Annotated in this window: 56 protein-coding genes and 1 other RNA gene (1 of these 57 running past the window's edge); 26 read left to right on the forward strand and 31 right to left on the reverse strand. The window is 55.1% G+C overall.

Annotation, left to right across the window (positions count from 1 at the left end):
* Positions 1-203: 203 nt before the first annotated feature.
* A complete protein-coding gene (locus tag KSF73_08470; GenBank protein ID MBV1775749.1) occupies positions 204-872 on the reverse strand; it encodes a hypothetical protein in 669 nt (222 codons plus the stop codon).
* Positions 873-890: 18 nt separating this feature from the next.
* Positions 891-1,538, reverse strand: a complete 648-nt coding sequence (locus KSF73_08475) for a hypothetical protein (protein ID MBV1775750.1) — start codon at positions 1,536-1,538, stop codon at positions 891-893.
* A gap of 94 nt (positions 1,539-1,632) precedes the next feature.
* Between KSF73_08475 and KSF73_08480 the strand changes: the two genes are divergently transcribed.
* The 10 genes from KSF73_08480 (at position 1,633) to fliR (ending at position 11,125) form a co-directional block, all read left to right on the forward strand.
* Positions 1,633-3,534: an ATP-binding cassette domain-containing protein gene (locus tag KSF73_08480; protein MBV1775751.1), complete on the forward strand. Its 1,902-nt coding sequence runs from the start codon at positions 1,633-1,635 to the stop codon at positions 3,532-3,534.
* Complete coding sequence (locus tag KSF73_08485; protein MBV1775752.1) at positions 3,531-4,673, forward strand: MFS transporter; 1,143 nt, start codon at positions 3,531-3,533, stop codon at positions 4,671-4,673. The genes KSF73_08480 and KSF73_08485 overlap by 4 nt, the downstream gene beginning before the upstream one ends.
* A 397-nt stretch (positions 4,674-5,070) precedes the next feature.
* Positions 5,071-6,513, forward strand: a complete 1,443-nt coding sequence (locus KSF73_08490; GenBank protein ID MBV1775753.1) for a flagellar hook-length control protein FliK — start codon at positions 5,071-5,073, stop codon at positions 6,511-6,513.
* A gap of 119 nt (positions 6,514-6,632) precedes the next feature.
* Positions 6,633-7,217, forward strand: a complete 585-nt coding sequence (locus KSF73_08495) for a flagellar basal body-associated FliL family protein (protein MBV1775754.1) — start codon at positions 6,633-6,635, stop codon at positions 7,215-7,217.
* Between the two features lie 26 nt (positions 7,218-7,243).
* Complete coding sequence (fliM, locus tag KSF73_08500; protein ID MBV1775755.1) at positions 7,244-8,263, forward strand: flagellar motor switch protein FliM; 1,020 nt, start codon at positions 7,244-7,246, stop codon at positions 8,261-8,263.
* Positions 8,256-8,699, forward strand: a complete 444-nt coding sequence (fliN, locus tag KSF73_08505) for a flagellar motor switch protein FliN (GenBank protein ID MBV1775756.1) — start codon at positions 8,256-8,258, stop codon at positions 8,697-8,699. Before fliM ends, fliN begins: the two co-directional genes overlap by 8 nt.
* Before the next feature lie 263 nt (positions 8,700-8,962).
* Positions 8,963-9,298, forward strand: a complete 336-nt coding sequence (gene fliO, locus KSF73_08510) for a flagellar biosynthetic protein FliO (protein MBV1775757.1) — start codon at positions 8,963-8,965, stop codon at positions 9,296-9,298.
* Positions 9,295-10,035: a flagellar type III secretion system pore protein FliP gene (fliP, locus tag KSF73_08515; protein ID MBV1775758.1), complete on the forward strand. Its 741-nt coding sequence runs from the start codon at positions 9,295-9,297 to the stop codon at positions 10,033-10,035. Before fliO ends, fliP begins: the two co-directional genes overlap by 4 nt.
* A gap of 22 nt (positions 10,036-10,057) precedes the next feature.
* Entirely contained in the window at positions 10,058-10,327 is a 270-nt protein-coding gene (gene fliQ, locus KSF73_08520; GenBank protein ID MBV1775759.1) for a flagellar biosynthesis protein FliQ, read from the forward strand.
* 9 nt (positions 10,328-10,336) lie between these two features.
* Entirely contained in the window at positions 10,337-11,125 is a 789-nt protein-coding gene (fliR, locus tag KSF73_08525) for a flagellar biosynthetic protein FliR (protein ID MBV1775760.1), read from the forward strand.
* Here fliR and KSF73_08530 read toward each other — a convergent pair.
* The 10 genes from KSF73_08530 to KSF73_08575 form a co-directional block, all read right to left on the reverse strand.
* On the reverse strand, positions 11,122-13,200 hold the full coding sequence (locus KSF73_08530) for an EAL domain-containing protein (protein ID MBV1775761.1): 2,079 nt from the start codon (positions 13,198-13,200) through the stop codon (positions 11,122-11,124). The two genes, fliR and KSF73_08530, sit on opposite strands and share 4 nt — an antisense overlap.
* Before the next feature lie 3 nt (positions 13,201-13,203).
* Positions 13,204-16,206, reverse strand: coding sequence for a response regulator (locus KSF73_08535; protein MBV1775762.1), 3,003 nt, complete (start codon positions 16,204-16,206; stop codon positions 13,204-13,206).
* A 353-nt stretch (positions 16,207-16,559) separates the two neighbouring features.
* Positions 16,560-17,198, reverse strand: coding sequence for a response regulator transcription factor (locus KSF73_08540; GenBank protein ID MBV1775763.1), 639 nt, complete (start codon positions 17,196-17,198; stop codon positions 16,560-16,562).
* Positions 17,195-18,754, reverse strand: a complete 1,560-nt coding sequence (locus KSF73_08545; protein MBV1775764.1) for a PAS domain S-box protein — start codon at positions 18,752-18,754, stop codon at positions 17,195-17,197. The genes KSF73_08540 and KSF73_08545 overlap by 4 nt, the downstream gene beginning before the upstream one ends.
* Positions 18,755-18,937: 183 nt before the next feature.
* The gene (locus KSF73_08550) at positions 18,938-19,276 is read right to left on the reverse strand and encodes a P-II family nitrogen regulator (GenBank protein MBV1775765.1); all 339 of its coding nucleotides are present in this window, start codon (positions 19,274-19,276) and stop codon (positions 18,938-18,940) included.
* A gap of 40 nt (positions 19,277-19,316) precedes the next feature.
* Entirely contained in the window at positions 19,317-20,102 is a 786-nt protein-coding gene (locus tag KSF73_08555) for a peptidylprolyl isomerase (protein ID MBV1775766.1), read from the reverse strand.
* An 87-nt stretch (positions 20,103-20,189) separates the two neighbouring features.
* The gene (locus KSF73_08560) at positions 20,190-20,456 is read right to left on the reverse strand and encodes a BolA family transcriptional regulator (protein MBV1775767.1); all 267 of its coding nucleotides are present in this window, start codon (positions 20,454-20,456) and stop codon (positions 20,190-20,192) included.
* Positions 20,453-20,755, reverse strand: a complete 303-nt coding sequence (locus KSF73_08565) for a YciI family protein (protein ID MBV1775768.1) — start codon at positions 20,753-20,755, stop codon at positions 20,453-20,455. The genes KSF73_08560 and KSF73_08565 overlap by 4 nt, the downstream gene beginning before the upstream one ends.
* 6 nt (positions 20,756-20,761) lie before the next feature.
* Positions 20,762-21,355 carry a septation protein A gene (locus KSF73_08570; protein MBV1775769.1) on the reverse strand — a complete coding sequence of 198 codons (594 nt, stop codon included), beginning with the start codon at positions 21,353-21,355 and terminating at the stop codon, positions 20,762-20,764.
* 75 nt (positions 21,356-21,430) lie between these two features.
* Positions 21,431-22,609, reverse strand: coding sequence for a VWA domain-containing protein (locus KSF73_08575; protein ID MBV1775770.1), 1,179 nt, complete (start codon positions 22,607-22,609; stop codon positions 21,431-21,433).
* A 238-nt stretch (positions 22,610-22,847) separates the two neighbouring features.
* On the opposite strand from KSF73_08575, the gene KSF73_08580 reads away from it, so the two are divergent.
* Genes KSF73_08580 through KSF73_08590 form a run of 3 tightly spaced genes read left to right on the forward strand, consistent with a single transcriptional unit; the run spans position 22,848 to position 26,391 of the window.
* Positions 22,848-24,236: a coniferyl aldehyde dehydrogenase gene (locus KSF73_08580; GenBank protein MBV1775771.1), complete on the forward strand. Its 1,389-nt coding sequence runs from the start codon at positions 22,848-22,850 to the stop codon at positions 24,234-24,236.
* Between the two features lie 3 nt (positions 24,237-24,239).
* Positions 24,240-24,779, forward strand: a complete 540-nt coding sequence (locus KSF73_08585) for a hypothetical protein (GenBank protein MBV1775772.1) — start codon at positions 24,240-24,242, stop codon at positions 24,777-24,779.
* Entirely contained in the window at positions 24,772-26,391 is a 1,620-nt protein-coding gene (locus tag KSF73_08590) for a GMC family oxidoreductase (protein MBV1775773.1), read from the forward strand. The genes KSF73_08585 and KSF73_08590 overlap by 8 nt, the downstream gene beginning before the upstream one ends.
* An 83-nt stretch (positions 26,392-26,474) precedes the next feature.
* Here the strand turns inward: KSF73_08590 and ffs are convergent.
* The 6 genes from ffs to KSF73_08620 all read right to left on the reverse strand — a co-directional run bounded on the left by ffs (position 26,475) and on the right by KSF73_08620 (position 31,712).
* Positions 26,475-26,573: signal recognition particle sRNA small type (gene ffs, locus KSF73_08595), an RNA gene on the reverse strand.
* Between the two features lie 63 nt (positions 26,574-26,636).
* Positions 26,637-27,656 (reverse strand): asparaginase, encoded by a 1,020-nt coding sequence (locus KSF73_08600; protein ID MBV1775774.1) that lies wholly within the window; start codon positions 27,654-27,656, stop codon positions 26,637-26,639.
* A gap of 22 nt (positions 27,657-27,678) precedes the next feature.
* Positions 27,679-28,626, reverse strand: coding sequence for a D-2-hydroxyacid dehydrogenase (locus tag KSF73_08605; GenBank protein MBV1775775.1), 948 nt, complete (start codon positions 28,624-28,626; stop codon positions 27,679-27,681).
* 76 nt (positions 28,627-28,702) lie between these two features.
* Positions 28,703-29,482, reverse strand: coding sequence for a DUF2189 domain-containing protein (locus tag KSF73_08610; protein MBV1775776.1), 780 nt, complete (start codon positions 29,480-29,482; stop codon positions 28,703-28,705).
* A 187-nt stretch (positions 29,483-29,669) separates the two neighbouring features.
* On the reverse strand, positions 29,670-29,999 hold the full coding sequence (locus KSF73_08615) for an FKBP-type peptidyl-prolyl cis-trans isomerase (GenBank protein MBV1775777.1): 330 nt from the start codon (positions 29,997-29,999) through the stop codon (positions 29,670-29,672).
* Positions 30,000-30,089: 90 nt separating this feature from the next.
* Positions 30,090-31,712 carry a methyl-accepting chemotaxis protein gene (locus KSF73_08620; GenBank protein MBV1775778.1) on the reverse strand — a complete coding sequence of 541 codons (1,623 nt, stop codon included), beginning with the start codon at positions 31,710-31,712 and terminating at the stop codon, positions 30,090-30,092.
* A 158-nt stretch (positions 31,713-31,870) separates the two neighbouring features.
* Here KSF73_08620 and KSF73_08625 point away from each other — a divergent pair, with 158 nt between their 5' ends.
* Genes KSF73_08625 through KSF73_08640 form a run of 4 tightly spaced genes read left to right on the forward strand, consistent with a single transcriptional unit; the run spans position 31,871 to position 35,561 of the window.
* Complete coding sequence (locus tag KSF73_08625; protein ID MBV1775779.1) at positions 31,871-32,317, forward strand: group II truncated hemoglobin; 447 nt, start codon at positions 31,871-31,873, stop codon at positions 32,315-32,317.
* Positions 32,314-33,771, forward strand: coding sequence for a GIY-YIG nuclease family protein (locus KSF73_08630; GenBank protein ID MBV1775780.1), 1,458 nt, complete (start codon positions 32,314-32,316; stop codon positions 33,769-33,771). Before KSF73_08625 ends, KSF73_08630 begins: the two co-directional genes overlap by 4 nt.
* Positions 33,772-33,804: 33 nt before the next feature.
* Positions 33,805-34,659 (forward strand): D-hexose-6-phosphate mutarotase, encoded by an 855-nt coding sequence (locus KSF73_08635; protein MBV1775781.1) that lies wholly within the window; start codon positions 33,805-33,807, stop codon positions 34,657-34,659.
* Entirely contained in the window at positions 34,659-35,561 is a 903-nt protein-coding gene (locus KSF73_08640) for a lysophospholipase (GenBank protein MBV1775782.1), read from the forward strand. Before KSF73_08635 ends, KSF73_08640 begins: the two co-directional genes overlap by 1 nt.
* A 125-nt stretch (positions 35,562-35,686) precedes the next feature.
* On the opposite strand, the gene KSF73_08645 is transcribed toward KSF73_08640, so the two are convergent.
* From KSF73_08645 to KSF73_08660, 4 genes are read right to left on the reverse strand one after another with little or no spacing between them, the layout of a single operon-like run.
* Entirely contained in the window at positions 35,687-36,088 is a 402-nt protein-coding gene (locus tag KSF73_08645) for a DUF3718 domain-containing protein (GenBank protein MBV1775783.1), read from the reverse strand.
* Between the two features lie 51 nt (positions 36,089-36,139).
* Entirely contained in the window at positions 36,140-36,688 is a 549-nt protein-coding gene (locus tag KSF73_08650; protein MBV1775784.1) for a DUF2946 family protein, read from the reverse strand.
* Positions 36,689-36,691: 3 nt separating this feature from the next.
* On the reverse strand, positions 36,692-37,084 hold the full coding sequence (locus tag KSF73_08655) for an RNA-binding S4 domain-containing protein (GenBank protein MBV1775785.1): 393 nt from the start codon (positions 37,082-37,084) through the stop codon (positions 36,692-36,694).
* The gene (locus KSF73_08660) at positions 37,077-37,835 is read right to left on the reverse strand and encodes an SDR family NAD(P)-dependent oxidoreductase (protein ID MBV1775786.1); all 759 of its coding nucleotides are present in this window, start codon (positions 37,833-37,835) and stop codon (positions 37,077-37,079) included. Before KSF73_08660 ends, KSF73_08655 begins: the two co-directional genes overlap by 8 nt.
* A gap of 79 nt (positions 37,836-37,914) precedes the next feature.
* On the opposite strand from KSF73_08660, the gene msrB reads away from it, so the two are divergent.
* From msrB to KSF73_08675, 3 genes are all read left to right on the forward strand, one after another.
* Positions 37,915-38,304 carry a peptide-methionine (R)-S-oxide reductase MsrB gene (gene msrB, locus KSF73_08665; GenBank protein MBV1775787.1) on the forward strand — a complete coding sequence of 130 codons (390 nt, stop codon included), beginning with the start codon at positions 37,915-37,917 and terminating at the stop codon, positions 38,302-38,304.
* 61 nt (positions 38,305-38,365) lie between these two features.
* Positions 38,366-39,364 carry an ADP-glyceromanno-heptose 6-epimerase gene (gene rfaD / locus KSF73_08670; GenBank protein ID MBV1775788.1) on the forward strand — a complete coding sequence of 333 codons (999 nt, stop codon included), beginning with the start codon at positions 38,366-38,368 and terminating at the stop codon, positions 39,362-39,364.
* A gap of 59 nt (positions 39,365-39,423) precedes the next feature.
* Complete coding sequence (locus KSF73_08675) at positions 39,424-39,765, forward strand: helix-hairpin-helix domain-containing protein (GenBank protein ID MBV1775789.1); 342 nt, start codon at positions 39,424-39,426, stop codon at positions 39,763-39,765.
* Between the two features lie 32 nt (positions 39,766-39,797).
* Here KSF73_08675 and KSF73_08680 read toward each other — a convergent pair whose 3' ends face one another.
* Positions 39,798-40,850, reverse strand: a complete 1,053-nt coding sequence (locus tag KSF73_08680; protein MBV1775790.1) for a serine hydrolase — start codon at positions 40,848-40,850, stop codon at positions 39,798-39,800.
* 382 nt (positions 40,851-41,232) lie between these two features.
* On the opposite strand from KSF73_08680, the gene phaC reads away from it, so the two are divergent.
* The 3 genes from phaC (at position 41,233) to KSF73_08695 (ending at position 44,606) form a co-directional block, all read left to right on the forward strand.
* Positions 41,233-43,014 (forward strand): class I poly(R)-hydroxyalkanoic acid synthase, encoded by a 1,782-nt coding sequence (gene phaC, locus KSF73_08685; GenBank protein ID MBV1775791.1) that lies wholly within the window; start codon positions 41,233-41,235, stop codon positions 43,012-43,014.
* 103 nt (positions 43,015-43,117) lie between these two features.
* The gene (locus KSF73_08690; protein ID MBV1775792.1) at positions 43,118-44,299 is read left to right on the forward strand and encodes an acetyl-CoA C-acetyltransferase; all 1,182 of its coding nucleotides are present in this window, start codon (positions 43,118-43,120) and stop codon (positions 44,297-44,299) included.
* A gap of 103 nt (positions 44,300-44,402) precedes the next feature.
* Positions 44,403-44,606 (forward strand): DUF3460 family protein, encoded by a 204-nt coding sequence (locus tag KSF73_08695; GenBank protein ID MBV1775793.1) that lies wholly within the window; start codon positions 44,403-44,405, stop codon positions 44,604-44,606.
* 92 nt (positions 44,607-44,698) lie between these two features.
* Here KSF73_08695 and serS read toward each other — a convergent pair whose 3' ends face one another.
* From serS to lolA, 3 genes are all read right to left on the reverse strand, one after another.
* A complete protein-coding gene (gene serS / locus KSF73_08700; GenBank protein ID MBV1775794.1) occupies positions 44,699-45,982 on the reverse strand; it encodes a serine--tRNA ligase in 1,284 nt (427 codons plus the stop codon).
* Positions 45,983-46,061: 79 nt separating this feature from the next.
* Entirely contained in the window at positions 46,062-47,366 is a 1,305-nt protein-coding gene (locus KSF73_08705) for a replication-associated recombination protein A (protein ID MBV1775795.1), read from the reverse strand.
* 11 nt (positions 47,367-47,377) lie between these two features.
* On the reverse strand, positions 47,378-48,001 hold the full coding sequence (gene lolA / locus KSF73_08710; GenBank protein MBV1775796.1) for an outer membrane lipoprotein chaperone LolA: 624 nt from the start codon (positions 47,999-48,001) through the stop codon (positions 47,378-47,380).
* Between the two features lie 133 nt (positions 48,002-48,134).
* Here lolA and KSF73_08715 point away from each other — a divergent pair, with 133 nt between their 5' ends.
* The 3 genes from KSF73_08715 (at position 48,135) to KSF73_08725 (ending at position 50,922) form a co-directional block, all read left to right on the forward strand.
* The gene (locus tag KSF73_08715) at positions 48,135-49,223 is read left to right on the forward strand and encodes a helix-turn-helix transcriptional regulator (protein MBV1775797.1); all 1,089 of its coding nucleotides are present in this window, start codon (positions 48,135-48,137) and stop codon (positions 49,221-49,223) included.
* Positions 49,224-49,328: 105 nt separating this feature from the next.
* Entirely contained in the window at positions 49,329-50,240 is a 912-nt protein-coding gene (locus tag KSF73_08720; protein MBV1775798.1) for a DMT family transporter, read from the forward strand.
* Between the two features lie 139 nt (positions 50,241-50,379).
* A complete protein-coding gene (locus KSF73_08725) occupies positions 50,380-50,922 on the forward strand; it encodes a hypothetical protein (GenBank protein MBV1775799.1) in 543 nt (180 codons plus the stop codon).
* Between the two features lie 79 nt (positions 50,923-51,001).
* On the opposite strand, the gene KSF73_08730 is transcribed toward KSF73_08725, so the two are convergent.
* From KSF73_08730 to KSF73_08750, 5 genes are all read right to left on the reverse strand, one after another.
* Positions 51,002-52,045, reverse strand: a complete 1,044-nt coding sequence (locus KSF73_08730; protein MBV1775800.1) for a bifunctional UDP-4-keto-pentose/UDP-xylose synthase — start codon at positions 52,043-52,045, stop codon at positions 51,002-51,004.
* Positions 52,046-52,112: 67 nt separating this feature from the next.
* Positions 52,113-53,045, reverse strand: coding sequence for a formyltransferase (locus KSF73_08735; GenBank protein MBV1775801.1), 933 nt, complete (start codon positions 53,043-53,045; stop codon positions 52,113-52,115).
* Positions 53,042-54,025, reverse strand: a complete 984-nt coding sequence (locus KSF73_08740) for a glycosyltransferase (GenBank protein ID MBV1775802.1) — start codon at positions 54,023-54,025, stop codon at positions 53,042-53,044. The genes KSF73_08735 and KSF73_08740 overlap by 4 nt, the downstream gene beginning before the upstream one ends.
* Positions 54,025-55,146: a DegT/DnrJ/EryC1/StrS aminotransferase family protein gene (locus KSF73_08745; protein ID MBV1775803.1), complete on the reverse strand. Its 1,122-nt coding sequence runs from the start codon at positions 55,144-55,146 to the stop codon at positions 54,025-54,027. The genes KSF73_08740 and KSF73_08745 overlap by 1 nt, the downstream gene beginning before the upstream one ends.
* Before the next feature lie 8 nt (positions 55,147-55,154).
* A protein-coding gene (locus KSF73_08750; protein ID MBV1775804.1) for a glycosyltransferase family 39 protein crosses the window boundary here: on the reverse strand, positions 55,155-56,627 show its 3' portion. 192 nt of this gene lie beyond the right edge of the window; the window shows 1,473 of its 1,665 coding nt (coding positions 193-1,665); its start codon lies off the right edge, out of view; it ends in the stop codon at positions 55,155-55,157.

A 56,627-nucleotide genomic window follows, 5' to 3' on the forward strand; every position in this document is an offset into this window, starting at 1 on the left:
CACGCCTTCCCATTTCGAACAGGACCGTGAAACGAAGCTGCGCCGATGATAGTGCGGGTTCCCGTGTGAACGTAGGTCACCGCCAGGCTCCCCAACATCAATAGATGTATGCAAACCCCGATCAGGAGACTGGTCGGGGTTTTTGCGTTTGGGCATCTGAAACACACATTGACGAATGTGTGGGCGCTGAAGACATCCTGTGCTCAGTCACTGGGCAACAGTTGTAGAAGCGGGCTGACGTCTAAGTCGCTTTGAATGGATGAAATGGCATTGCTGGATTGCGCCAGGAAATAGTAATACTCCCTTGCCACTGCGATAATGATTTCTCGTGCGCCTGGTGCCTCGATCTCGTCGAGTAACTGATCTACCGCCAGACGGTAGGCATCCGCCGAGATATCATGATCTTTCATGGCAAACGAAATGACATCTGATAATTGGGTGCGACATCTGATATAGGCGGGATTCAGCCCCGCGCTTGTTAGTCCTGCAAGGTAGTTTTCTCTGCCCCGCGCATGAAATAACAAGCGTTCAAGCGCGCTGACAGATAGATTAAATGCTACGTCTGCTTTGCTGTCGGCAAGTAGATTCGGTAGCCTTGATGTCGCTGTATTTTCATCTGCGCTTGGTGATTCGCCAAGCCAATAAGGGTGAAATCCGCGAATGATGTCGAGAAATTCTTCGTGAATGGATTCGGGCAGAATCCGCATCGTCAGTTCGGTTGCGTTGCGGTAAGCGTGTTCGCCCACGGGGGACTGCCGAAGGTAATGCTGCAACTGGCGCACAAAGTGACGCGCATTGTTAAGCTTCTTGATGGGTGTACCGGCAGCTTTTAATTCAGCAAGATACGACTCGATCGGATCGGTAAGCGCCATGACGATGATCCTTTGACCTTAGGGGGGTGTATCTTCATTCCAGAAGTAGAAGAACTCACGGGCGACCGTAATGAATGTTTTACGCCCTTCATCACGCGGAAACATCAGCAAAATTGCATCGACACCGGCACGATAAATGTTTGGCGAAGGATCTGCCCGGCGAATGCCATACATTAGGAGCATGAGGATGCGTTCATTGAGGTCGATGACCGCTTCCGCAGCATTATTCTGCTTGAGCTGAGTGATGTATCGCTCCAGGCTGAGGGGGACTTGCCTCGACCAGGGATCCGCATCCATGCGAGTGAACATGCTAATCATGTCGCGATCAAAATCGAGTTCCGCCACTTGTGTACTCAGTGCATTCGCAGCATGCATCCTGCTGATGGTTTTTAAATCGCCCATCCAAAACGGATAGAACTCCCGGGAGCAGGTAAGAATGTCGATATGTTCTCGCTCTGGAAAGCGATTCAGCGTCATATCGACCGCCTGCCGGAATCCGGCATCCACCTCATCGATATATTGATTCTGTTGCGCATCCAGAGCTGAAATCAGGTAGCGAAGGAAATGCTTTCGCTGATTCAATAGGCCGGTCGCTGCCCCCTTGCTTTTCAGCAATGACAGATAGGCGTTCAGCGCATTGTGGGCGTCGTTACCTTCGACTGCCATTGACCATCCTCCGCTCGGCAGACTTTTATTCTAGAACACGGATAAAAACCTGCTAACTGGGATGTGTGAGGCCGGGCTCTGGTAAAATCCCGGCATGATCAGACTGACATCTCTTGTTTTGCGTCGAGGCACCAAGGTGCTACTCGACAGGGCTAACTTGATTCTGCATCGCGGGCAACGCGTTGGGGTGGTTGGACCAAATGGTGCTGGCAAATCCAGCTTTTTTGGATTATTGCGCGGCGAGTTGTTGCCAGATGGCGGTGAACTGGATTTGCCCGGCAATCTGGTCATTGCATCGGTGCGCCAAGAAACGCCCGCACTGGAGCAGTCTGCGCTGGAGTATGTGCTGGATGGCGATGCTGAGTTACGTCTGGTGCAGCGCGAACTAGATGTTACGTCCAATGATGGAATGAAACACGGAGAATGGCTGGCTCGACTGGAGGCCATTGATGGGTATGCCGCGGAGTCTCGTGCTTCCCGTCTGCTGGCAGGTCTTGGTTTTAGTCAGGATGAACTACTCAAGTCAGTGGCAGGATTTTCCGGTGGCTGGCGCATGCGATTAAACCTGGCTCAGGCATTGATGTGCCGGTCAGATTTGTTGCTACTCGATGAGCCGACCAATCACCTGGATTTGGAAGCGGTCATGTGGCTGGAAGGCTGGCTTGCAAGTTATCCCGGCACATTGTTGCTGATCTCTCATGATCGCGACTTCCTGGACGCGACGGTGAATCACATCGCATATCTGGCCAATAGCAATCTCGAGCTGTATACGGGTAATTATGCTGACTTTGAAAGTCAGCGTGCCGAGAAGCTAGCCCAGCAGCAACAGGCTTATGATAAGCAGCAGCGTGAAATGGCGCATCTGCAAAAGTATATTGACCGTTTCAGAGCGCAGGCGACAAAGGCGCGCCAGGCTCAGTCGCGCATCAAAGCTTTGGAACGGATGGAGAAAATCGCTGCAGCGCATGTTGATTCTCCCTTTGAGTTTGCATTTCGCGAACCCGAATCTAGCCCGAACCCACTGTTACGCATTGAGCATGGCCGACTCGCCTATGGCGATAAGGTGATTCTGGATCGCGTCAATCTGAGTATCGAGTCGGGCGCACGGATCGGTTTGCTGGGGCGAAATGGCGCGGGTAAATCGACACTGATCAAGCTTCTGGCAGGTGACTTGACGCTGAGCGCAGGGTCGCGAACAGAAGGCAAAGGCCTGAAGATCGGCTATTTCGCCCAGCACCAACTGGAATATCTGCGCATGGATCAGTCGCCGCTGTGGCACATGCAGAAAATTGATCCTACCGGACGCGAGCAAGCATTCCGCGATTTCCTTGGGGGATTTGATTTTAGGGGCGATGTGGCCTCCAGTCCTGTTGAACCCTTTTCCGGAGGGGAAAAGGCTCGCCTGGCGCTGGCGTTGATTGTGTGGCAGCGCCCAAATTTATTACTGCTGGATGAGCCGACCAATCACTTGGATCTGGAGATGCGCCATGCGTTGACATTGGCGCTTCAGGACTATGTCGGCGCAATTATCGTTGTGTCACATGATCGACATTTGTTACGCGCGACCACAGATCAGTTCTGGTTAATTGATGGTGGCAAACAGACGCCATTCGATGGCGACCTCGATGACTACCGGCGCATGCGTCAGGAGGCGGAGGCGCTGGTGAAGGCTGCAACCGCTGCTGCTACACCAGCATCAGACCTTGATCGTAAGCAGCAAAAGCGATTGGAAGCCGAGGCGCGGCAGCGTATGTCCGCCTTGAAAAAACCGCTGGAAAAGGAACTGGCTAAGGTCGAGCAGGAGATGTCCAAGTTGACCATCGAGAAGGATCGACTGGCCGCCTTGCTGGCAGGTGAGGACATTTATCAGCCTGAATTCAAGGATAAGCTTCGTGATACGGTACGTGAGGAAGCCGAAGTGAGTGCCAAGCTTGCTGTACTGGAAGAGCGCTGGCTGGGCTTGCAGGAAGAACTGGACACCTTGGAGCAGGCATGAGTCATTTGAACGAATCCAGTGTGGCACGTCGGGAATACTACGCGGTTCTGGTTTTGTTTTTCCTTTTGGGGGTGGTGTACGCAACGTGGTCGGCACGCGTGCCGGCGTTACGTGACGCGCTGGATTTATCCCCCGGCGCACTAGGTACGGTATTGCTCGGAGGCGGGATTGGTTCGGTGTTGTCCTTTCCTGTGTCAGCATTTGCGCTGGCGCGTTTGGGGGCGAGAAAGACCGCGCTCTGTTCTGGTGCTGCTTTATTAATCGTTCTGGTGAGTCTGGCAATCTGGCCGAGCTGGCCTTTGTTGATGTTTGGCCTGCTGCTGAGCGGGGTGTGTGCCAGTGTATTTGACGTGGCCATTAATGCGATGGGTGCCGTGGCGGAAAAGCATGCGGGCAGATCCATCATGTCGACATTGCATGCATGGTTTTGCGTTGGAACATTTGCAGGTGCATTGATCGGCAGTGCTGCCGCCGGAAGTGCCATTTCGCCATTGGTACATTTTGCGGTGGTGGCGGCAGCCTTATATCTTCCGCTTGCATGGGCATTTCGCAATCTTCCCTCAGACGAACCGGATGCTGCCCGCCAGTCATCAACGTTTGTGATGCCCCATGGCGCATTGATTCTGGTCGGTGTGATTGCTTTTCTGGGGGCAATCAGCGAGGGTTCACTGAGTAGCTGGATTGCGCTTTTCATGCGCGATGCCATTCATTCGGGAGAAGCGGCTGCGCCCCTGGGATATGCGGTATTTGCGGCATCAATGTTGCTAGCCCGTCTGGCAGGGGATAAGGTACGAGACAGCAAAGGGGCTGGTTTCGTGGTCGGCGTGGGTAGTCTGGTAGCTGCGCTGGGGTTGTTGGTGGCCGCCGTCTCGTCAAGCTTTGGCATGGCATGTGCAGGATTTGTCGCGGCGGGTATCGGGATCGCGGGTGTGTTCCCTTGTATTTTTAGTGTTGCAGGTAAAGAAGGCCCCGCAGCCATTGCTGCCGTTGCAACGCTTGGTTACAGCGGTGGACTGATGGGCCCGCCGGTGATGGGGGCCGTGGTGGCGTCGACAGGATTACGTGGCGGGATGATATTTCTAGCGTTGGTGAGTATGACTGTTGCGCTGACCGCCATGCGAGCCCGCTTATTGCGTTGAACCGGTCTGAGCACCGCCATGATATCGCGGCGAGCGGCGTTCCTTTAGCTGGGTATCCGTGTGTCGCGCAGGTGATGCTGTGTGACGACTGATGCTCGGCATCAACAATTTGCCGGGTACTGCTGGCAATAATTTCCTCTGTCGTATGAATACGCTGCCTTTGTAGCAAATGAATCGCCCAACTGAACTCGCTTAACCCCATCTCCGGTGAGAGGATTGTGACGGCTGCGATTTTGAATGTGTCCGCCATGGATGCCTTATTGGGCTGGGGTGCTTCAGGTTTTTGGCACGTCCATCATGCGGATCGCTCTGACCTTATCTCTTGCATGTGCAGCAATGAATTTCTATTTGGCATCAAGATTGCTTAGCTGAGTCTGTCCTATGGTGGGAGACAGTGATGCAAGCATCTATCAGCGTGGCCGATGGCCTGAAAGCGACTCAGACCTCGAAGGCCGCCAATGCTGCATTCAAGCTGACGGGGCCGCAGGCATTGGAACCCACGGCATTTCATGCGCAGTTAGCGAATGTTCGCTCTGACGCTGCGCGAAATGACACGCAACACGCGCCGTTCAAGAGCGCCCAGCCGGTATCAGGTCAGCGCGGCAGTGCTGGCACCCCTGTTCAAGCGAACGGTCGTCCAGCGGCGGCTAAACAGAGTGTGGAACAGCCTGAGGAACCATCAAGTAAAGATCTACCATCTGGTGCCAATTCAACTTCCTCGCAGCATCCTGATGAAGCAACTGGCAGCCATCGAAGCAAGGTCACAGGCAAATCGAGCAAAGTACAGGACAACGGAGCGGAGGATGAATGCGCTGGAGTCTTTAGCGATGCGTCATTTATTGATCAGCTCAGGCAAAGCAATGGGTTGACCTGTGTGCTCGAGCGCCCACCTGCCATCGACCAAGGCACTATTGATGTCGAAAATCCATATCTGGAACCGGAAAAGGGCAGCGAACAGACAACCGTTCTGGCTGACTTGATGGCACAGGTGTCAGGTTTGGCAACCGTGCAGGTTGCGCCCGCCCAGACCGTGGCTGAATCATCAGCCGTTGAACTGCAGTCCGATGTATTGGGTAAGCAGAGTGGGAAGGCAACTGTACTGGATGCCCAGGCAAAGGTCACACCTTTCGAGAAAATGCGGGAGGTGACACTTCATGCGGCACAGGGTGACGGCATGGATGGCGCAGCGTTGACGAGTCTGCCGACCGACATGGTAAACAGACTCTCGGCGGCGACGGATCAAGGGGGGGCACTGGCGGCAACTCAGTCGCATACTTTGTCATCGGTCCAGCAAAGCAATTCGGATCTTCAGGTGGACGCAGGGTTCCGCGCGACACTGTCCATGATGCAGCAACGTGGCGCGTCCGCCGCCGTGACGCCAAAGGCGACGGCACTCGATAGCCAGATCGCGGTCCCCGTTGGCGCGGAAGGGTGGGGGCAGGCGATCGGTCAGCGGGTACTAATGCAGGTGGGCGAGGGGCGTCAGCAGGTGGAAATGCAGCTGAACCCGCTGCATCTGGGGCCAGTATCGGTGAAGTTGTCGCTGGAAGGTAATCAGGCCTCTCTGACGTTTGTTGCAGCACATGAAAGTGTACAGGCCGCCCTGAATGCGGCTTTACCCCAGCTGAACCATATGTTGGGCGATAGTGGTATCCAGCTTGCTCAAGCGCAAGTGCAGTTAGGCCAGGGGCAATCCCAGCAGCAGGATCAATCAGACCGACAAGCGGGACGCCGCAATGGCCAAGGTATGCGCGATGATGGTGTGGAAAGCGCGGAGGCATCTGTGCGAACCCGGATGATGACCATACAGGCACCCGGCAATGTCAACCTGTTTGTATGAAATGCATGCAAGCGCTGGCTTTGGCTTGGATGGGCAGAATGCATGACTTATAACGAAAAGAGCCGTCTTGAAAGTCAAGACTCACATCTTAACCCACGGCGATATTCGGAAGGTTGAACATGTCTGACGCAAAAAAAAGCGCGCCTGCTCCGGAAGCAGCTGACGCAGCACCCAAGCCCAAAAAGAACACCTTGCTGTATGTGGTGATCATTGTGCTGATTCTGGTCATCTTGGTCGGAGGGGCGCTTGCGCTATATCTGATATTTAGCCTCTCAAATACGCAGAATTACAGCGAGGCGCAACAAGCCGCCACGGAGCATCAGGCGGAGAGCGAAGATGAAGATAAAGGCCATAAGAAAAAGAAAAAGGAAAAAAAGAAGGGAGAGCACGGCGATGTGCCCTTATTCATGAAGCTCGATACCTTTACGGTGAATCTGCAGGGCGGCAATTCTGTACTTCAGACCGAGGTGAATGTACAGGTGGCTGACGAGAAACAGCAGGAAGTCATTAAGGCATATATCCCGCGCCTGAGCAGTCAGATCTTGCTGATTCTGGGCTCTAAAAAGCCAGAAGAACTGACAACGGTGGAGTCCCGACTCAAGCTGATGGAAGAGGTCAAAACGACCGTCAACCGGGTACTCGGGGCCAAGGATGAGGAAGATGGCGTGATGAGTGTCGAGTTCAAGACCTTCATCATTCAATAAAGTGTGGGTAGCGGACAGGTACTGCCATGGCAGATGACATTCTTTCGCAGGAAGAGGTTGATGCCCTCCTGCGGGGTGTAACAGGCGAGGAAGAAGAGGCCGAGGACGCGCTAGATGCGATGGGCTTGCGCCTGTACGACATCGGCCGTCAGGAGCGCATTGTCCGTGGCCGGATGCCGACGCTGGAAGTGATCAATGAGCGTTTTGCGCGGAATATGCGCATCGGTTTGTTCAATTTCATGCGCCGATCCGCTGAAATTTCGGTGGGGCCAGTACGCGTCCAGAAATACAGCGAATTTATCCGCAATCTGGTGGTGCCGACCAACCTGAATCTGATTCACATGAAGCCCTTACGGGGAACCGGGCTGTTTATTTTCGATCCGGACTTTGTGTTTCTGGTGGTAGATAACATGTTCGGGTCAGATGGCCGCTATCACGTCCGGGTGGAAGGCCGAGACTTCACGCCGACCGAGCAGCGGATTATCCAGCGGTTGCTGGAGGTGGTGATGGAAGAGTATCGCAAGGCGTGGGAGCCGGTTTTCAAGACCGAATTTACCTACGTCCGCTCGGAGATGAACACGCAGTTTGCCAATATCGCCACGCCAACCGAAGTGGTGGTGGCGTTTACCTTCAAGATTGAGTTGGGTTCGGGCGGCGGCGATTTTCACGTGTGTTTCCCCTATTCGATGATCGAGCCTTTGCGTGATTTGCTGTACAGCTCCATGCAGGCTGACCGCATGGAGGCTGATAATCGCTGGCTCAAATTGCTGTCGCGCGAAATTCAGAATTCAGATGTGCAACTGGTGGTATCGCTCGGCTCCGCAGACATCACGCTGGGCGATATTGTGGAATTAAAGGTAGGAGATGTTATCGGGCTGGAAATCCCGGAATGTATTGTTGGCACTGTGGATGGTGTTCCCTTGATTGAAGGACATTACGGTACCAATCGGGGTCAGTATGCCATTCAGGTCGAGCGAATTCTGACCGCCCCGGAAAATCTGCTGCTGGACGATGACGATCCGCTCGAGGAGCTCTCCGATGAGTAATGAAAACGAACAGGGAATGGACGACTGGGCAGCTGCGCTCGCGGAACAGCAAGCGGCAGATGCCAGTGCAATGCCGGCGGAAGAAACAAGCAATGTCGCAGCCTCGCAGCCTGCGATCTCTGCCGCTGATATCTTCCAGAAATTTGATGCGAGTAATGCGGTTCCCGCCCAGCCCACCAGTATCGACATGATTCTCGATATCCCGGTGAGCCTGACGGTTGAACTCGGGCGTACCAAGATTGCCATTCGCAGTCTGCTGCAATTGGCACAGGGCTCGGTGGTGGAGTTGGACGGGTTGGCAGGGGAACCAATGGATGTTCTGGTGAACGGCACGTTGATTGCACAGGGTGAAGTCGTGGTGGTGAATGACAAGTTTGGTATTCGTCTGACTGACATCATTACGCCAGCAGAGCGGATTCGCCGTTTGCATCGTTAACGATGCATGTTTGCCACACCCTCGTGGCAAATCAATCAATTCAATCTATAACAAAAGATGAGGGAGTCATCTGACCCTGACGTATTACCCATAAAATAAAAGACGACAGGTACAACATCATGATCCAGCAAGTCGGCCGGCTGACGAGGGCAGCCTGTACGGTGTGGGCCGTATCCTGTTTTGCCGCTGAGCAAGCGGTATCTCCCGCAACATCGCCTGCACTGGCACCCGTGGCCAGCGCTTCCGCAGGCGGCATACTGCAAATGACGCTGGCGCTAATATGTGTCCTTGGTGCGATTTTCGCCACGCTCTGGGGGATGAAGCGTTTACAGAGCCGTGCGATGGGCGATGCGGCAGCTGTTCGTGTGGTGTCTGGCGTCATGGTCGGGCAGAAAGAACGTGTGGTTGTCGTTGAAGTGCAGGACACTTGGCTGGTTCTAGGGGTGACGAGCAGCGAAGTGGGCTTGTTGCACTCGCTGCCTAAACCTGCGTCCTCGCCTGAACGAGAGACCATTCAGCTAACCGTTCCATTCTCGCAGCGCCTGAGCCTGGCTATTCGCCAGATGCAGAAACGCGAGTCGGAAGAGGTGGAACCATGAGGCGCCTGCTTCCGATTCTGGTGCTGGCTAGTCTGATGATACTGCCGACCTTTGCTGCGGACGGTATCCCCTTGATGACAAGTAAACCCGCGCCCGGAGCGGGGCAATCGTATACCCTCACCGTTCAGACGCTACTGTTTCTGACCTCCCTGACGTTTTTGCCCGCCATCTTATTGATGATGACGGCTTTTACGCGCATTGTGATTGTCCTGTCGATGCTACGCCAGGCTTTGGGCACCATGCAGGCTCCTCCCAATCAGGTGATTGTGGGCTTGTCTTTATTCCTCACCTTTTTCGTGATGTCGCCTGTATTCGACAAGATCTGGGTGGATGCCTATCAGCCTTATAGCGAAGACAAAATCAGCTTTAACGAAGCCGTGGAGCGTGGAGCCAAGCCGCTCAAAGCCTTCATGATCCGGCAAACCCGCCAGAAAGACCTCGCTTTTTTCATTGAGGTTTCCAATAGCGCCAAACCTGCGGGGCCGGAGGATATCAGTCTCAAGGTACTGGTTCCGGCCTATGTCACCAGCGAACTGAAAACAGCGTTTCAGATCGGGTTTCTGGTGTTTATCCCGTTTCTGATTATTGATCTGGTGGTCGCCAGTATCTTGATGGCGATGGGGATGATGATGGTGAGTCCAGTGACCATTGCCTTACCGTTCAAGATGATGCTGTTTGTACTGGTGGATGGCTGGACGCTATTAATCGGTTCGCTGGTTCAGAGTTTTTATACTTGAAGCTGCAGATTAGAGGTACATCATGACGCCGGAAACCGTGATTACGCTGATGCAGCGCGCCTTTGAAGTGCTGGTAATGGTGGGTGGCCCTTTGCTCATCAGTGGTTTGCTTGTGGGTCTGACGGTCAGCATCTTTCAGGCTGCCACGCAAATCAACGAGGCGACACTGTCGTTTATACCCAAGCTGCTGGTGACCTTTCTGGTGACCGTATTTGCAGGTCCGTGGATGTTGCAGGTACTGATGGATTACACCATCCGCCTGTTTCGCAGTATTCCGAGCATGATTGGCTAGGCAGAGCGCATGTTTACGATTACGGATGCGCAATTTCAATCTTGGCTGACTATGTTCATGTGGCCGCTAGTACGGGTGATGGCCTGGTTTGCAACCGATCCCTGGCTGTCGATCGGGGGGGTACCTCGGTCGATTAAGACAGGCTTTGCCGTCGTGCTGACCATCGCCATCGTACCGGTATTGCCACCCATGCCTGTGGTCGAGGTCGTATCACCAATGGGCATCATGATTCTGTTGCAGCAGGTGCTCATCGGCCTATCACTCGGGTATGTGACCAAATTGGTGTTTGTGGCCATTGAACTGGCGGGTCATACCGCAGGCCTGCAAATGGGCCTCGGGTTTGCCAGCTTTTATGATCCGCAGCACGGGGCAACCACGGCAGTGATGTCCCAGCTCTACAGCCTGTTGACGATGCTCCTTTTTCTGGTGATGGATGGGCATTTACTGGTGCTACATACCCTGATCAAGAGCTTTTCTGCTTTGCCTGTCGCTGCTGCACCTTTTCATGGTGCTGGTTTCAAAGCGCTGGTGGATGCCGCCGGGCTGGTGTTCCATTACGGGGTGATTCTGTCCCTGCCAACCGTGGCTGCTGTCCTGATTACCAATCTTTCAATCGGGGTGATGTCCAGAGCTGCTCCTCAGCTCAATGTGTTTGCTATTGGTATGCCCCTCACGCTGGGTATTGGCTTGGGGGCAATGTACTTTTCACTGCCTGCCATGGCGGGCCTGGTGCATATGCTGATTGAGTGGGCGGCCAAACGGGGGCCGGAGATCGCCAAGGTGCTGGCGCACGGTTAGGGTGCATTTGACAGCCATCGCACGACTTCATTTGTATGACACGGTGGCGCGTATAGATAGCCCTGCGCCTGATCGCACCCGCAATGCCTGAGAAATTCGCGTTGTGCCACCGTTTCCACTCCTTCCGCAATGACTTCGCATCCTAATGCATGCGCCAGCGCGATTGCCGCTTTTGCGATCACCCCCGTTTTTTCTTTCCCATTCGAAGGCTGTCCGATTCCGTACAAAAATACTTTGTCGATTTTCAGGCAATCAATGGGCAGGTGTTGCAGTTGCGCCAGCGACGAATAACCAGTACCAAAGTCATCCAGAGCTATGTGAACACCCAGCCTGCGTAGCTCGTGCAAGATATGGCGCGCTTCTGTCGGCGCATTCATGACAGCCGTCTCGGTGATTTCCAGTTTGAGCCTGTCTGCGGGCAGGCCAGTTTGTTCAAGCGTATGCCTGACGCTGGCCAGAATATCCATTTGTGCAAACTGCTTGGGAGAGACATTGACGCTCATGTGTCCGAAATCATAGCCTTGCTTCAACCAGTCGGCAGCTTGCTGGCACGCCTGCTCAAGTGCCCACAGTCCAATTTCAGTCATTAAATGGCTGGACTCGGCCAGCGGAATAAACACATCAGGCAGAATGATGCCGCGTAGGGGATCATGCCAGCGCAATAGTGCTTCGAGTCCGACAAGCTGCCCTGTTATCAAGCTGAACTGAGGTTGATAGTACAGTTGAAGCTGATGATGGACGATGGCTTGATGTAGCCGGTTTTCCAGCAGCAAAATTTCCTGCGCAAAACGATTCATATCCTGCGCAAAAAAACAGAATTGATTGCCGCCATTGGCTTTCGCTGAATACATGGCGGTGTCTGCATGCTGCATCAGGGTGTCGATACTATCGGCATTATCTGGGTAGATGGCGATGCCCAGACTGGCGGTGGTGTATAGCTCGTGCCCTGCAATCAGAAAGGGCTGTGACATCTGCCTGCGGAACTTGTCGGCAATGGAGGCTGCTGCGGGATATAGATCATGCCCGCGCAATGCAATGACGAACTCATCGCCGCCTAGTCGCGCAACCAGATCAGATTCCCGTATACAGCGCCGGATCACTGCTGCGACCTCAATCAGCAGCAAGTCACCGATAGCATGTCCTAAAGAATCATTGATGTGTTTGAAGCGGTCGAGATCTAAGAAAATGATTGCAAGTTGTTCACCGATACGCCTGGCGATGGGAAGCGCCTGATCAAGATAAACCTGCAGATGGAAGCGGTTGGGAAGCTTGGTCAGGCTGTCATGATGCGCAATAAATTCAATCTGGCGCTGGGCTTCCTTAATGGCCGAAATGTCCACATGATTGGTAATATAAAACGCCGGATCTCCACCCTCGTTAAAAACTGCGCCCAGGGTGACCATCATCGGGAAGGCGCTCCCATCCTTGCGCTGACCCTCCAGTTCACCTGTCCAGTATCCTGTGGTTTCCAATTGCTGGTGTATCGAATGATGCGCCAACTCGGGGTTGGATGCGGGTGACACCGGGGACGGCAATCCCAGCACTTCGGATTTGTCGAATCCTGTCATGCGCAAGTATGCGGGGTTCACATTCGTTACGATGTGGTGCTGATCGGCAATCACAATGCCTTCACCGCTCGATTGAAAAACATGTGACGCGATTTTGAGACGAATCTGATCCTGATGGCGTCGAATCAGATTATGTACTCTCAGCTTTAGAATGGCGGGCGCGACCGGACGAATCAGGAAATCGTCGGCATCTAGCGTTAATCCATCCAGATGATTTTGCTCATCGGGGTCGGCGGTGATCATGATAACGGGCAAATCAAGTGTGGCTGGCGTATCGCGGATATGGCGCAGTAACTGTATCCCACTCATCCCCGGCATCTGTACATCCAGAATCACCAGTTCGGGCTGATCATCACGCACTTCCAGAATGGATTGTGCGTGGATGCCGCTGGTGGCCGCTTTGATGCGGTAGTGTGATTTCAGGGCGGCTGCCAGCACATGTATATTGTCGGGCATATCGTCGACAAGTAGCAGGAGCGGTTTGTCCTGTTCTAAGCGGGTTCCCATTGTCTATGCCTCCGTCACCTGTTTGAGGAGTTCAGTCACACAGCTTTGGGCTGCGTCGAAATCAAGTGCATCAACATGGCGCATCAAGCATTGCCAAGCCAGTGTCGGCGTTTGATCGTGTGCTGCGTACGCACGTATTTCGTTCAGTAGGTTGTCGGCCAGCAGTTCATGCGAAAGCAAGGACTGATTAAGCTGGGAGAGTAGGATCGCCGGATGTCGATGGATGGGGAGAGTCGATGGATCTGTCGACTTCGGACGAGCCATGTCGTATAGCGCCAGTAGTGCTTGTGACATCTGCTCTCTGAAGGCTGATCTTGCGCGATGCTGAGCCCCTTGCTCGGCTGGAGCATTCAATGTCTGCAGGAAGGATCCAGCAGCTTGCGCAAGTGCCATGCAGCCCAGATTGGCTGCATTGCCTTTCAGTGTATGAATCAAGGTAGCGTCCTGCAGTGTAGCAATGGAGGGCGGCAGACCCAGTAGAATCGTCAGGCGTTCGGCGAAACGCTGGCATAAGGTAGATAACAGTTGCTCGTCGCCATCCAGCCGTGCAAGCGCTCCCGCCTTGTCGAATATCGGCAAGATTTCGGTGGAGGGGATAGGACGCCCGGAGGATGTGCCTGCCCGCTGTACTGCGTGCAGAATCTGTCTGATGACATCATCAGGATCAAACGGCTTGGCTATAAAACCGTCCATCCCTGCCGCCCAGCACCGTTGCTGATCTTCCGGCATCACGGCGGCAGTCATGGCTAAAACGGGAATATGGCGGGTGTATCGTGTGCGAATGACCATACACGTTTCGATCCCGCTCATGCCCGGCATATGCAGGTCGAGTACCACCAGATCAAAGGGATGACGATCCAGTGCGGAAAGCGCTTGCTCGCCGCTTTCGCAATCTCTGACCAGCGCACCTCGACGTTGCAAGAAATGCAAGGCTACTTCGCGATTGAGATCGTTATCTTCAACTAACAGAATGCGTAGTCCATCCAGTGGACGCATGCGAGGCCTTGCCTCCTCTTGTGCTGGAGCGACATCATCTATTGACGGAGTGGCTTGCAATGCCTGCCATAGCGCCTGCGGTAATACCGGATAGGACAACACGGTGGGGTGGAAACTTGCCAGATCGCGAGCGAGTGTCCGCTTATTGCTTGTGCGGCACAGGATAATGAAATGGGCTGATGGGCGAATTGCCCGAATCTGCTTGAGATTGCCTGTGTCCGCTCCGTGAAGGATGGCAAGGTCGTGTTCACCGGGGTAGGCATTGAGCCATTCAAAGATATCCTGAGGATTGGCTAGCGTCTGATATGTAATCTGCCACGAGTCCAGTAGCGTGGTAATGCCTAGATTGGTACGTGAATCCGGGCTGGGAATCCATAGGACAGGCGGAGAGGCTGTCTGAGTGGCGTGCTGTGGTATCTCCCGGAAGGATACGAGAGGGGGCGCCGCTTTACAGACAACGGCCAGGCGAGCAGTGGTGCCATTCCCCGGTTCGCTTTGCAGGGTTAAGCTTCCGCCCATCAAGTCTGCCAGGCGCCGGGAAATACTTAACCCTAGGCCGCTACCACCATGCTTGCGCGTGATGCTGCCATCCGCTTGCGTAAACGGTTCGAATAGGTGTTCGATTTGGGAGGGTGCAATACCGATGCCAGTATCTTCCACGGAAAAGATCAGGCCAGCCTGACCATCCGCAAGCGAAGAGCGGAAGACGCGTAAACAGATATCCCCTGTTTCAGTAAATTTGATGGCATTGCCGACTAGATTATTGAGAATTTGCCTGATGCGTAATGGGTCGCCGAGAATATGCAGCGGGACATCCGGGTGAATATCGACATACACATTCAATTGCTTCGCATCGGCCGTATGCAGAAATAATTCAATGACATCGCGCACTACAATTTCAACTGATAATGGAATGGATTCAATCGGCATGCGCCCGGCTTCAATCCGCGAAAAATCGAGAATGTCATTAATAATGCCGATCAGAAGCTGGCCAGAGCGATCAATGCGGCTAAGGAGCGCATTCAATGCGGGATCACGAATTTGCTCCATCGCCTGTCGTGTCAGGCCGAGAATGGCATTCATGGGCGTGCGAATTTCGTGGGACATATTGGCAAGAAACACGGATTTGGCTTCGGCAGCTTGTCTGGCGTGTGCTTCTGCCAAGCGCTGCTCGGTAATATCAGTGCGAATGGCAATGTAGCGAATGGGTTTGCCGGATATGCCCACGAATGGAATAATCGTAGTGGCAACCCAGTAATGCGATCCATCCTTTTTGCGATTGCAAATGTCGCCTCGCCAGATTTTCCCCCTGGCAATTGTCGCGTACATATCAACAAAAAAAGATTTGGGATGAATGCCTGAATTGATCAGACGATGGTTCTGGCCGATGAGTTCATGTCGGGCATATCCGCTAATTTCGCAGAATAATTCATTCGCGTACTGAATTGTGCCAGCGGCATCTGTCTCCGCCACTATCGCGTGTGCGTTGAGTGCGAGATGCTGATATTTCAATTCATTTTCGATGTCGGTTTTTTTGGAAATCGTCTGTTCCAGATCGAGGATCGTTTTCTTATACATATTGAAATAACGATGCATGGAACCAATCGCGATACTGATGATGATGCCGTCAGCCACAAAGACCGAGGCCGCAATAAAAGTGTGTCCATTCCAGGCAAAGGACAGCTCAGCATAGGGTGGAAATAGAAAAAGTACCGACAAGGATACGCAGCATGCAGTGCTCCATAGACCGGCTAGCGGCCCCAGAAACATGGCAATCAGTGCGACGGTTGGAAAAAACGTAACAAATTGCAGGCCAGCATTGACTGGCGCAATGCTGATTCTGATGAGTAGGGCAAATCCCGAAAATAGGATGGCCAGCAGCAGACGCGAAGCCCATCCGAGCTCATTTCTTAGCATGGATGCCAAGATCCGGTCGGTATACGCTTGCAAGTCACTCACCCCTGCTCTGGGCTGGGAGGTGTCGGGTTTCGGCTCATGCATGATTTGCATGGTGGCGCAGCCTTGATCGTAGCGTTGAGTGGAATGTCAGGGGTGGGATCTGGCAACAATGCAATATGCGGTTTTGGGGCATCCCATGTGGGGTTTGGGAGCAGATTGCAGCGGTGAGTAGCGCGTGAGTGAGCTATGCTGACCACTCGTATGGCGCTGGCAATCTACAGGCTGCAGATTGAGGGGCTCGCCATATGGGAAAATATCGCTAGGCTGAGTCGGGATAATAAACATATCGTATTCCATGAAATAAATATCAAACATGCTTAACCTTGAAATTAGCAGTCGGTCAGCTGTGAATCAATTCATGGAAATGATGAGCGCACTACCTATTTTTAGGTAGTGATGGGCTTTTAAATACGTGCCAATCCCCTTTGAATGGCAAATCGTGTCAGCTGTGCGGTGGTTTGCAGGCCAAGTTTACGGCGGATATTGCGGCGATGTACTTCAACAGTACTAATGGCAATGCCTAGCCGGATGGCAATTTCGGATGATCGGGCACCATTCGCAATCAATGTCAGCACTTCAATCTCTCGGGGGCCGAGTTTTTCAAGTGCGTCATCTGGTGCTGCCGAGTGATGTTTGCTATTGAGTAGCTTGCGCATGAGTTCAGGCGACAGGAAAAGATGCCCATTGATGACTGCACGCAGCGCCGCCAAGAGCTCATCGGCGCCGGATGATTTCAAGACATAGGCACGAGCGCCATGTTGTAGCATCTCATCAAGAAATACCTGATCACTATAGCCAGATAAGGCGACCACTGGCAGATCCGGCTGGCGCTGAGAAAGCTTGCTGACGACCTCTATTCCATTGCCATCAGGAAAAGCAATATCGAGCAACAGCATATCGGGTTGCAAATCCTCCACTTTTTGCAGCGTGTCGGCGACTGATCCCGCCTCTCCGATCACCGTAAACTCGCCGGAGGCCTGCAGGGTATTGCATAGCGCCTCACGAAACATGCGGTGATCATCGGCGATAAATAGGCGGATCATGCCGTACTCCCATCTGCCTGTGCGATCGTTTCCAGTGGCATTTCAATCCATACGGAGGTGCCGGACCCTGGATGAGAGCGGATCACAAGTTGCCCCCCCATATATTCGATTCGCTCGCGGACACTGGCAAGCCCGTGATGGTGAGTCTGCTTGGCGGATGGCGTCTCTTCTTGCATTCCCCTGCCATGATCGGTAATACGAAGATGCAGTCGATCCTGAGCGCATCGTGCATCAATATAGGCATCGTTGACGCCAGCGTGGCGAACGATATTGATGAGGAGTTCCCGCACCGTCCGGTACACGAGTATGGCCTGGACATCAGATAGGGGAGGCTTGTGTTCGTCGCAACTTAAATGGACGGTTAGGCCATAGACGCGCGCCATTTCCGGGACGATCCACTTTAGCGTGGCAATGAGCCCAAGCTGCTTGAGTACGGGAGGGTGGAGTTCTGCCGTTAGCGTACGGATATTCCGACTGGTATCGTCTGCGATGGTCTGCAATGCCTGAATGTGTGGCAGTTGGTCTGGACGACAGTCTTGTCGCAGTTGGTCGAGCTTGAGTCGGATGATATGTAGCGCTTGGCCAATATCATCGTGTAGGTCATCGGCGATTGCACGTCGCTCCCTTGCTTCTGCCATCGTGGCATCAATTGAGAGTTTGCGTAGCTGCGCTAGGCTGGCGCGCAGATCCGCATTGGCTTCATTGAGTGCAACTTCTGCACGTTTGCGTTCGCTGATATCGCGGCCAACCGACTGGATCTCAAGCAAGTTACCAGCCTCGTCGAACGTGCCACGATTACTAAACTGCATCCAGTACAGTTTTCCTTCACCGGAATAGACACGGTTTTCGATCATGACAACCGGATTGCTGGGTGATAGCTGGGATATTTCCGTCTTGACGCGCTCAAAATCCTCGCTATAAACGAGGGGATGCCAGTTGGAACCACGCATTTCTTCGGATGTTTTGCCAAAGAAACGACAGAACACTTCATTGGTAAATAAGTACCTGCCATCGCCGGTTAGCCGGGAAATCACTTCGGTCTGATCCTGCACCACGGCGCGATAGCGCGCTTCACTGGAGATCAGCTCCTCGGTTTTTTGCTGAATCAAGGCATCTTTCTGCTTGTAGTCGGTAATATCCATCCCGACTGCAATAAAACCACGTGAACCGTTTGGAGCCGGGCAGGGCAGGTATTGCACCAGAAAATACGCTTGGATATTGCCAGCCGAATCGGTGAGGGTACTTTCCAGTCGCTGCGGTTTACCTGCAAGCGCCTGCCTGACATTGTCTTTGACTCGCGCGTAATAGTGTTCGCCCAGAATATGTTCGATGGGTTTGCCGTACATTTGCTTGGCGGAGGCGCCAAACCAGGACTGGTAGGCGTCGTTGCCATAGCGATTTCGCAGTGAGGCATCCCAATAGCCTACCATCAACGGCAACCGGTTCAGAATATGGTCGCTCATTGAGACATCGGCTCGCGTGCGCAGCGTTCGGCACTTGCCCTTGCTTGTCTGATGATTGCGCGACTGGAGGGCTCGCTTGATTCTGAGCGACATCAATCTGACCATACTGCACGGTTCCTCATCGTGGTGTGGCTGCACTTATCTGTTTACATGGAGATGGGCCAAGGTTTCAAGCTGCAGTTTGCAGGCTAACACACTGAATATACTTGTATCAGGGTACAAATAAAAAAGCGCACCGGACATGCACGGTGCGCTTGATCTTGGAATCGACTGTGGTTAAACAGCGTCAGGCCCGGTTTCCCCAGTCCGGATACGTACAACCTGCTCGACCGGGGTGACAAAAATTTTGCCATCCCCGATTTTGCCTGTACGAGCAGCTTTGACGATGGCGTCAATTGCCATGTCAATCTTATCTGCAGGCATGACCACCTCGATTTTCACCTTAGGCAGAAAATCAACAATGTACTCGGCGCCGCGATAGAGCTCGGTGTGGCCTTTCTGGCGACCGAATCCACGCACTTCGCTGACTGTGAGGCCAGAAATGCCGACTTCGGCCAGCGCTTCGCGAACTTCATCGAGCTTGAACGGCTTGATGATGGCTTCGAGTTTTTTCATGGGCATGCCCTTACTCCGGACTAAATAAATGCGGCAAAGATCAGTCGATCTTGGCTGCGGCCTTCTTGTCAGTGATCAGCTTTTCAAAGGCAGCGCGTTGCAGTTGCTGCTGAATTTGCGGCTTCACTTCTTCAAACTTCGGGCCTTCTGCAGTGCGCACGCCTTCCAGTTTGATGATGTGGTAACCGAACTGGGTCTTGACCGGCGCTGCGGAGACCTGACCTTGTTGCAGCTTGGTCATGGCTTCGCCGAATTCCTTCACGAAGGTTTCTGGCACAGTCCAGCCCAGATCGCCGCCGTTATTCTTGCTACCCGGATCTTCGGACTTGGCCTTGGCCAGTTCGTCGAACTTCTTGCCCTTCTTCAGTTGGGCCAGCACGTCGTTTGCATCTTTCTCGGTCTTCACCAGGATGTGACGAGCGTGGTATTCCTTGGACGGCATTTGCGACTTCAGGCGGTCGTATTCGGCCTTCAGTTGATCTTCGGAGATCACGGTAGTCTTCAGGAAATGCTTCTGGAACGCATTCAGCAGCACGCTCTGAACAGCCATTTCCTGCTCAGCCTTGAATTCGTCGGTCTTGTCCAGACCCAGCTTGCGTGCTTCTTGCATCAGCACTTCGTTGGTGATCAGGAAGTCACGGATTTGCTGACGCAGTTCCGGGCTGTCCTTTGCGCCGCGCTCGGACTGAGCCTTCAGGATCAGATCCATCTTGGCTTGCGGAATCACGCTGCCGTTCACGGTGGCAACAGGTGCATCAGCTGCAAAGACGGCTGCAGCAACAAAGCCCGCGACCAAGGTCAGGGCAAGACGGGAACGCTTTTGCATGTATGTAGTCCTTGTCGGAAAGTCAGTTGCTTATGAGTCTAAATCAGGCAACGGGTTCAGTCGGCGGCATCGAATGCTGCCGACAGGTTAGTCAAATAGCTCTTCTGGCGCGCGTGCTTCTATGGCTAGCGCATGAATATCACGCTGCATCATGTCGCCGAGTGCGCCATAAATCAAGCGGTGTCGTGACAGTGTGTTTACGCCTGCAAACTGTGGAGACACAATTTTCAAAGTGTAATGACCGCCATTGCCCGCACCTGCGTGTCCTGCATGGAGCGCGCTATCATCCAATACTTCGATAGACAGCGGGTTCAAGCTAGCGAGTTTCGCATGAATTTGTTCGATTGTGTTCATGCTGGTAAAACCTTTTTAAACGGGCGTACATCGACACGTTCATACACACCCGCTTCAATATAGGGATCGGCATCGGCCCACGCCTGTGCATCTGACAGTGAGGCGAATTCCGCCACAATCAGGCTACCGGAGAAACCCGCCACGCCAGGATCGTTTGCATCAATGGCCGGAAATGGGCCGGCCAGAATCAGACGCCCCTGATCTTGCAAGGCAGTCAGTCGTGCCAGATGTGCCGGGCGGGCAGTCAGTCGTTGCGCGAGCGAATCTGCACGGTCGAAACCGGAAATGGCGTATAGCATGATTATTTACTCTCCCTTGGCATCCGATGCCGGTGCTTCCGTCGGGACTTCCTTGATGTGGTGGGCGAGCAGCAACGCTTGTGCAATAAAGAACACGGGAATAAAGCCGATGCTGGCTAATTTGTAGTTCACCCAGAATGTTTCTGTAAAAGAATAGGCAACGTACAGATTAGCGAAACCCAGCAGGACAAAGAAAGCAAGCCAGACCCACATCAAAATGTGCCAGATCCGGTCTTCCATATGGATTTCTTTGCCCAGTAACGCTTTGATCGGCGATACGCCGAATACATAGCGACTGACCAGCAGGGCAATTGCACTTGCCCAATAAAGCAGGGTTGGCTTCCAGAAAATAAAGCGTTGATCGTGAAGCAGAATGGTGGCACCGCCCATCACAACAATGATGCCGAGCGAGATCCACTTCATCATGTCGACGGGTTGCCGCTTGATCTTGAGATAGGCGATCTGCCCCACGGACAGGACAATTGCCAGTGCGGTCGCAAATTCAATGGGTTTCAACAATCCCAGTTCCGGGATGGTGACGTTTGATCGGTAGCCAACAAAGAAGGCGACAACCGGGAGCAGATCGAACAGGAATTTCATGGGGGCGGATTATGCAGTGTGCGATATCACAGGGCAATCATCGTGCATGATGCACTGCAAAATGAGTACGGTTATTCAGGATTTCATCAGCGATTTCATGGCCGATTCAATGCCTTGCGGCGTCATGGCAAACATACGGCGACTCATGAGATCGCGCATGATTTCGGTGGATTGCGTGTAGTCCCAGTACTGTTCGTCTGCGGGGTTGAGCCAGACTGCATGCGGGAAATGAGCGAGCAGGCGTTCCATCCATACTTTGCCCGGCTCCTCATTCATATGCTCGACCGACCCACCCGGATACAGGATTTCATAAGGACTCATGGCCGCATCGCCGACGAAAATCAGCTTGTAATCCTTGCCGAAGGTATTGAGCAGATCGTTGACTTGCATGGCGTTTGACTGGCGGCGGCTATTGTCCTTCCACACGGTCTCATATACGCAATTGTGGAAGTAGAAATGTTCCAGATGCTTGAATTCAGCGCGTGCGGCAGAGAAAAGTGTCTCGCAGATGTGGATGTGATCATCCATCGAGCCGCCGATATCAAGGAATAACAGCACTTTCACAGCGTTATGACGCTCGTGGGTAAACTGCAAATCCAAGAGACCTGCATTGCGTGCAGTGGCATGCAGGGTGCCATTCAGATCCAGAATATCGGCTTCGCCCTTGCGTACCAGCTGGCGCAGGCGTCTCAGCGCCATCTTGAAATTGCGGGTATCCAGCTGGCGAGTATCGTCCAGATCCTGAAATTCACGCTGGTCCCAGACCTTGACCGCGCGACGATGGCGGGATTCGTTCTGGCCGATGCGGATGCCTTCCGGATTGTAGCCCCACGCGCCGAAGGGACTGGTGCCGCCGGTGCCGATCCATTTGTTGCCGCCCTGATGGCGTTCATGCTGCTCGGCAAGCCGTTCCTTGAGCGTATCCATCAGCTTTTGCCAGCCCAGGCCCTTGAGTTGTGCCTTTTCTTCCTCGCTCAGCAGCTTTTCAATCTGCTTGCTCAGCCAGTCTTCTGGCAGGTCGCGCACCAGTGAGTCCAAGGTATCGGTCAGGCCGTCGACATAAGACGAAAATACGGTATCAAATCGATCAAAGTACTTTTCGTCCTTCACCAGAATGGCACGCGCCACGACGTAGAACGACTCGATGTTCATGTCGATGGTGTGGCGAGACAGTGCCTCAAGCAGCGCAAGCAGCTCGGTAATGGAGACCGGAATGCCGGTCTGGCGCAGGGCATAGAAGAAACGGATCAGCATATGTTGTGTGTCTGCAACTGGCGGGTGGAAGACGTGACAAGGGATTGTAGCCCGAAAAGCGGAATTTGCTTGCTTCGAGCGCTTGCTTTGTGTGTATCATAGCAATATGACCGCCGGTCATTTTGCTGGGCGGACACACTATATAGAATCAGCCACAATACAAAGAGTCACTTCGGTTGGAGACGCCGCAATGCACCCTGAAACCAGTTTGATGAACGATGAAGCCGAGCTGGCCAGAATGCGTTCGATTTTTGAACGACAGCGACATGTGTCGCGTCAGGAGCCATTTCCGATAGCAGCAGAGCGTCGGGAAACCTTGGCCAAAGTCAGAAATTTGCTGGCGGATAAACGTGTGATTGAGCGCGTCATCGAGGCGATCAGTCAGGATTTTGGCTACCGCAGCCCGGACGAGACCATTTCAATGGAAATCGTTCCCAATATCTCGCTGGCCAAGTATTACGAAAAAAATCTGGGTCGCTGGATGAAGCCGCGCAAGCGCCATGTGTCGATCTGGTTCAAGCCGGCACGCAATTACATCGTGCCGCAGCCGCTGGGCGTGATCGGCATCATTGTGCCGTGGAATTACCCGTTATTTCTGGCGGTCGGACCGATGCTGGCTGCGCTGGCGGCGGGCAATCGAGTGATGCTGAAAACATCAGAATACGCGCCGACTTTTGGCAAGCTGCTGAAAGAGCTGATGGCCTCGATTTTCAGTGAAGATCAGGTCGCCGTGATCAATGGCGGCGTGACCGTGGCGCAATCGTTCTCCGAATTGCCCTGGGATCATTTGCTGTTCACCGGTTCGACCAGTGTCGGTAAGCATGTCATGCGTGCCGCTGCGGCCAATCTGGTGCCGGTGACGCTTGAGCTGGGCGGCAAATCGCCCGCGATTATTGGGCCGGATTATCCGTTGCACCGCGCAGTTGATCGCATCATGTGGGGCAAGTGTCTGAATGCCGGCCAGACCTGTGTCGCACCGGATTACGTGCTTGTGCCGCGCCAGCAGGTGTCGGCGTTTATCGATGCGGCCCGCAAGGTCGTCGCTCGCAACTATCCGAATCTGGCCAGCAGCCCTGACTTCAGCAATATCATTGCCGAGCGCCATGTCGAGCGGCTGAAAAGCTATATGCAGGATGCCGTGAGCAAGGGAGCCCAAGCCATTCCAATGGCAGATGCCCCGCTGGATGATCGCCGCCGTATGGTGCCGACGCTGATCTCCGGTGTGAGTGACGACATGGTGGTCATGCAGGAAGAGATTTTCGGGCCACTGCTGCCCGTAGTGCCGTATGACTCATTCGACGACGCGATTGCATTCGTCAATGCCCGTCCGCGCCCACTGGCGCTGTACTGTTTCGAGGAAAATAAGGCGCGCATCCAGCAGGTGATGTCGCAAACAGTGTCCGGTGGTGTGGCGATTAATGATGTTCTGCTGCATTTTGGTCAGGACGATCTGCCCATGGGCGGCGTCGGCCCGTCCGGTATGGGCAGCTATCACGGCAAGGAAGGCTTTGTGACCTTCTCGCAGATGAAGCCGGTGTTTGCGCAGTCTAAATTTTCGCTGGTGCGCTTTGTGCGTCCGCCGTACGGCCAGCTGTTCCGTACCGTGTCGAAACTGATGATGAGGTAAGCCATGGAACGCAGACAGTTTCTCAAGGCAGGCCTGTTCGGTGGCGTTTTGCTGGCTGCAGGTCGATTGGCCTGGGGGCCGGTAGGTGGGTCGCAGCCGGCCGGGAGCCCGCATCGACATTTTTCTGCGGCATCAGCGAGTGCACTACATGCCATTGCTGCAGTGATGCTGGCGCCGATGCTGCCCACTGAGTCTGCCGCGCACGCACGTGCGCTGGATCAGTGTGTGGCCGGGATCGATACGGTGATTGGCGGCTTGCAGCCGTCCATTCAGAAAGAGTTTGCCGAGCTGCTGCAATTGCTGGAAAACCCGATTGCCCGCCGCTGGCTGATTGGCGTAATGCCCGATTGGCAAAGCGCTACGCCGGAACAGGTCGGTCATTTCCTGAATCGCTGGCGCTGGTCGTCCCTCAAATTGCTGCGGAGCGGCTATCAGGGTCTGCATCAGATGGTATTTGCCGCATGGTATGGTCAGGCCGAGAACTGGCAGGGCATCCGTTATCCGGGTCCGCCCGCTTTTATGAAAGATTTCTGGCATGCGTGATCTGATTGCCGAAGGGCTGGCGAGCGGTCGCTGGCATGTTGAAGATGGTGCGAGCCTGACGCAGAACCTGATCATTGATACCGATGTCGTCATCGTGGGAACAGGCGCTGGTGGTGGGATCACGGCTGAAATTCTGTCGCAGGCCGGGTTGAAGGTACTGATGCTGGAAGAAGGGGCATTCCGCTATGCCTCCCGCGACTTCCATCTGCAGGAATCCGAAGCCTATCCACAGCTGTACCAAGAGTCAGCAGCGCGCCAGACCAAGGACAAGGGCATCACCATCATGCAGGGCCGCACCGTGGGTGGCACTACCGTGGTGAACTGGACGTCATGCTTCCGCACGCCGCACTGGACGCTGGAACACTGGCAGTCGCTTGGGCTGAAATCGCTGACCGTGGATGCGATGGCACCCTGGTTTGCGCAGGCCGAACAGCGATTGAAAGTGGTGGACTGGCAAGTCCCGCCCAATCGCAATAATTCGATTCTGCGTGATGGTGCCGAGAAAGTAGGTATTTCCTGGTCGCCGATTCGCCGCAATGTGCACGGCTGCATGAATCTGGGTTATTGCGGCATGGGTTGCGCCGCCAATGCCAAGCAATCCATGCTGGTGACTACGATTCCGGCCGCACTGAATCTGGGCGCACGATTGATCAGTCGCGTGCGCGTAGAGCGCATTCGCTTTGAGGGTGGCAAGGCGACAGGCGTAGAAGCGCAGGCCTTACAGTCAGACGGCATTTCGCCTGCGCCGTGGAAAGTGTCGGTCAATGCGCGTGCCGTGGTGCTGTCCGGTGGCTCTATCAATACGCCTGCGGTGCTGCTGCGCTCGAAGGCGGACGATCCACATGGCTTGATCGGTAAACGCACTTTCCTGCATCCGGTGCCGATTTCCGGTGCGGTGATGCCTGAACAGGTGGAAGCCTGGGCCGGTGCGCCGCAGACCATCTATTCGGATCATTTTCTGGAGTCGCTGCCACTGTCCGGGCCGATTGGATATAAGGTTGAGGTGCCGCCTGCCCATCCGATTCTCACCACGACGACGCTGTCCGGGTTTGGCGAATCGCATGCGCACATCATGCAGCAGTATCCCAATCTGCATGTGATGCTGGCCCTGTTGCGCGACGGCTTCCATCCCGAAAGTCAGGGCGGGCAGGTGCAACTGCGCAGCGATGGCTCGCCGGTGCTGGATTATCCGATGACATCGTATGTGTGGGATGGTGTGAAGCGTGCGTGGCTGACCATGGCCGAGCTGCAGTTTGCTGCAGGCGCCAAGCAGGTGATGCCCATTCATGAGCATGTCCCGGCTCAAGGCTATGGCACTTGGCGCGAAGCCAAAGCCGCTATTGAGACGCTGCCGCTTGAAGTTATGCGTGCCCGTATCGTATCCGCCCACGTTATGGGTGGTTGCGCAATGGGTGCGGATGCGAGTAAGGGCTGGGTGGATCACCACGGCAAGAGTTTTGCCTACGATGGCTTGTACGTGATTGACGGTTCGGTGTTCCCGACCTCAATTGGGGCGAATCCGCAATTGTCCATCTACGGGATGTCGGCGCGCAATGCTGCGCATCTGGCTGAAACGCTTACAGGGAAGCCATTTGCATGGCAGATTGCGTGATGCAGTGAAATTGCGTGTATGACTGAACGCCTGAGCGGGTATTACCCGTTCGGGTGAGTCAACAGCATCAAAAAAGAGGGGGAGGTGGCGAGCCTGACCCCCGGCACTTGCAGTAAATCGCTGTGGCTGCTTCCTTCCGGACCTGACCAGATTCACGACCCTGCAATGCGGGGAGACCCGCCATAGAGTTCTGGCTGCCACACAGCGGCCAGAAGTTGCAACTCTACCACAGGCACCCGCAGGCGTCACGCATTATCCAGACTCACCTCACCGCGCAGATTGAGTGCCGCGCGCTCGCGTACGCTGACCAGATCGGGCGACTGGCTGAGCAATGCATAAAGCTTGGTGATGGCAGCTTCGACGGTCATGTCGCCGCCGGATACCAGACCTGCCTTGCCGAGTGCGCTGCTGGCTGCGTAATGGCCCATCGCGACGCGACCAGAAGGACATTGCGTGCAGTTGATGATAACGGTGCCGCGTTTACTTGCCTCAGTGAGGGCGGCAAGCAAGGCTGGATCGTAATCAGGCACATTGCCCGCGCCATAGGTCTCCAGTACCAGTCCATCCAGCGGCGTGGATAGCAGACCGGCAATCAGGCTGGCGCTGAAACCCGGATAGAGTTTCAGACCGGCGATGCGCAGATCGGGCCGGATGGGGTGTGCCTTGAACGCAAACGAAGATTTGATGGCTACGAGGGCTTGATTCAACTCGCGCTCGCCATGTACCCGACCGAGAATCGGGTAGTTGGGCGTGCCAAATGCATTGATATCGCTGCCGGATAATTTGCGGGCACGATTGCCGCGCATCAATTGGCGATTGAAGGCAATGGCGACTTCGCTCAGATTGTCATCGCAAGCCCACATAAAGGCATCGACCAGATTCTGCTCGGCATCATTTGGCGTTTCACATAGTGGCACCATGGAGCCGGTCACAATCACCGGCTTGCTGAGGTTGTCCAGCATAAAGCTCAGTGCCGATGCGGTGTAGGCCAGTGTGTCGGTACCGTGAATGACGACAAATCCGTCGTATTCGGGATAGTTGGCTTCGATATCGGCGACGATCTGGTTCCAGTGCGAAGGTTGCAGATTCGATGAGTCGATCAGCGGGGCATATTCTTTCAGCGTATAGGCAGGAAACCCCGGATGGCTGGCCGCTATTTTTTCCAGTTCGCGGGGCAGATAACCTGCTTCCGGCGCATAGCCTGAGGCGGTGGCGGTCATACCGATGGTGCCGCCGGTATAAATCACAAAAAGTCGTTTGGACATGGTTTGTTCCAGTGTGAATTTGTCAGGCGCACAGATTGCGCGGTGTGCCGGCGGCCCAGCATTCGATATTGCCAATCAGCTGCTCGCCCAGCGCCTGCATGGCTTGCAGGCTGGCCCAGCCGATGTGGGGTGTGACAATCAGATTGGGATGCTGTACCGACAATAAAGGCGTGTGAGCGGGCGGCGGTTCCTGTGCCAGTACATCTACTCCGGCGCCGCCGAGATGCCCGGAGAGGACCGCTGTCAGCAAAGCATTTTCATCGACGAGTCCGCCGCGCGCCGTATTGATCAGGATGGCGCCCGGCTTCATTGCAGCCAATGTGCTGGCGTCAAACAGATTGCGCGTGGCTTCCGTGAGCGGGCAGTGTAGCGAGATGATGTCGGCTTCAGCAACGCAGGACTCGAAGGTGGTGTATCCGTCTCGAACGACGCTTGCGCCGCGATGTTCGGCAAGCAGCACGCGCATGCCGAATGCCCGGCACAAGTGGGCGGTGGCCTGTCCGAGGTCGCCATGTCCGATGATGGCAACGGTTTGTCCGGCCAGATCGCGAATGTCGTCGCCGAACAGGCAGAAATTTGGCGATCGTTGCCAGCGACCCGCCGCAACATCGTGCTGATAGGCGGGTAGACGTCTGCTCAGGGCCAGCATGAGCATCAGGGCATGCTCGGGAACGGTTGTGCGGGCATAGCCGCGGATGTTGCAGACCTGAATCCCTGCGGCGTTGGCTGCGGCCACATCGATTTGATTTACGCCTGTCGCTGCGACAGCAATCAACTTGAGATCCGGCAGCTGCCTGATGACATCTGCCCGTAGCGGCACTTTGTTGCTGATGAGCACCTGCGCGCCATGTGCGTGCGCCAGAATCTGCTCGGGCGAAGTGGTGGCGATTGCTTGCCATGCATGTGGAAATGATGGTGAACGCAAATCAACTGGCAAGCTGGCGCGATCAAGAAAGACGATACGGGTCATGGCGGCAGGGAGTAGTTAACCGTGCCACAATTGTACCGTGCCTTTGCGCTGAATGAGGTACGTCGAAGCCGTTTCCTTATTCGATCAGGGCGCGATAGGCATGCCACGTCCCATGGCCAATCAGAGGTGCGGTCAGTATCAGTCCGTAGCCGCCAATGGCAAATCCTGCGCCAATCATCACCACAATCAACATTGCCCAGGTGAGCATGCAGAATGGGTTTTCACGTACAACCTTTACACTGGCAAAGATTGCACCGAGGGCATCGATGTCCTTGTCCAGCATGATCGGCACGGAAATGACGGATACGGCGAAGACGAAATATAAAAAGGCCAGCGCAGTACCTGAATAGATCGCCATGAAGGTGAGATTTTCGGCAACCATGAACTCCTTTGACAGCATCATGCTGAGGCTGGGGAGCTGGTCGGAGAAAAACAGCGCAAACATGACGACAGATGCGCGCATCCAGCCTGCCACCAGCAAGGTCAGCAACATGGAGAACATGCTGATGCCGGAGATATTGGCACGCCATGCAGTGAGTGTGGGCAGGAAGCGCACATTCGTGACGGTCTCCCGCCGGCGGCTGATTTCGTATACCCCGATGGAGACAAACGGTCCGGCGATGAGAAAGCCGGTGATCAGACTGATGATGTGCTGGGGCGCATTGAGTGTGAGTTGAACGAGTCCCACGCCCATCATCACAAAAGCCAGACCATAGAACAGGCTGGCAAAGGGCTGGGCAATCATGTCCTCGGCTGCATGGCGAAGCCAGCCAATCGGGGTGTACCACTTGAGATCTCGAACGCGAACGTGTAGTTCGAGCGGTACGACTTCATCGGTTTCGTGTGTGATGCCCATCGGTGTCCCCTTATTTGTGTGTGGTGCAAACACATGATAAAAATCAATGTAAGTCTATGATTTTCGAGGTGCAAGCTATTTCGATGGTGCGCTGCGATCAATTCACGTTTTTGCAATCAAAGTGTATGCAGACGTACAAAAGGCGGCATTGAGCCGCCTTTTCATGCATGCCTAAGCAGATGTCGCTTTAGTTTACTTCCAGCAGTTCCACTTCAAATACCAGTGTGGCATTCGGCGGAATGACGCCACCCGCACCGCGCGCGCCATAGCCCATCGATGCTGGAATCGTCAGTTTGCGCACGCCGCCTACTTTCATGCCTGCCACACCTTCGTCCCAGCCACGGATCACATGGCCAGCACCCAGCGGGAAGGAAAACGGAATGCCACGATCTTTGCTGGAGTCGAATTTTTTGCCATCGGTCAGCCAGCCGGTGTAGTGCACGGTGACTTCCTGGCCGCGTTCGGCAACGGCACCTTCGCCTGTGGTGATGTCGTCAATGATCAGGTTATCGGTCATGGGATGCTCCAGAAAAACAATGGCCGGATCGACGTGATCCGGCCGTTGCTGCGAATGATACTCGAAAGTAGGGTAGATGAAAGCAATCGGCTATACGCGGAAAAGACGAATTTGGCCGTCCAGATCACGTACCAATCCCAGCATATTGGATGCGGATTGTTCGGTATACGCACCGTGTTCGCTGTTTTCCCGGGCCATCTGCGCAACGCGCTCAACGTGACCGGCAATCTCCATGGCTGCCGCGCTTTGTTCATGTACTGCTGATGCAATATGGTTCAGGCGATCATTAGCGGTACTGGCAATCGCCTGAATCTCGCTCATGGCATGGGCGAGCTGATGGGCGCTGGCCACACAGTGCGAAATTTGCGTGCCTGTTTGCTGCATGTGTTCAAATGCCTGATGCGTCTCGCTTTGTACGGCACCAATCTTGACGGAAATGTCGCCGGTTGCCAGTGTGGTGCGTTCAGCGAGTTTGCGCACTTCATCAGCTACCACCGCAAAGCCACGCCCTTGCTCGCCGGCACGTGCAGCTTCAATTGCGGCGTTCAATGCCAGCAAATTGGTTTGATCGGCGATTTCCTTAATAGCCTGAACAATCCCGCCGATTTCTCCTGAGCGATCTGCCAAACCACGAATCACTTGAATATTACTCTCAAGTGATGAAGACAATTGTCCGATATTGTTGGCAACCTGCGTGGCAAGCGCATGGCCTTCCTGCGCCTTTTCCGCTGTCACATCGGCATCATTGTGAGCCTGTTCGGCGCTATCCGAGATGATGCTGATTGCCGTGGTCATTTCCTCAATCGAAGCTGCTGCTGCCGAAGATGCGTCGGACTGAACTGCTGCATCATTGCGCACCTTGCGTGCTACTTCCTGCAGGCGATGGGCAGCCTGCGTGACCTCGTTCGCATTCTGGGCACTGGAGCCGATAAATTGCCTCAGCTTGTCAAATAGCCGGGAGAACTCGCTCATGGTGCGGGCAATCTCGTTTGAGCCATTGCTGCGCAGGGAGACCGACAGATCATTGTCACGGGAGATGCGCTCGGCTGTGAGTCGGGCATCATCCAGTGGAATGCTAATCGCCCGTCCAATAAAGGTGGCGATGACAATACCAAGTACGCATGCTGCTGAACTGAGCGTAATGATCAGTATCTTGGTTTGCTTCATCACCTCAACAATTTCATCGTGCCCTTTTTTTGCACCCGCTTCCGAGGCAAGCGAAATTTCTTCGAGCTGTTCATCCATTTTGTGAATGGCGTCCTTATGCTTGGACATTTCAGCATTGGCAGACGCTGGGTCGGTGAGTGATGTACCCAAACCGCCAGCAACGGAGCGGTAGCCCTGACCGTATGCTTCGAACAGTGTTTTCAGACGGTTCACGCGGTCAGCATAGGCGGGATCAGCCTTGGCGATACTAGCGATATCGTCCTGAGCCTTGGTATAGGTTTTTTCCCACTTTTCCTTGTAGCTTTGAACTTTGTCGGCTTGGCTAACATTGATAAAGCTATCTTTTTCAAAGCGACGCAAATTACCAATGTCGATTAGGACATCATTGGTGGATGCGTGCACCTCCAGAATGCGATCAACCAAATCAGTGATGCCATCCGCTTCTTTTTGAGCGGCGCGATACCCGCTGAACGAAACCAGAACGATGAGCGCAAGCAACACGCCAAATCCAAGGCGAAGCTGGTCTTTAATGGTTGAGGGCATCATGAAGGAGTCTCCTGATTGGTATCTGCAGCATCTTTCTGTTTTTAGGCTATTTGCACAGATTTTGCCGATGAATTCTGTATGACTGATTGACATGGATATATGTCGCGATGCTGACAGACGGGTAAAATGCCTGCTTTTGTTTGCCCTGAATGCTTGCCATGAGCACACCTACGCAATCTTTGACTCCCTACGACCTGCTTGGCGGTGAAGCTGCCCTGCGATTGCTTGTCGACCGTTTCTATGAAGTCATGGATACCGATCCGGTCGCGGAAGGCGTGCGCAATATGCATGCGCCCGATCTGACCAGCGCCAAGGACAAGCTCTTCATGTTCCTGTCCGGCTGGCTCGGCGGTCCGCCCCTGTTTGCCGAAAAATATGGTCATCCGGCTCTGCGTGCGCGCCACATGCCCTTCGCAATCGATGAACGGGCACGCGACGAGTGGCTCTACTGTATGTTTCAGGCCATGGAAGCGGTGCCGATGGATCAGGATGTGCGCGAGCATCTCGAGCAAGCCTTCTATCGTACGGCCGATTTCATGCGTAACCGTGCCGAGGCCGGTGATGCTGAAGGCGGACAGTGCGCGCATGGTCATCACGAGGGATGAGCAACGTGTTTGATTTGCCGCTGGTATTTGTCGATCTGGAAACCACGGGTGCGCATATCCAGCGTGATCGCATCACCGAGATTGGCGTGGTCGAGTGGCATGGCGACGAGGTCAGCGAGTGGTCGACGCTGGTGAATCCGCAGGCGCCGATCCCGCCCTTTATCCAGAGCCTCACCGGCATCAACGATGACATGGTGAAAGACGCGCCGACCTTTGCCGAACTGGCACCGGCACTGCTGGAGCGACTGAGCGGAAAAGTGTTTTTTGCGCACAATGCCCGCTTTGATTACGGCTTCCTGAAAAACGAATTCAAGCGCGCCGGACTGGAATACCGCGCCAAGGTCGTGTGTACGGTCAAGCTGTCGCGCAAGCTGTTCCCGCGCGAGTTCAAACACAATCTGGATGCTGTCTCGACCCGCATGGGGCTGACCGTGGAAGGTGACCGCCACCGCGCGCTGACCGATGCGCGATTGGTGCAGCAATTTCTGGCCAGGCTGCGTGAAACGACTGCAGAAGAGGTTTTGCTGCTGGCGCTGGACGACGTCGGCCGTACGGCCAGTCTGCCGCCGGGCATTGATCCGGAAGTGGTGGAGGACATGCCGGACGGACATGGCGTGTATCTTTTCTATGGCGAAAATGATCTGCCCATTTATATCGGCAAAAGCAATCGCCTGAAAAAGCGCGTGCTCTCGCATTTCAGTAGCGATCATGCCGCGGACAAGGAAATGCGCCTGTCACAGCAGCTCAAGCGGCTGGACTGGATCACCACATCGGGTGAGCTGGGCGCAACGCTGCTTGAAGCACGTCTGATCAAGTCGATGAAGCCGGTATACAATCGGCAGCTGCGCAAAAATGATGATGTATGCAGCTGGCGCTTTGTGCCCGATGCTGAAGGCCGGGCGAAGCCGGTGCTGTGTAAATCGTCGGAGCAGGATCTCGGGCGCGAGGCGAATCTGTACGGCTTATTCCGCTCGCCGCGCGAAGCCAATAATATGCTCAAGAAGCTGGCGGAAGGGCACAAGCTCTGTCTCACCACGCTAGGGCTGGAACGGACAGGCAAGCGCGAGCATTCGCCCTGTTTCGGCATGCAGGTTGGCAAGTGCCGTGGCGCATGTGTCGGCAAGGAGCCGCTGCTGTCGCATCAGGCTCGCCTGATGGCCGCACTGGCCAAGCAGAAATTGCCGCACTGGCCGTGGCCGGGCAGGGTGCTGTTGCGGGATAGCGATGGTTCGTCCATCGTGCAGGACTGGCATCTGGTCGACCACTGGGTGTGGCACGGTAGCGCTGCCAGCGAGGAAGAGCTGGCTGATCTGCTCGACACCCGCAGCGAGGCGCGCTTTGATCTTGATACCTTCAAGATTCTGAGCAAATGGTTGCAGCATCCGCCCGCAGATAGTGTGCGCGTGCTGGATCAGACTCGCGGGATGGATTCGTCGGAGCACGAATCGATCTAGTTTATTTCATTTAATTTGCATACAGGATGCTGCATGGAACTGCCGCTGGGGTGTACGTGGGAAACGCGTGGTTGTCATCAACTGATCCGGGTTTCCACCCCGCAGGGGCAGGGCCTGATTTCCCTGAGCGGGGCGCAGCTCCTGTCATGGACGCCCGCTGGCGGAGAGCCACTGGTGTGGCTGTCGCCGGGTGCAGATTTCGACAACGGCAAGCCGCTGCGGGGCGGGATTCCGCTGTGCTGGCCGTGGTTCGGACCCTCCGTGGTGCCGGGACTGCCGCAGCATGGGCTGGCCCGACAGCTGCCGTGGACGCTAACCGCCAGCACTGCCCTTGAACAAGCCACCAAATTTACCTTCGAACTGCGCGACAGCGATGCCTCCCGCGCCATCTGGCCACACGCCTTTATCCTGCAGCTGACCCTGCAACTCGGGCAGTCGATCGAACTGGCCTTCCGTATGCGTCATGCCGCAGCAACTCCGCAGACGCTGGGCTTCTGCCTGCATAGCTATTTTGCTGTGCCTGACGCGCTGGCTGCTACCGTTTCCGGTGTGGCGGGGGCGATGTGCCACGACAAGATCGTCCATATCAGCCAGCCCCAGACCGGCACGCTGCAACCCGGTGCCAACTACGATGCAGTGTTTACCGGTGCATCGGGTCAATACACTCTGCATCGCGCGCCATGGCCTGATATTCATATCCAGACCAGTAATGCACCCAGCGTCATCGTCTGGAATCCGGGCGATGAGAAGTCACCCACCGATATGCCCGACCGCTGCTGGACGGGCATGCTATGCGTAGAGCCGGGTGCCGCCATGGAAGATCGGTTTATCCTCGCGCCTGATACCGATTACCTCACCACCATGCGTATCTCGACCGGAGCTGCCTGATGGAAACCCTGAAGCTGCCTGCGCCGGATGGCGTGCTGATTCCGCTGTGCCACTGGCCGCACGCAGAGCCACGCGCCGTACTCTTGATTCTGCATGGTATGAGTGAATACGCATCGCGCTATGATCGCTTTGCCCGCTATCTCAACACACAGGGTGTCGCGGTGGTGGCCCATGATCATCGTGGCCACGGGATGTCTCCCGTTGCGCAGGGATGTTATGGCCCGGGTGGCTGGGACGCTGTACTGGGCGACGTGGCTCGTGTGCGCCAGCAGGTCGAGCAACTGTATCCGGGGCGACCGGTGTTCCTGCTCGGGCATAGCATGGGCTCGTTTATTGCACGCGGCGTGTGGAGCCAGCCGAAAGCATTGCCATACGCCGGGCTGATCCTCTCGGCCACCGGCTACCGGCAGACACCGATTGCACGCGTGATGCGCGGCATTGCCCGATCATTGGGCAAGCGCCGCCGCGATCAGGCCTCGCGCTTCATGGAGCGGCTGGTGTTCGGCAGCTTTAACCTGAATTTCTTCCCGGCACGCACACGCATGGACTGGCTCAGTCGCGATCAGGCCGAAGTCGACGCCTATATTGCCGATCCGCTCTGTGGTTTTGCGCCGAGCTGGGGATTATGGGAAGACCTGTTTGTCGGCATCATTGCGCTGGAAGCGGCCGAAAAGGCAGGCACGCATATACCTAAAGCGGCGCCAGTATTGCTGATGACAGGCAGCCGTGATCCCGTCGGTATGGGCAAGCTCGCACCCGGACAGATGGCCAAGGTATATCGGGCAGCAGGTGTGCAGGAGATTGAAACGCAGATCTGGCCGGATGGCCGCCATGAAATGCTGAATGAAACGAATCGTGACGAAGTGATGAACCATGTCGCCGCCTGGATTGCGAGCGTCTGAGGGCTGGATGACTCAAATGCCGCAGGTGATTTGTCTGTTTGACGGTATTCCAAGCATGAGCAGGCAAGCAAAAAAATAAGCCAGACCGGGACCACTCCATCCCGGTTTGTGCCTGGGTCAGTCACTTACTTGGACATCAGCATATCCAGCACCGGCTTTATTTTGGCCTTCAACGCCGCATCCCCGCCGTCGTGCTTTTTCTGGATCCACTGAATAGCGTTCATGCCATCGCCTTCGGCTTTGGTAAAAGAAGGCTTGCCCGCTTTGGTCGCGATCAAGGTGGCGGCGTCTACTGCACCGTTCACGGCTGCAGTGCGCAATAGACTGCCGTTTGCACCGCATTTTATACCATCATATATACGGCGCAAATCAACGCCGTCTTCTTCCAGCGTGCGCCGTAGACCGCTGCGGTCATTCGCTTGGGTGTACTGGCAGATTTTGGTGATGACATGTTCATCATCATCATCTGCCAGTGCAGGCAGCGTAATTGTGCTGACTAAAATTGCCATCAAGCAGGCTGACTTCATCGCAAACCTCCAGCCGGGCACAATCGGCCCTTTAATTGGAACTGGGGCAGACTAGGGCTGAGGATGTGCGATAAAACCGAAGTGACGCTCAATCTCCGTGTTTGCAATCCGCAGCAGTGGCTTGCCTGCCCATAGCGGTTGCTGATCCGTCTCGCCTGCCAGCCATTGGGCTAGCAGGTCTTCCGGTGATTTGCCGACGACCGGGCTACCTAGGTATTCCAGCCATGCGTCAAGATCATGGTCATGCAAAGAGGCGACACCATAAGACGTTGCGCACCAAACATGGCCTGCATCATCAACCGCAGTTGATTCAATATCGACCATGGTAAGACCGGTATGCAAGTCGAGCTGGTGACCGGTCATCCGACCAATGAGGGGTGCGCGTTCCAGCGCGACAAAAACGCGCTGCGGCCCGTTCTGGAAATACCAATTGCCATGCGCGTCACACAGGTAGTTTCGGCTGATAAAGTGGCAGAGTCCCGGGTGGCGCAAGACTTCACCACGGGTGCGCCATTGACCCCGCGCATCTAGCTCCAGCCAGCCATAGCAATCCGGGACATTGGGCCACTTCAGCATGGCGGCACGTACCATCTCGTCCATGGCCTACTCCTGATTGCATTCGAATTGATGTAGCTGGCGGCGCCACTTTTTGGTCGGGCGACCTTTGATGTCGGGATGATGAAACACGGGCGCTAGCTTGGCCAGGGATTTAGTCTGGCTGCGCTTCTCTATGCTCTCTTGAGATTCGGTAAACAGCAGAGCCGCTTCAGGCGCGCCTCGCCGCTGATCACTGAGCTGAGTCACGGTAATGGTAAATTCGCCGCCTGGTGTCTGGATACGCAGGATATCCCCAATCTGGACAGCGCGCGAAGCCTTCGGGCGAACCCCATTGGCATGCACATGGCCGCCTTCGATGGCTGCAGTAGCGAGGCTGCGTGTTTTAAAAAAGCGTGCAGCCCACAGCCACTTGTCTATCCGTACTGATGCGTCAGACATCTTTCGACCAGCGAAGCACTTGACGTGTCGTGCCGCTACTTGCCGGGCCTAGCAGCCACAACAAGGCTGGCGCGAGTTCGGCAGGCTGTGCCAGGGCGCTCAGGTCTTCAGCCGGATGGGTTTTGACACGGAACGGTGAACGATAACGCCCGGGAATAAACTCGTTGACTCGTAAGGTCGGAATACCGTCCCACTCATCGCCAGCGATCTGGCTCAGCGCGTGCTGGCCTGCGCGAGTCACGGCATAGCCGCCCCAGTAGGCTTTAGGATCAAACGCATGTTCCTCGCCGACAAATACCACCGAGGCATCAGGCGCTCGCTTCAGCAGCGGCAACAGGGCGCGGGTCATGGCAAAAGGCACGGCCACATTGGCCTTGAACATGTCCACCCACTCTTCAAGCTTCTGGTGAATCAGGGGCGACAGAAAATTGAAGCCATTGGCGCAATGCACAATGCCATCGACACGATCGAATTCTTTCCACACCAGATTGGCCAGATTCACGCAGTCCTGATCCGTCATCTTGGCAAAATCAACCGGAATGGCTGCAGGTGTCGGGCCACCTATCTCAACGATGGCATCATAGACGCGGGTCAACTTGCGCTCGGAGCGTCCGAGCAATACGACGGTTGCACCAGCTCTGGCACAAGCCAGCGCAGTCGCTTCACCCAGACCCTGACCTGCACCGGTCACCACAATGACACGGTCTTTCAGATAGTCTGCTGGGGCTGTAAAGTGCGTCCACGGGTGCATAATGGGTTCCGTTGGCAATAAAAAGGCGGGTAGGGAGCATAGCATGGTATTGAACATGCGTTAAAGGAGTACGAAAACTATGGGAAAAGTTCGCAAAACAGACACGCAATGGCGTGATCAATTATCCGATGTGCAATATCGGGTGACACGGCATGCCCACACCGAGCCTCCGTTTACCGGCATTTACTGGGATGAAACGCGAAAGGGCATATACAACTGTGTATGCTGCAATACGCCGCTGTTTGAGTCCGGCACCAAATTTGATGCAGGTTGCGGCTGGCCTTCATTCTGGCGCGCGCTACCGGATGTGGTGATTGAGAAGCCGGACCATAGTCATGGCATGATTCGCACAGAAATACTCTGTGCAGTATGCGATGCACACCTTGGTCATGTATTTGATGATGGTCCCGGCCCTACGGGTCTGCGCTACTGTGTGAATTCCGCGTCGCTTGATCTGCAGTCCGACTAGGCTGGGGTACAATAGGCCTATCTAGCCAATGAGGGCGCATCGTGCCCAGTGAGGTTGCAAAATGTATGTAGTGGTGACCGGCGCAGCCGGCTTTATCGGATCGAATCTGGTCAAGGCACTGAATGAGCGCGGTGTAACTGACATCATTGCCGTAGATCACATGAAAGATGGAATGAAATTCCGTAATCTGGTGGATTGCGAAATTGCCCATTACATGGATCGAGATGATTTCATTGCCGAACTGGAAGAGGGCGCATTTGATGGCGAGGTAGACGCTATTTTGCACCAGGGGGCGTGTTCCAACACCATGGAACATGACGGCCAGTACATGATGGATAATAACTATCAGTATTCTTTGGCGATTCTGGATTACTGTCAGGCCGACTCCGTACCGCTATTGTATGCCTCCAGCGCCGCCACCTATGGCGCAGGTACGGTGTTCAAGGAAGAGCGCCAGTTCGAAGCCCCGTTGAATGTGTATGGCTACTCCAAGTTCCTGTTTGATCAGGTGGTGCGTCGCCGCTGGAACGAGCTGACCGCCCAGGTCGTTGGATTCCGCTATTTCAATGTGTATGGCGCGCGTGAGCAGCACAAGCTGGGGCGTGGCGCTTCTGTGGCCTATCACCACTTTCTGCAATACCGTGAAACGGGCAAGGTCAAACTGTTCGAAGGCTGTGATGGTTACGGTCATGGCGAACAGCGTCGCGATTTCGTGTCGGTGGAAGATGTGGTGAAGGTGAATCTGCACTTCCTCGATCATCCCGATCAATCCGGCATTTTCAATCTGGGGACCGGCCGTGCCCAGAGCTTCAACGATCTGGCCATGGCGACGGTGAATGCCTGCCGTCGCCACGAAGGTAAGGCACCGCTTACGCTGGCAGAACTGGTCGAGCAAGGCATCATCGAATACATTCCCTTCCCGGATCACCTCAAGGGCAAGTATCAGAGCTTTACCCAGGCGGATATCGGCCGACTGCGCGAGGCGGGCTATGATGCTGCACTGCTGTCAGTTGAAGAAGGCGTCAGTCGTTATATCGACACACTGATGAAATCTGCTTGATTGTAGATAATATATTGTGATGAAATTCCGGTGGTGACTTCACTGCCGGGATAATCTACATGCGAGTGTTGCTTGGCTGTTTGCTGTGCCTAATGACATGTTCGGTCAGTGCAGCGATTGATATTAATACTGCCACCGAAGTTCAGTTGCAATCCGTCAAAGGGATTGGCCCATCAAAGGCAAAATCGATCGTGCAATATCGAACCCGGCACGGTGCGTTCCGGACAGTAGGTGAATTGGCAAATGTAAGGGGATTTGGTGGTAAAACACTGACCCGTCTGCAAGGCGAACTCAGCGTATCTGGAGCCGGAAATGCCTGGTCGCAACAAGCGCCGCTAGCACAGGCGCCCGCCACCTCGACGGATCATGCCATGAAATCAGTAAAGAAAAAGGGGCACTAGGCCCCCAGGATATCTGTCTGATGCCGAGCATTCTAGCTGGCTTTTGAACGCGGTGCGCCGCTCTCCATCCAGCGCTTGATCCGGATCGCATCGCCAATCCGGGTGAGCTTGCCGTTTGAGTCAAGCAAAACAATCACCACCGGAGTTTCTTTAATCGTGGCGCGCATCACCAGACATTTACCCGCCTCGGAAATATACCCCGTCTTCGACACGCCAATTTGCCAGTCGTCGCTCTTTACCAGCGGGTTGGTATTGTGAAATTCATATTCGCGGCGATTGACCGACGACACGAACGACATCGAATCACTGGTTGAATACGCGCGAATCTCCGGATATTGGTGGGCTGCCTCAACCATACGCGTCAAGTCTTCTGCGGTGGAGACATTGTTGCTGTTGAGTCCGGTTGGATCGACGAAGTGGCTGCTGCGCATGTTCAGTGCTGCGGCCATCCTGTTCATCCGGGCAATGAAGGCATCCTTGCCGATAGGCGATGTACGTGCCAGCGCATGAGCGGCACGATTTTCCGAGGCCATCAGTGCCAAGTGCAGCACTTCGCCGCGCGTAAGCGTTGTCCCTACCAACAGGCGGGAAGAGGAGTTCTTCAGGGTATCGACATCATCCTGCGTAATGGTAATCAGCTCGTTTAGAGGGAGCTGCAAGTCCAGTACAACCATGGCGGTCATCAGCTTGGTGATGGACGCGATGGGGGAAACATTGCCGATATTTTTCTCGAAAATATGCTGGCCATTGCGTGCGTCTATCACCAGCGCAGCGCTGGATGCCAGTTGCGGCTCACGTGTGACGGGAGACGGCTCTAGTGAAGCCCGGCGCAGGGATGTCTGCGCTTTTCCGCGCTTGCTAGCCGTCAGATGCGTCACTTTTGCGGGGGTGCTCGCAAGGCGTTTGGTCGAAGCGCGCTTGGACGGGGCTGCCTTTGCCACCTTTTTCTTGCCAGCCTTGGTTTGCGTGGTGTGCTTGGCGGATGGTTGTGCTGCCTCGGCCTGTGAGGGGATGAGCAGAATCGAGGCAGCAACCGCTGCCGCAATCCATTGCTCTGATGTAAACAACTGCTTCAGGGCGCGCATGCAAAAACTCCGATAGATCTGGGGTAACAGTTCCAGTTTATGTTCCGAGTGGAATAATTCCAAGTAAATCAGCACATAACGCTAGTCTATTGAAGTATTACGTGCGAATTTTGCACGGGACACAATACTTCAGCTTTATCTCTTCTATTCTACCGTCATTTCAATCAGGTTTCATGGTGATGAACAAGGGATGACGAACGGCGTTTTCCCCTTGTGCCAAGAATGTTGCGGCGCGTAGAATGCTCGGGCAGTGGCGGATGGTGCGCTGCAGCAGTTGCTGGTTGGATTGTCTATTATTCTGCAGGTTTACGAAGCGCTGACTGTGTCTCAGCCTCAGGGTCTGTGATTCAGGACGGCGTCCCTTGTCGTACAGGAGACAGCATTGAGCAATCACGATTCCGCCGCATCGCAATTCGGCGTGCATCAACAACAGATCAAAGACAATATTCAGGCTGGACTTGCCCTTTTGTCGGATAACCAGCGCCAGATGTTCCAGCAATTTCTAGGTGGATTGCAAAAGCAGCTGGGTGAACACGATACAAACGGCGCATTTCAGCAATTCCTGGGTGGCCTGACCTCCAATGCCAGGCAGGTGATGGATCTGCAAGCCCAGGCTTACAAGCAACAGATGGAGCTCTGGGCGGGATTTCTTGGGGTACCCAAGCTTGAGCCTCTGGCCGCACCCGAAAAAGGTGATCGGCGCTTTAATGCGCCCGAATGGAGCGAATATCCCTATTTCGATTACCTCAAGCAATACTATCTGCTGAGTTCCAAATGGCTGATCGATCTGGTCGATCAAACGCCGATGGATGATGCCAGCCGCGAAAAGGTGTCCTGGTACACGCGTCAGTACATCGATGCGATGTCGCCCGCCAACTTCGCGATGACCAATCCGGAAGTGATCAAGCTGGCCATTGATACCAAGGGCGAGAGTATTGTCGAGGGCATGAAAAACCTGATGGGCGATATGGACAAAGGTCATATCTCCATGACCGACGAGTCGCTCTTCGAGGTGGGCCGGAACATGGCCGTCACACCGGGGACAGTGGTCTTTCAGACCCCGTTATTCCAGCTGCTGCAATATACGCCGACAACCGAGCAAGTCTACGAACGGCCGCTTCTTTTTGTTCCGCCATGCGTGAACAAGTATTACCTGATGGATTTGCAGCCCGACAATTCGATGGTCCGCCATTTTGTGTCGCAGGGCTATACCGTGTTCCTGGTGTCCTGGCGCAATATCGGGCCCGATCAGGGCAAGCTGACATGGGATGATTATGTCGAAAGCGGCGTGATCAAGGCCATGGAGACGGTGCGCGACATCAGCAAGCAGGACAAGATCAATGTGCTGGGCTTCTGCATTGGCGGCCTCATCCTGACCACAACACTGGCCGTCATGAAGGCAAGGGGACTCGACTGGGTCGAGAGCGCTACCTTCATGACCTCACTGATAGATCATTCCGAGCCGGGTGATCTGAAGTTCTTCGTTGATCCGGCACTGGTGGCCGAGCGCGAGGCGCGGATGGAAGAGGGCGGTGTAGTCGATGGACGCGAGCTGGCTCGTGCCTTTGCCATGCTGCGTGCCAATGATCTGATCTGGAATTACGTGGTGAACAACTACCTCAAGGGTAAAACGCCACCGCCGTTCGACTTGCTGTACTGGAACAATGATTCCACCAATCTGCCGATGCCGATGCATACTTTCTTCCTGCGGCATTTCTATATGGAAAACGAGCTGGTTCAGCCGGGCAAGCTGGTGGTGTGCGGCGTACCTGTTGATGTGTCGACGATTACGGTACCCGTGTACATCTTCGCCGCACGTGAAGATCATATCGTGCCGTGGAAATCGGCATTTTCGGGCGTTCCGCTGCTGGGCTCTGCGGACAAACGCTTTGTACTGGGTGCATCCGGACACATTGCGGGTTCGATCAATCCGGTCAAGGCCAATAAGCGCAATTACTGGGTCAACAGTCTGACTTCGCGCGATGCAGATGCGTGGCTGGAGTCCGCCGAGTCGCGTCCGGGTAGCTGGTGGCAGGATTGGGATCACTGGCTGATTCCACGTTCCGGCAAGCAAGTGGCTGCGCCCAAAACACCGGGTAACCGCAAGCACAAGGCCATCGAAGCGGCACCCGGCAGTTATGTAAAGGAAGTAGTCGACCTGTAAGGGACGACTCCTCCAGACCAACAGTTCAACCCCGATAAGTTAAACCAATAACCGGGCCATACCCCAGTGTGGCCCGATCATCCCAAGTCAGGAGACTCTCAACATGTCCGACGTCGTTATCGTAGCCGCACAGCGTACTGCCATTGGTTCCTTCGGCGGCAGTCTCGCCAAAGTGTCTGCACCGGATCTAGGTGCCGTGGTGATCAAGTCGCTGCTGGAAAAGACTGGCGTGGCAGCAGACCAGATTAGCGAAGTGATTCTGGGCAATGTGCTAACTGCCGGTCTGGGTCAGAATCCGGCACGTCAGGCACTGATCAAGGCCGGTATCCCGGTTCATGTACCGGCACTCACGATCAATCAGGTGTGCGGTTCCGGCCTCAAGGCCACCCATCTGGCGGTACAGGCTATTCTGGCGGGCGATGCCGATATCGTGATCGCAGGCGGTCAGGAAAACATGTCGCTGTCCCCGCACCTGCTGATGAATTCCCGAGACGGCATCCGCATGGGTAACGGCGCGCTGGTCGATAGCATGGTGTATGACGGTCTGACCGATGTATACAACCAGTATCACATGGGCGTGACCGCCGAAAACATCGCTGCCAAGTATGGCATCAGCCGTCAGGAGCAGGACGAGCTGGCGCTGGCTTCGCAGAACAAGGCTGAAGCCGCGCAAAAGGCAGGCAAGTTTGCCGATGAAATCGTGCCGGTGGTGATTCCGCAGAAGAAGGGCGATCCTATCTCCTTCGCCAACGACGAGTTCATCAAGATGGGCGCCACCATGGATGGCCTCGCCAAACTGCGCGCAGCCTTTAATAAAGAAGGCACAGTGACGGCTGGCAATGCATCCGGTATCAACGATGGTGCCGCTGCTGTGATGCTGATGAGCGCAGACAAGGCCAAGGCGCTGGGTCTGAAGCCGCTGGCACGTATCGCTGGCTATGCCTCCGCTGGTGTCGAGCCAAGCATCATGGGCATGGGTCCGGTGCCGGCAACCCAACGTGCACTGGCTCGCGCAGGCTGGACACTGGATCAGGTTGACCTGATCGAAGCCAATGAAGCCTTCGCTGCGCAGGCGCTGGGTGTGGCCCGTGAACTGAAGTGGGACTGGAACAAGGTCAACGTCAATGGTGGTGCCATTGCGCTGGGTCACCCGATTGGTGCGTCCGGTTGCCGTGTGCTGGTCACCCTGCTGCATGAACTGGCTCGCCGCGATGCCAAGCGTGGTCTGGCTACGCTGTGTATCGGTGGTGGCATGGGTGTGGCACTGGCGGTTGAGCGCGTCTAATTGCCTGTCACATGGTGCAAAGCCCGGTCAATTGGCCGGGCCTTTTCGTATCTGCCGGTAAACCGCGTATAATGCAAAGCATCAGACTGACAGGATTATCACCATGGCGTTGCTGTTCAAAGATATCAAATACGTGTCCGATCACACTCGCTTCATGAACGAGTTTCTGGCGAAAAATCCGGATGTTGCACAAGGTCAGGTCGAAGGCCGTGCCATTCTGTGGGACAAGGAAGTCGATCGCGAATTCAATAAGGCGGCAGATGCTGTCCGCGTGAATCAAAAGCCCTACGCTTACCAGCCGGACTAAGCACGCTGGTGTAGGTATCGGTTTAAACCGATGCAGTTATGAAAAATGCCCGTCAAACGACGGGCATTTTTGTTTGTGTTCGGCGATTTCAATCAGCCGATCTTTTCCAGTCCACCCATATATGGACGCAGTGCTTCCGGAACGGTGATGGTGCCATCGGCGTTCTGGTAGTTTTCCAGTACGGCCACAAGCGTACGACCCACCGCCAGGCCGGAGCCATTCAGCGTGTGCACCAGCTCGTTCTTGCCTTCGGCATTCTTGAAGCGAGTCTGCATGCGACGCGCCTGGAAGCCTTCGCAATTGGAGCAGCTGGAAATTTCGCGATAGGTATTCTGTGCAGGCAGCCACACTTCCAGATCGTATGTCTTGGCAGCGGTAAAGCCCATGTCACCGGTGCACAGCGTCATCACGCGGTAGGGCAGATCCAGCTTCTGCAGAATCGCTTCGGCATGCCCCACCATTTCTTCCAGTGCGGCATAGCTATGTTCCGGCTGCACGATCTGAACCATTTCCACCTTGTCGAATTGATGCTGGCGGATCATGCCACGTGTGTCGCGGCCATAGCTGCCTGCTTCGGAGCGGAAGCATGGCGAGTGGGCGGTCAGCTTGATCGGCAGATCGCTTTCCTTCAGTACGCTGTCGCGTACGGTGTTGGTCAGCGTGATTTCCGAGGTGGAAATCAGGTACTGGGTGGTGGCGTTGTCATCGCCGCCTTTTTCTACGCGGAACATATCCTCGCCGAACTTGGGCAGCTGGCCGGTGCCAAACAGTACTTCCGGATTGACGATATAAGGCGTGTAGCACTCGGTGTAACCATGCTCGCCGGTTTGCGTGTTCAGCATGAACTGGGCGAGGGCACGATGCAGGCGGGCAATCTGACCTCGCAGCAGCGTAAAGCGTGCACCCGAGAGCTTGGCGCCAGTTTCGAAGTCGAGGCCATGCGGCTCACCCAGATCGACGTGATCCTTCACTTCAAAGTCGAAAGTACGCGGGGTACCCCAGCGGCGCACTTCCACATTGCCGGTTTCATCACGGCCTTCGGGCACATTTTCGTTTGGCAGATTCGGGATGCGCAGCAGGACGTCGTTCAGCTTGTCCTGCAATGCGGCCAGGGCTTGTTCGTTGGCGGCAAGTTCTGACTTGAGGTTTTCCACCTCGGCCATAATCGGGGCAACATCTTCACCCTTGGCTTTGGCCTGACCAATGGCTTTGGAAGTGGAGTTGCGACGAGCTTGCAGCTCCTGTGTATGGGTCTGCAAGGTTTTGCGTTCTTGTTCGAGCGAGGCGATCAGGGCAGTGTCGAGCACAAAGCCGCGCGTCGCGAGTCGCTTGGCAACACCTTCGAGGTCGTTGCGGAGAATCTGGATATCAAGCATGCCGAGCTTTCGGATGGTAAGTTGTTATGTACGTCAGCGTACTGTCAGCCGATCATTTTAGCGGTCTGCGCGGGATGGCTCAATCTTTACCGGCTTTGGCGTCCAGATCTCGCAAAAACGCCAGCTTTTCTGCAATTTTGGCTTCGAGTCCGCGAGGGACTGGCTGATACCATCCCGGTTCGGCCATATTGTCGGGGAGATAGGTTTCACCCGCTGCATAGGCATGCGGTTCATCATGTGCATAACGATATGCGTGCCCATAGCCCAGCTCTTTCATCAGCTTCGTCGGCGCATTGCGCAGATGCACCGGCACCTCGCGGCTTTTGTCCTGCTTCACGAAGGCGCGTGCCTGATTGTAGGCGGTGTAACCCGCGTTGCTTTTGGCCGCAACGGCCAGATAAATCACTGCCTGCCCTAGCGCCAATTCACCCTCGGGGCTGCCGAGCCGTTCATAGGTGTTGGCTGCATCATTGGCAATCTGCATGGCGCGCGGATCGGCCAAGCCAATATCCTCCCAGGCCATGCGCACGATACGGCGCGCGAGATAGCGCGGATCAGCGCCACCATCCAGCATGCGACAGAGCCAATACAGTGCCGCATCGGGGTTTGAGCCGCGTACCGACTTGTGCAGCGCCGAGATCTGGTCGTAAAAATTGTCGCCGCCCTTGTCGAACCGGCGGCTGTTCAGCGTCAGGGCATTCTCGACAAAGGTTGAGTCAATCCGGTTGGTACTGGCCGCCTGAGCAGCGGTCTGGCATTGCGACAACAAGTTCAGAAAGCGACGCGCATCACCATCGGCATAGCCAATCAGGGTGGCCAGCGCAGCTTCTTCAAACTGGAGCTCGCCGAGTGCAGCAGCCTGTGCGCGCCCAAACAGCTGTCGAAGTTCTTCATCGCTGAGCGACTTGAGTACATACACCTGCGCGCGCGACAGCAAGGCCGCATTGACTTCAAATGACGGATTCTCGGTGGTCGCCCCGATAAAGGTCACCAGTCCGCTTTCGGCGTACGGTAGCAGGGCATCTTGCTGGCTTTTGTTGAACCGATGAATCTCATCGACAAACAAAATCGTATGCTTGCCCATCGAGAGATGCTGTTCGGCTTCCTCCATTGCCGCACGAATGTCCTTCACGCCGGAAAACACGGCCGAGAGGGCAATGAATGCGCAATCGAAGGCACTCGCAGTCAGACGCGCCAGCGTCGTTTTACCCACGCCGGGTGGCCCCCACAGGATCATCGAATGCGGTTTGCCGGATTTGAATGCAAGATTCAGTGGTTTGCCACTGCCAAGGAGATGCGACTGTCCGACAACTTCCTCAAGTGTGCGGGGGCGCAGCAATTCGGCTAATGGGGCATCCGGTTGGCGAGAAAACAGATCGGTCATGACGTTATGGCTCAGTCGCCATTCACAATATCCACGCCCTTGGGTGGGGTGAACGTGAATCGCTCCGGTGCAATTTTGACGCCGACCGTTACCTTGGCAAAGCGAATCACCGTGCGCTGACCGAAATTGTCCTGTAACTCCATGGCGGCGATACGATTGTCCTTCAATCCAATCCGAATCTGCTCGAAGGCGCTCTCGCCATTTGCCGCCTTGCGCTTGGGTTTGGCCTGTACCCATTGCAGGCCATCCTGATCAGCCTGCTCGGTCAGGTCGTAACGTGCCTGCAGGTCATTACTGCCTGCGAGTAATGCAGCCGGACTCGAACCCAGCGCATTGGACTGGCTCTTGGTCGTGACCTGATTCAGATCGGGATCGTAAACCCACAGCTTGCTGCCATCACCAATGATGGATTGCTGGTAAGGCTTCACGTATTGCCAGTTGAATTTACCGGGACGCGAGATCGATAGGCTACCGCTGGCCTGTTGCTGCTTGCGGCCTGATTGTTGCGTCACGGTTTGATCAAACTCTGCCGAGAAGGTCTGGGATTGACCGATAAAGGTCTGCAATTGCGACAGACCACCTGCGCAAGCAGTCGCAGACAGTAAAATCGTAATCAAGAGGGGACGCACGTACATGTAACCATTCTCCAAGGCATGAGCGGCAAGTCTATCACGCAGGCCAAAGTGTTGCAGGCAGGCGACGCTTTCAGGTGTGCGGTAAATCCTGCCTATACTTGAGGCAATCCCGATCAATTATCGATGGCAACACATGCCGACCTCTGCCCTGTTTTCCGACGCTGTCCCGCATGCTGACGTACTCAGTGAATGGCAATATGACCGGATTGTGGCGGATATTCATGCAACCGCACTGGATCCTGGCAAGTGGGATAGCCTGTTGCGCCGCTTTGCCGATCGCCTAGGCGCGTCTTCCGCCTTATTCGGCATTCGCGACATACCCAGAAAACAATGGACGACACTCAGTCTGGCGGCAAACGACGATCAGGAATTTGCTAGGATGCGTGCATATGACTGGGAGGTGCTGCGCGGCATGCAGGTTGGCGCATGGGAGGCTTTTCCTGATGCAGAGTCCAAGTCGGGCGCTGCGTTGCTTGCTGCCAGAATTTATGAAGATGCCGGGCATTATGGCGTAATGGCATTTAGATTTGCGGCCAATGGTCTGCAGCTGGCAGAACCTTTGGGTGCGATTCTTGCCCGACTATCACCACATCTCGAACTGGCCTCCCGCATGCTGAGTGAGGTGGCGCGGCTCAAGCTGCAAGCAGCGGTTGCGTGTCTGGCTCTGGATCGTTTGGTCAGACCACTGTGGGTGGTAGAGCCGGATGGCATGATTCACTACTGTAACGATGCTGCACTGCAGCTGGCGGGAAAACATGGCATTTCCATGATGGATTCGCGTCTGGTGCTGACTGTACCCGCATGTCGTGATCAATTTCGCCATCTTTTGCAGCAATCTTCTGGCCCTGATGCCCATAGCGAGGGCATGTCGCTGGGTGAGCAGGAAGGCGCTATCAAGCTGATGTTTTTCCCCTTGCCATCCGACTCCCCATTGTCAGGCAGTCTGCATAAGCGTCTGGTGCTGGTCATGGCAATTGCTCCGGATAGCGGCGAAGCGTTACCACTTGAACTGCTGTCGGCTTTATACGGGCTCTCTCCTGCAGAAACCAGACTCGCCTCTCGCTTACTTGAAGGAGAGACACTGGCGGAAGCTGCCACCTGTCTGGGGATTCGCGTGTCAACAGCGCGGACGCAGCTGAAGTTCATCTTCTGGAAGACAGGCGTACGGCGCCAGTCTGAACTGATCAAGCTGCTTGCCAGTGCGACACCGCTTCGTGCATAGGACGAAACTCACTAAATTGATACACTTTTACAAAACCCTAGAATAATATATTTATTCCATTGTGATAATATATCATTACCTTAGTATTTGATTTTGAAAGTAACCATGGCGAACGGGTCTTTGTTCACGCATGGACTTGGACATTCGCCAGTCTGGATGGTTGCACGCGGACTGGATAAAGGCCCGGTCTGGATGATTCTATCAGCACTGCTATTTTCGCTGGTTGGCGTATTCGTCAAACAGGGCGCGGCCTATTTTTCGACCGCCGAACTGGTGTTCTATCGTTCTGCTGTGAGTCTGGTCGTTGTATTTCTGATGACCCGTATTGCGGGGGTGTCGTTAAGCACATCTGTCGCCCCCGCTCATCTGTGGCGATCTCTTGCGGGAACGGTCGCCATGATGTTGAGCTTTATTGCCGTCACGCAGCTGCCCTTAGCCATGGCAGCGTCACTCAACTATACCTCGCCTCTATTTTTTACCCTGTTCAGCGTGTTCTGGTTTAAGCAGCGCGTGCACCCCGTGGTTTTGGCCTCCATTCTGGTGGGTTTTGCGGGTGTAATGCTGTTACTGAACCCCACGTTTGCAGGTGTCAAATGGCAAGCGGGTCTGGCTGGAGTCGCCTCAGGTGCGCTGGCCGCAATCGCTTATCTTGGCGTCAATCGACTGGGCGAGTTGGGTGAACCAGAACAGCGAACGGTGTTCTATTTCTCACTGGTTGCAACCCTTGCATCTGGCGTGTGGATGGCATGCACACATATCCGCGCCATCCGTGCTCAGGATGTGCTCGTACTGGCCGGACTTGGCATGTGTGCCACGGGTGCGCAGCTTTGTCTGACTCGCGCCTATAGCAAAGGCAAGTCACTCGCGGTAACCTCACTGGCTTATTCCAATATCGTGGTATCGAGTATGCTCGGCATCTGGCTCTGGGGTGACCACCACTCAGCAGTGGAGTTTATGGCCATGGGGCTGATCGTGATGAGTGGGATTGTCGCAAATGTCGGGTTCAGATCCCGGTAAGTCGTGGCGCAAAGGAAAATTCTGTAACTGCCTGTAACCAGGATGCAGAATCGAAACGATCTGACAGGATTGTAGGTGACTTAATGACCGGATGCGCGATAATCACGGTTGAGATTGAAATAGAACAAAGAGTACTACCTTGAAACGGTCTTCGCATTACTTATGTGTGGCAGCAGCGGTATGGATGCTCGCCCTATCGACCAGCGCGAGTGCGCATGGCGAACGCCCCGAATTCACCGGGCCACCAGGCCATGGGGACGAGCTGCGTGCTGGCTTCGGGCAGGCATTTGACGCGCGAGTGGTGTACGAAGTCATGCGGTATCGGACAGAGTTACGTCTGACGCCACAGCAGGAAACGCTCGCACGGGATGCAGAAGATGCGTGGGCGATTTTTCGCAATCGTCATATCCAGACACGTACCAAAATGCAGGCAGACCTCACTGCAGAACGTGCCAAGGAAGTGATGGATTTTGAGAGTCTGTTGCGCGGTGTAGATGCCACGCGCATTGAAGTACAAAAAGCGTACGAACAATCACGTGATCGCTGGCTGGCCTTTTACAGAAGCCTGAGTCCTGATCAAAAAGCGACGTTGAGCAAGCTGGTGCGATCACGGCTCGCACAGATTGACGCTATGCGCGAACGTGCCATAAATCGGGTTCCTGCAGGTGAAGCACGTCCCTGAGATGCATGTGTCAGCCAGCATCTAGAAACAAAAACAGCCCGAACCAGTCGGGCTGTTTTTTTGCCGAACATGATCGAGATTAGTCGACCAGTGCGCGAGCCTCGGCAACCTGATTACGGTAGGCCTCGAAAATAGCGCGCAGTGCATCCCGCATTTCGGTCGTCGGCGCCCAGCCCAGATCGGTACAGGTGTTCTCGATCTTCGGTACGCGGTTTTGCACGTCCTGATAGCCCTTGCCATAGTAAGCGTCGGAAGTGGTTTCCAGCACTTGTACCTTGGCTGCATTTTCCGAGTATTCCGGATATTCGCGAGCCAGTTCCAGCATCATGCTGGACAGTTCACGCACCGAGTAGTTGTTGCTCGGGTTGCCGATATTGTAGATCTGGCGAGTCGCCTTGCCGTCTGCATTGTCGATAATGCGAACCAGTGCATCGATACCATCGTCAATGTAGGTAAAGGCACGCTTCTGGTTGCCACCGTCCACCAGCTTGATGTTTTCACCGCGCACGATATGACCCAGGAACTGGGTGATCACACGGCTGGAGCCTTCCTTCGGTGTGTGGATGCTGTCCAGACCTGCACCGATCCAGTTGAACGGACGGAACAGGGTGTAATCCAGACCTTCCTGCATGCCGTAGGCGTGGATGACGCGATCCATCAGCTGCTTGGCACAGGCGTAAATCCAGCGCGGCTTGTTGATCGGACCGTAGATCAGTGGCGACGCATCCGGATCGAAGGCTTCGTCGGTACACATGCCGTACACTTCGGAAGTCGACGGGAAAATCACGCGCTTCTTGTACTTCACGCAGTGGCGGATGATCGGCAGATTGGCTTCGAAATCCAGCTCGAACACGCGCAGCGGCTGCTGAACGTAGGTGGCCGGCGTTGCAATCGCAACCAAGGGCAGCACAACGTCGCACTTGCGGACATGGTACTCGATCCATTCCTTGTTGATGGTGATGTCACCTTCAAAGAAATGGAAGCGCGGATGGTCGATGAACTCGGCGATCTTGTCGCTGAGCATGTCCATGCCGTAGATTTCCCAGTCGGTCGTGGCCAGGATGCGCTTGCTGAGGTGATGGCCGATAAAGCCGTTCACACCAAGAATAAGGACTTTCTTCATGAGTCTGGATTCCGTATTAATGTGCGTAGTCTACCGCAACTCGGGCTTAAGGGGCAGTCAGCGCCTGTCAATTTGCCTCGAGGAGGGGGAGGGCGCATGCAGTATCGCCGAAGATCGTGACGAAAGATGTTGCTGTCAGCACCTGTCCGTCCACTTCTGCTCGCAGTAATTCTAGGCAGCTGCCATCGGCCATGCTGGCAAAAATCCTGCCGTCGATCGCATGCAGGTGGCCTGCTGCCAGATGTGTTTCGGTACGGACAATGCTACGCCAGATGATGAGGCGGTGTCCGCTGATATCCGCAAATGCACCGGGATAGGGTTCGCTGACTGCGCGCACCAGATTGTGCAAGGCTTGCGCAGACTGCTGCCAGTTAATCCGGCCGTCTTCTGCTTTGCGCCCGCTGAAGTAGCTGCCCTCAGCCAGATTCTGCGGCTTGAGGTCTGCAGTTCCCTGTTTGAGTGCGGGCAGGCTGCGATGCAATACCAGCTCCGCTGCCACAGTCACCTTTTCGAAAACTTCGCGTGCGGTGTCGTTTGGCAGAATCGGTACGGACATCTGATCCACGATGCGCCCGGCATCCGGCTTGGCCAGCATTTCGTGCAGGGTAGCGCCGGATTCTGTTTCTCCACGAATAATGGCCCAGTTCACCGGTACGCGACCGCGATACTTAGGCAGCATGGAGCCATGCATATTGAAGGCTCCCATCGGGGCCAGCTCGAGCAGTGCAGGGGACAGCATCTTGCGGTAGTAGAAGCTGAAAATCAGGTCTGGCTTGAGTGCGGCCAGCTGCGCAACGAACGCATCGGTATTTGGGTCGTCCGGTGTGACGACCGGAATGCCGTGTTCGCGAGCCAGACTGGCTACATTGCCAAACCAGACGTTCTCGTTCGGATCATCTTCGTGGGTGACAACGAGCGCAATATCCACACCGCCCGCAATCAGGACGGACAAGCAGCGATAGCCGACATTGTGGTAGGCAAAAACGACCGCGCGGCTCATTTTTGATCCTGTTCGTCGCGATGTTGCTCAAGCACGGCTGCCACCAGATAGCGCGGACGCTGGCGCACTTCCTGGTAAATCCGTCCGACGTATTCACCCAGCAGCCCGATACCGAACAGCGCGAGGCCGATCAGCAGGAATGCAATCGCAAACAGGGTAAACATCCCCTCGGCTTCAGGCCCCAGAATGATGCGGCGGCCAACCATGTACACCACCAGCACCGCCGACAGACCCGCAATCATCATCCCGACAAAACTGAAAAGTTGCAGTGGCATGACCGAGAAACCGGTCATCAGATCAAAATTCAGGCGAATCAGGCTATAGAGCGAATATTTGGATTCGCCCGCTGCACGCTCCTCGTGACCAACGATGACCTCAGTCGGATTTCGCGAGAAGGAATAAGCCAGTGCCGGAATGAAGGTATGCGTTTCCTTGCACTGATTGATTGTATCGATGATGCGACGATCATAGGCACGCAGCATGCAGCCCTGGTCGGTCATCTTGATATTGGTGATTTTCTCGCGCAGGCCATTCATGGCGCGGCTGGCAACGTGGCGCCAGGCGCTGTCATTGCGCTTGCGACGGATCGAGCCCACGTAATCGTGACCCTTGTCCATTTCTGCGAGCAGCACACCAATATCTTCGGGCGGATTTTGCAAATCGGCATCCAGCGTGACCACACGTTCGCCATGGGCGTAGCTGAAGCCAGCCAGAATGGCGCGATGCTGGCCAAAATTGCCATTGAGCAGAACGACGCGGGTGACGTCCGGACGACGTTCGTACTGATCTGACAGCAGGGCGGCGGAACGATCGCGGCTACCGTCGTTGATAAACACAATTTCATAGGTGCGACCCAGCTTGTCCAGCGCCGGGTAAAGGCGGTCGAACAGCATCTGCAGGCCATCTTCCTCGTTGTAGACGGGAATGATGATGGACACGTGGGGGGCTTTGGACACGATCAAGCTCTCCGAATTCAGCATTAAATCAGGTTAGGGCGCAGTACGGCATCGACGGCTTCGCATACGCGATCTACATCATCATCGTGCATACCCGGGAACAGCGGCAAGGTAATCGTCTGCTGACCGACAGCCTGCGAGATCGGGAAATCGCCCGCGCTATGCCCCAGGTGCTTGAATACGCCAAAGGTATGCATGGCCGGATAGTGAACACCCACCGCGATTTCACGCGCATGCATGGCCTCGATAAACCCTTTGCGGTCGATTTTCATGCGATCCAGCGGCAGCAAAGGCTGGAACATATGCCAGTTGCTTTGCTCGAAATCGGCAATGGGCAGCTCCAGTCCCAGATCCTTGGGAATCAGATTGAAATAGCGCTTTGCCAGCTCGGTGCGGCGAGCATTGAATTCCTTGAGGCGCGGCAGTTGTCCAAGACCGATACGTGCGGCGATATCGGTCAGATTCGCCTTGAAGCCGGAAATGTCACAGCTTTGCTCGCCACCCGGATGACGAACCACCCCCTGCAGACGCCACAGCTCGAAAGCCTTGGCCTCATCTTCATTGTTCAGAACCAGTGCGCCGCCTTCACCCGTGGTGATGTTCTTGTTGGCATGGAAACTGACCGAGCACAGATCGCCAAAACTACCGACAATGCGACCTTTCCAGTTTGCACCCATCGACTGGGCAGCATCTTCAATCACGCGCAGATTGTTGCGCTTGGCAATGTCGTACAGGCGATCGCGATCGACCGGCAAACCCGCCAGATCAACCGGCATGATGGCCTTGGTGCGCGGGGTGATGGCGGCTTCGACTTTGTCCAGATCAATATTGCGGGTGGCACGGTCGATATCGACAAAGACCGGCACCGCATCCATATGCAGTACGGAGTTGGCTGTGGCCACCCAGCTCATGGGGGTGGTGATCACTTCCTCACCCGCCTCTACGCCTGCGAGTTTGAGGGCAATTTCCAGACCGGCTGTGGCAGATGCGCAGCTGCGCACCGGACGGCCAAAGTATTCGCTCAGAGCGGCTTCGAATGCACGCATATTGGGGCCGCTGGTCAGCCAGCCCGACCGCAGTACTTCGGCAACCCCTTCGATAGTGGCATCATCAATCGAAGGGCGGGTAAACGGTAAATAGCTCATGTGGGCTCTCAATGATTGCGTACCGCGATGCGGCGTTCATCTTCGTAAATCGGCGACAGCGTCAAGCCATCCTTGCGCAGCACTACGGCATCGTCGCGCGACATGATGGCAATCGCAGGTTCGGCTGCTTGCCAGCGTGTCTTGAATGCATCCATCGTTAATGCGGCTTTGTCGGATTCCTGCTTCATGCCGAATTCAAATTCGTCAGCAAAGTCGACAAAGCGCATCGTCCGTTTCAGATAGAACGGGACGGTCTGATCGTAGTATCGAACGGCAAAAACAGGCAGGGTTCCGGCAGGATCAGTTTGCGCAATGGCCGCAGACATCTGCTTGCCGGATTGTAAACGGTTGAAGGCATTGTGCCCAAGCATGGCGAGCTGGCCGCCCAGCAGCATGGCCAGTGACATCACAATCACGGCGTGATCCGCCAGATGTCGATGTGCAAGCCAGACTGATAGTGCCCCGAGTACAACCAGACACCCACCAGCAATCAACACCCATTGACTAAACGCAAGGTAGACGGCTTGAGGCGTCGACTCGTCTCCTTTGCCAGGCAGGACGAACATCGACACACAAATAAGCGTGGCACCGAATAGAATGGGCGTTAATGCATGCCAGCGAAGTCCGTGTGCACGGGACTGAGTAATGGCTTGTGCTGCAAGCATCGCCAGTGCCGGGAAAATCGGCAAAATATAGGAAGGTAGTTTCGAGCCGGATTTACTGAAGAAGGCGAAGATGAAGACCGCCCAGATCAGTAGCATGCGCTCGGCAGAGAAGCCGCCAAAGTTTGATTTCATGCCGCGCCACAGGGCTTGAGGCAGCAGGCTGATCCACGGCATGAATCCGACAAACAGAATCGGGAAGAAGTACCACCAGGCGCCTTCGCGACGATGTTCGGTTGTCGCCCAGCGCTCGAAGTGTTCATGAATGAAGAAGAAGTGTGCAAATTCCGGGTTCGCGCGTGACACCAGAATGAACCATGGGGCGGCAACCAGCGCCAATACCGCTAATCCTCTCAGTAATTCGAGCCGCGTCCACAGGCGCCAGTCGCGTTGGATCAGCGTATACAGCACCAGCACAGCACCAGGCAGCACAATGCCGATCAACCCCTTGGACAGCATGGCCAGACCCATTGCTGCCCATGAGAGCAGCATCCAGCCTCGGCGTTGACTGTCTGGTGTGGTATCGGCTTGCGATAACAGCATGCCGCACAGACACACCGTCATCCAGCATGAAACACCCATGTCCAATGTATTGAAGTGGCCATTGCCAATCCACCAGAAGCTTCCGGCCAGTATGGCGCCTGCTAGCCAGCCACTGCGTTCCCCCCACAGGCGTGCGGCGGTGAAGGCTGTCATGATCAGGCCGATGAAGCCACAGAGTGCAGGCCAGAAACGGGCTGTCCACTCGTGTTCGCCGAACGCGTTGAAGGCGATGGCGGTCGCCCAGTATTGCAGGGCTGGCTTTTCGAAATACTTGAT

The organism is Burkholderiaceae bacterium DAT-1 (genome assembly GCA_019084025.1).
GTDB lineage: Bacteria > Pseudomonadota > Gammaproteobacteria > Burkholderiales > Chitinimonadaceae > DAT-1.

What these genes read in the sequence shown, in the direction of transcription:
- KSF73_08620 (MBV1775778.1), bottom strand. Translation starts at nt 31,712, where the DNA reads ATGATGCCCTCAACCATTAAAGACCAGCTTCGCCTTGGATTTGGCGTG.
- KSF73_08555 (MBV1775766.1), bottom strand. Translation starts at nt 20,102, where the DNA reads ATGCAAAAGCGTTCCCGTCTTGCCCTGACCTTGGTCGCGGGCTTTGTT.
- KSF73_08630 (MBV1775780.1), top strand. Translation starts at nt 32,314, where the DNA reads ATGAGCAACGTGTTTGATTTGCCGCTGGTATTTGTCGATCTGGAAACC.
- KSF73_08480 (MBV1775751.1), top strand. Translation starts at nt 1,633, where the DNA reads ATGATCAGACTGACATCTCTTGTTTTGCGTCGAGGCACCAAGGTGCTA.
- KSF73_08655 (MBV1775785.1), bottom strand. Translation starts at nt 37,084, where the DNA reads ATGTCTGACGCATCAGTACGGATAGACAAGTGGCTGTGGGCTGCACGC.
- KSF73_08625 (MBV1775779.1), top strand. Translation starts at nt 31,871, where the DNA reads ATGAGCACACCTACGCAATCTTTGACTCCCTACGACCTGCTTGGCGGT.
- KSF73_08745 (MBV1775803.1), bottom strand. Translation starts at nt 55,146, where the DNA reads ATGAGCTATTTACCGTTTACCCGCCCTTCGATTGATGATGCCACTATC.
- KSF73_08640 (MBV1775782.1), top strand. Translation starts at nt 34,659, where the DNA reads ATGGAAACCCTGAAGCTGCCTGCGCCGGATGGCGTGCTGATTCCGCTG.
- KSF73_08680 (MBV1775790.1), bottom strand. Translation starts at nt 40,850, where the DNA reads ATGCGCGCCCTGAAGCAGTTGTTTACATCAGAGCAATGGATTGCGGCA.
- KSF73_08545 (MBV1775764.1), bottom strand. Translation starts at nt 18,754, where the DNA reads ATGTCGCTCAGAATCAAGCGAGCCCTCCAGTCGCGCAATCATCAGACA.
- KSF73_08600 (MBV1775774.1), bottom strand. Translation starts at nt 27,656, where the DNA reads ATGTCCAAACGACTTTTTGTGATTTATACCGGCGGCACCATCGGTATG.
- KSF73_08550 (MBV1775765.1), bottom strand. Translation starts at nt 19,276, where the DNA reads ATGAAAAAACTCGAAGCCATCATCAAGCCGTTCAAGCTCGATGAAGTT.
- KSF73_08650 (MBV1775784.1), bottom strand. Translation starts at nt 36,688, where the DNA reads ATGGACGAGATGGTACGTGCCGCCATGCTGAAGTGGCCCAATGTCCCG.
- KSF73_08720 (MBV1775798.1), top strand. Translation starts at nt 49,329, where the DNA reads ATGGCGAACGGGTCTTTGTTCACGCATGGACTTGGACATTCGCCAGTC.
- KSF73_08565 (MBV1775768.1), bottom strand. Translation starts at nt 20,755, where the DNA reads ATGCTATACGCCATTTCCGGTTTCGACCGTGCAGATTCGCTCGCGCAA.
- KSF73_08540 (MBV1775763.1), bottom strand. Translation starts at nt 17,198, where the DNA reads ATGATCCGCCTATTTATCGCCGATGATCACCGCATGTTTCGTGAGGCG.
- KSF73_08535 (MBV1775762.1), bottom strand. Translation starts at nt 16,206, where the DNA reads ATGCAAATCATGCATGAGCCGAAACCCGACACCTCCCAGCCCAGAGCA.
- KSF73_08645 (MBV1775783.1), bottom strand. Translation starts at nt 36,088, where the DNA reads ATGAAGTCAGCCTGCTTGATGGCAATTTTAGTCAGCACAATTACGCTG.
- KSF73_08585 (MBV1775772.1), top strand. Translation starts at nt 24,240, where the DNA reads ATGGAACGCAGACAGTTTCTCAAGGCAGGCCTGTTCGGTGGCGTTTTG.
- KSF73_08560 (MBV1775767.1), bottom strand. Translation starts at nt 20,456, where the DNA reads ATGAACACAATCGAACAAATTCATGCGAAACTCGCTAGCTTGAACCCG.
- KSF73_08730 (MBV1775800.1), bottom strand. Translation starts at nt 52,045, where the DNA reads ATGAAGAAAGTCCTTATTCTTGGTGTGAACGGCTTTATCGGCCATCAC.
- KSF73_08495 (MBV1775754.1), top strand. Translation starts at nt 6,633, where the DNA reads ATGTCTGACGCAAAAAAAAGCGCGCCTGCTCCGGAAGCAGCTGACGCA.
- fliN (MBV1775756.1), top strand. Translation starts at nt 8,256, where the DNA reads ATGAGTAATGAAAACGAACAGGGAATGGACGACTGGGCAGCTGCGCTC.
- KSF73_08590 (MBV1775773.1), top strand. Translation starts at nt 24,772, where the DNA reads ATGCGTGATCTGATTGCCGAAGGGCTGGCGAGCGGTCGCTGGCATGTT.
- KSF73_08740 (MBV1775802.1), bottom strand. Translation starts at nt 54,025, where the DNA reads ATGCTGAATTCGGAGAGCTTGATCGTGTCCAAAGCCCCCCACGTGTCC.
- KSF73_08675 (MBV1775789.1), top strand. Translation starts at nt 39,424, where the DNA reads ATGCGAGTGTTGCTTGGCTGTTTGCTGTGCCTAATGACATGTTCGGTC.
- KSF73_08735 (MBV1775801.1), bottom strand. Translation starts at nt 53,045, where the DNA reads ATGAGCCGCGCGGTCGTTTTTGCCTACCACAATGTCGGCTATCGCTGC.
- lolA (MBV1775796.1), bottom strand. Translation starts at nt 48,001, where the DNA reads ATGTACGTGCGTCCCCTCTTGATTACGATTTTACTGTCTGCGACTGCT.
- KSF73_08690 (MBV1775792.1), top strand. Translation starts at nt 43,118, where the DNA reads ATGTCCGACGTCGTTATCGTAGCCGCACAGCGTACTGCCATTGGTTCC.
- KSF73_08470 (MBV1775749.1), bottom strand. Translation starts at nt 872, where the DNA reads ATGGCGCTTACCGATCCGATCGAGTCGTATCTTGCTGAATTAAAAGCT.
- fliP (MBV1775758.1), top strand. Translation starts at nt 9,295, where the DNA reads ATGAGGCGCCTGCTTCCGATTCTGGTGCTGGCTAGTCTGATGATACTG.
- fliQ (MBV1775759.1), top strand. Translation starts at nt 10,058, where the DNA reads ATGACGCCGGAAACCGTGATTACGCTGATGCAGCGCGCCTTTGAAGTG.
- KSF73_08580 (MBV1775771.1), top strand. Translation starts at nt 22,848, where the DNA reads ATGCGTTCGATTTTTGAACGACAGCGACATGTGTCGCGTCAGGAGCCA.
- KSF73_08605 (MBV1775775.1), bottom strand. Translation starts at nt 28,626, where the DNA reads ATGACCCGTATCGTCTTTCTTGATCGCGCCAGCTTGCCAGTTGATTTG.
- msrB (MBV1775787.1), top strand. Translation starts at nt 37,915, where the DNA reads ATGGGAAAAGTTCGCAAAACAGACACGCAATGGCGTGATCAATTATCC.
- KSF73_08635 (MBV1775781.1), top strand. Translation starts at nt 33,805, where the DNA reads ATGGAACTGCCGCTGGGGTGTACGTGGGAAACGCGTGGTTGTCATCAA.
- KSF73_08695 (MBV1775793.1), top strand. Translation starts at nt 44,403, where the DNA reads ATGGCGTTGCTGTTCAAAGATATCAAATACGTGTCCGATCACACTCGC.
- fliO (MBV1775757.1), top strand. Translation starts at nt 8,963, where the DNA reads ATGACGCTGGCGCTAATATGTGTCCTTGGTGCGATTTTCGCCACGCTC.
- KSF73_08660 (MBV1775786.1), bottom strand. Translation starts at nt 37,835, where the DNA reads ATGCACCCGTGGACGCACTTTACAGCCCCAGCAGACTATCTGAAAGAC.
- KSF73_08610 (MBV1775776.1), bottom strand. Translation starts at nt 29,482, where the DNA reads ATGGGCATCACACACGAAACCGATGAAGTCGTACCGCTCGAACTACAC.
- KSF73_08575 (MBV1775770.1), bottom strand. Translation starts at nt 22,609, where the DNA reads ATGCTGATCCGTTTCTTCTATGCCCTGCGCCAGACCGGCATTCCGGTC.
- KSF73_08570 (MBV1775769.1), bottom strand. Translation starts at nt 21,355, where the DNA reads ATGAAATTCCTGTTCGATCTGCTCCCGGTTGTCGCCTTCTTTGTTGGC.
- KSF73_08485 (MBV1775752.1), top strand. Translation starts at nt 3,531, where the DNA reads ATGAGTCATTTGAACGAATCCAGTGTGGCACGTCGGGAATACTACGCG.
- serS (MBV1775794.1), bottom strand. Translation starts at nt 45,982, where the DNA reads ATGCTTGATATCCAGATTCTCCGCAACGACCTCGAAGGTGTTGCCAAG.
- KSF73_08475 (MBV1775750.1), bottom strand. Translation starts at nt 1,538, where the DNA reads ATGGCAGTCGAAGGTAACGACGCCCACAATGCGCTGAACGCCTATCTG.
- KSF73_08715 (MBV1775797.1), top strand. Translation starts at nt 48,135, where the DNA reads ATGCCGACCTCTGCCCTGTTTTCCGACGCTGTCCCGCATGCTGACGTA.
- KSF73_08530 (MBV1775761.1), bottom strand. Translation starts at nt 13,200, where the DNA reads ATGGGAACCCGCTTAGAACAGGACAAACCGCTCCTGCTACTTGTCGAC.
- KSF73_08490 (MBV1775753.1), top strand. Translation starts at nt 5,071, where the DNA reads ATGCAAGCATCTATCAGCGTGGCCGATGGCCTGAAAGCGACTCAGACC.
- fliM (MBV1775755.1), top strand. Translation starts at nt 7,244, where the DNA reads ATGGCAGATGACATTCTTTCGCAGGAAGAGGTTGATGCCCTCCTGCGG.
- KSF73_08705 (MBV1775795.1), bottom strand. Translation starts at nt 47,366, where the DNA reads ATGACCGATCTGTTTTCTCGCCAACCGGATGCCCCATTAGCCGAATTG.
- rfaD (MBV1775788.1), top strand. Translation starts at nt 38,366, where the DNA reads ATGTATGTAGTGGTGACCGGCGCAGCCGGCTTTATCGGATCGAATCTG.
- fliR (MBV1775760.1), top strand. Translation starts at nt 10,337, where the DNA reads ATGTTTACGATTACGGATGCGCAATTTCAATCTTGGCTGACTATGTTC.
- KSF73_08615 (MBV1775777.1), bottom strand. Translation starts at nt 29,999, where the DNA reads ATGACCGATAACCTGATCATTGACGACATCACCACAGGCGAAGGTGCC.